Source organism: Nonomuraea sp. NPDC050383 (assembly GCF_044459125.1).
In the GTDB taxonomy this organism is placed as follows: Bacteria; Actinomycetota; Actinomycetes; order Streptosporangiales; family Streptosporangiaceae; genus Nonomuraea.
In genome coordinates this window covers 487,462-543,532 of record NZ_JBITIP010000001.1, presented here as the reverse complement: position 1 = coordinate 543,532, position 56,071 = coordinate 487,462, and the positions used below count along the sequence as shown (strand labels likewise).

The 56,071-nt window shown below is 72.1% G+C and carries 55 protein-coding genes (2 of these 55 running past the window's edge); 23 read left to right on the top strand and 32 right to left on the bottom strand.

Translation table 11 applies throughout. The features are described from left to right. Positions 1 to 342, bottom strand: partial view of an SPFH domain-containing protein gene (locus ACIBG4_RS02440; RefSeq protein ID WP_397200338.1) — the 5' portion only. 1,236 nt of this gene lie to the left of the window's left edge; the window shows 342 of its 1,578 coding nt (coding positions 1–342); its start codon is at positions 340 to 342; the stop codon falls past the left edge of the window. Between the two features lie 179 nt (positions 343 to 521). On the opposite strand from ACIBG4_RS02440, the gene uvrB reads away from it, so the two are divergent. Beyond that, a complete protein-coding gene (gene uvrB / locus ACIBG4_RS02435; protein WP_397200337.1) occupies positions 522 to 2,630 on the top strand; it encodes an excinuclease ABC subunit UvrB in 2,109 nt (702 codons plus the stop codon). A gap of 66 nt (positions 2,631 to 2,696) precedes the next feature. On the opposite strand, the gene ACIBG4_RS02430 is transcribed toward uvrB, so the two are convergent. The 8 genes from ACIBG4_RS02430 to ACIBG4_RS02395 form a co-directional block, all read right to left on the bottom strand. Next, positions 2,697 to 3,401 (bottom strand): hypothetical protein, encoded by a 705-nt coding sequence (locus ACIBG4_RS02430; RefSeq protein ID WP_397200336.1) that lies wholly within the window; start codon positions 3,399 to 3,401, stop codon positions 2,697 to 2,699. Between the two features lie 417 nt (positions 3,402 to 3,818). Further along, positions 3,819 to 4,244 carry a DUF6292 family protein gene (locus ACIBG4_RS02425; protein WP_397200690.1) on the bottom strand — a complete coding sequence of 142 codons (426 nt, stop codon included), beginning with the start codon at positions 4,242 to 4,244 and terminating at the stop codon, positions 3,819 to 3,821. 431 nt (positions 4,245 to 4,675) lie between these two features. Beyond that, a complete protein-coding gene (locus ACIBG4_RS02420; protein WP_397200335.1) occupies positions 4,676 to 4,900 on the bottom strand; it encodes a hypothetical protein in 225 nt (74 codons plus the stop codon). Beyond that, on the bottom strand, positions 4,897 to 5,832 hold the full coding sequence (locus tag ACIBG4_RS02415) for an SDR family NAD(P)-dependent oxidoreductase (RefSeq protein WP_397200334.1): 936 nt from the start codon (positions 5,830 to 5,832) through the stop codon (positions 4,897 to 4,899). Before ACIBG4_RS02415 ends, ACIBG4_RS02420 begins: the two co-directional genes overlap by 4 nt. Before the next feature lie 391 nt (positions 5,833 to 6,223). Then, positions 6,224 to 7,435, bottom strand: coding sequence for a serine hydrolase domain-containing protein (locus ACIBG4_RS02410; RefSeq protein WP_397200333.1), 1,212 nt, complete (start codon positions 7,433 to 7,435; stop codon positions 6,224 to 6,226). A gap of 217 nt (positions 7,436 to 7,652) precedes the next feature. Further along, positions 7,653 to 9,197, bottom strand: a complete 1,545-nt coding sequence (locus tag ACIBG4_RS02405; protein WP_397200332.1) for a serine hydrolase domain-containing protein — start codon at positions 9,195 to 9,197, stop codon at positions 7,653 to 7,655. 279 nt (positions 9,198 to 9,476) lie between these two features. Continuing rightward, a complete protein-coding gene (locus ACIBG4_RS02400) occupies positions 9,477 to 9,857 on the bottom strand; it encodes a VOC family protein (protein ID WP_397200331.1) in 381 nt (126 codons plus the stop codon). Between the two features lie 70 nt (positions 9,858 to 9,927). Then, positions 9,928 to 10,140: a hypothetical protein gene (locus tag ACIBG4_RS02395; protein WP_397200330.1), complete on the bottom strand. Its 213-nt coding sequence runs from the start codon at positions 10,138 to 10,140 to the stop codon at positions 9,928 to 9,930. 610 nt (positions 10,141 to 10,750) lie between these two features. On the opposite strand from ACIBG4_RS02395, the gene ACIBG4_RS02390 reads away from it, so the two are divergent. Further along, complete coding sequence (locus ACIBG4_RS02390) at positions 10,751 to 11,635, top strand: LysR family transcriptional regulator (RefSeq protein ID WP_397200329.1); 885 nt, start codon at positions 10,751 to 10,753, stop codon at positions 11,633 to 11,635. A 62-nt stretch (positions 11,636 to 11,697) separates the two neighbouring features. Here ACIBG4_RS02390 and ACIBG4_RS02385 read toward each other — a convergent pair whose 3' ends face one another. Next, the gene (locus tag ACIBG4_RS02385) at positions 11,698 to 11,844 is read right to left on the bottom strand and encodes a hypothetical protein (protein WP_397200328.1); all 147 of its coding nucleotides are present in this window, start codon (positions 11,842 to 11,844) and stop codon (positions 11,698 to 11,700) included. 161 nt (positions 11,845 to 12,005) lie between these two features. Beyond that, positions 12,006 to 12,458: a hypothetical protein gene (locus ACIBG4_RS02380; protein WP_397200327.1), complete on the bottom strand. Its 453-nt coding sequence runs from the start codon at positions 12,456 to 12,458 to the stop codon at positions 12,006 to 12,008. A gap of 42 nt (positions 12,459 to 12,500) precedes the next feature. Between ACIBG4_RS02380 and ACIBG4_RS02375 the strand changes: the two genes are divergently transcribed. Then, positions 12,501 to 13,736 carry an IS701 family transposase gene (locus ACIBG4_RS02375; RefSeq protein WP_397200689.1) on the top strand — a complete coding sequence of 412 codons (1,236 nt, stop codon included), beginning with the start codon at positions 12,501 to 12,503 and terminating at the stop codon, positions 13,734 to 13,736. 70 nt (positions 13,737 to 13,806) lie between these two features. Beyond that, positions 13,807 to 16,437 (top strand): DUF6493 family protein, encoded by a 2,631-nt coding sequence (locus tag ACIBG4_RS02370; RefSeq protein ID WP_397200326.1) that lies wholly within the window; start codon positions 13,807 to 13,809, stop codon positions 16,435 to 16,437. A gap of 44 nt (positions 16,438 to 16,481) precedes the next feature. On the opposite strand, the gene ACIBG4_RS02365 is transcribed toward ACIBG4_RS02370, so the two are convergent. Genes ACIBG4_RS02365 through ACIBG4_RS02355 form a run of 3 tightly spaced genes read right to left on the bottom strand, consistent with a single transcriptional unit; the run spans position 16,482 to position 19,457 of the window. Beyond that, positions 16,482 to 17,309 carry a hypothetical protein gene (locus ACIBG4_RS02365; RefSeq protein ID WP_397200325.1) on the bottom strand — a complete coding sequence of 276 codons (828 nt, stop codon included), beginning with the start codon at positions 17,307 to 17,309 and terminating at the stop codon, positions 16,482 to 16,484. Further along, complete coding sequence (locus ACIBG4_RS02360; protein WP_397200324.1) at positions 17,299 to 18,510, bottom strand: ATP-grasp domain-containing protein; 1,212 nt, start codon at positions 18,508 to 18,510, stop codon at positions 17,299 to 17,301. Before ACIBG4_RS02360 ends, ACIBG4_RS02365 begins: the two co-directional genes overlap by 11 nt. Continuing rightward, positions 18,507 to 19,457, bottom strand: coding sequence for an NAD-dependent epimerase/dehydratase family protein (locus ACIBG4_RS02355; RefSeq protein WP_397200323.1), 951 nt, complete (start codon positions 19,455 to 19,457; stop codon positions 18,507 to 18,509). The genes ACIBG4_RS02360 and ACIBG4_RS02355 overlap by 4 nt, the downstream gene beginning before the upstream one ends. 153 nt (positions 19,458 to 19,610) lie before the next feature. On the opposite strand from ACIBG4_RS02355, the gene ACIBG4_RS02350 reads away from it, so the two are divergent. Genes ACIBG4_RS02350 through ACIBG4_RS02330 form a run of 5 tightly spaced genes read left to right on the top strand, consistent with a single transcriptional unit; the run spans position 19,611 to position 24,717 of the window. Beyond that, positions 19,611 to 20,633: a GNAT family N-acetyltransferase gene (locus ACIBG4_RS02350; protein ID WP_397200322.1), complete on the top strand. Its 1,023-nt coding sequence runs from the start codon at positions 19,611 to 19,613 to the stop codon at positions 20,631 to 20,633. Beyond that, positions 20,630 to 21,646, top strand: coding sequence for a hypothetical protein (locus ACIBG4_RS02345; protein WP_397200321.1), 1,017 nt, complete (start codon positions 20,630 to 20,632; stop codon positions 21,644 to 21,646). The genes ACIBG4_RS02350 and ACIBG4_RS02345 overlap by 4 nt, the downstream gene beginning before the upstream one ends. A 25-nt stretch (positions 21,647 to 21,671) precedes the next feature. Beyond that, the gene (locus ACIBG4_RS02340) at positions 21,672 to 22,493 is read left to right on the top strand and encodes a hypothetical protein (protein ID WP_397200320.1); all 822 of its coding nucleotides are present in this window, start codon (positions 21,672 to 21,674) and stop codon (positions 22,491 to 22,493) included. After that, entirely contained in the window at positions 22,490 to 23,716 is a 1,227-nt protein-coding gene (locus ACIBG4_RS02335; RefSeq protein WP_397200319.1) for a hypothetical protein, read from the top strand. The genes ACIBG4_RS02340 and ACIBG4_RS02335 overlap by 4 nt, the downstream gene beginning before the upstream one ends. Continuing rightward, the gene (locus ACIBG4_RS02330) at positions 23,713 to 24,717 is read left to right on the top strand and encodes a glycosyltransferase family 2 protein (protein WP_397200318.1); all 1,005 of its coding nucleotides are present in this window, start codon (positions 23,713 to 23,715) and stop codon (positions 24,715 to 24,717) included. The genes ACIBG4_RS02335 and ACIBG4_RS02330 overlap by 4 nt, the downstream gene beginning before the upstream one ends. A gap of 21 nt (positions 24,718 to 24,738) precedes the next feature. Here ACIBG4_RS02330 and ACIBG4_RS02325 read toward each other — a convergent pair whose 3' ends face one another. Further along, complete coding sequence (locus ACIBG4_RS02325) at positions 24,739 to 25,314, bottom strand: Uma2 family endonuclease (RefSeq protein ID WP_397200317.1); 576 nt, start codon at positions 25,312 to 25,314, stop codon at positions 24,739 to 24,741. A 58-nt stretch (positions 25,315 to 25,372) separates the two neighbouring features. Then, positions 25,373 to 25,978: a hypothetical protein gene (locus ACIBG4_RS02320; protein WP_397200316.1), complete on the bottom strand. Its 606-nt coding sequence runs from the start codon at positions 25,976 to 25,978 to the stop codon at positions 25,373 to 25,375. 166 nt (positions 25,979 to 26,144) lie between these two features. Between ACIBG4_RS02320 and ACIBG4_RS02315 the strand changes: the two genes are divergently transcribed. Beyond that, positions 26,145 to 26,966 (top strand): alpha/beta fold hydrolase, encoded by an 822-nt coding sequence (locus ACIBG4_RS02315; RefSeq protein WP_397200315.1) that lies wholly within the window; start codon positions 26,145 to 26,147, stop codon positions 26,964 to 26,966. Between the two features lie 151 nt (positions 26,967 to 27,117). Here ACIBG4_RS02315 and ACIBG4_RS02310 read toward each other — a convergent pair whose 3' ends face one another. The 3 genes from ACIBG4_RS02310 to ACIBG4_RS02300 form a co-directional block, all read right to left on the bottom strand. After that, complete coding sequence (locus ACIBG4_RS02310; RefSeq protein WP_397200314.1) at positions 27,118 to 27,747, bottom strand: DUF4126 domain-containing protein; 630 nt, start codon at positions 27,745 to 27,747, stop codon at positions 27,118 to 27,120. Positions 27,748 to 27,826: 79 nt separating this feature from the next. Then, a complete protein-coding gene (locus tag ACIBG4_RS02305) occupies positions 27,827 to 28,963 on the bottom strand; it encodes an NAD(P)H-dependent flavin oxidoreductase (RefSeq protein ID WP_397200313.1) in 1,137 nt (378 codons plus the stop codon). Between the two features lie 16 nt (positions 28,964 to 28,979). Further along, positions 28,980 to 29,729, bottom strand: a complete 750-nt coding sequence (locus ACIBG4_RS02300; RefSeq protein ID WP_397200312.1) for an acyltransferase — start codon at positions 29,727 to 29,729, stop codon at positions 28,980 to 28,982. A 110-nt stretch (positions 29,730 to 29,839) separates the two neighbouring features. On the opposite strand from ACIBG4_RS02300, the gene ACIBG4_RS02295 reads away from it, so the two are divergent. The 9 genes from ACIBG4_RS02295 (at position 29,840) to ACIBG4_RS02255 (ending at position 39,677) form a co-directional block, all read left to right on the top strand. Then, a complete protein-coding gene (locus tag ACIBG4_RS02295; protein WP_397200311.1) occupies positions 29,840 to 31,504 on the top strand; it encodes a CTP synthase in 1,665 nt (554 codons plus the stop codon). Continuing rightward, positions 31,501 to 32,112 carry an NUDIX domain-containing protein gene (locus ACIBG4_RS02290; protein ID WP_397200310.1) on the top strand — a complete coding sequence of 204 codons (612 nt, stop codon included), beginning with the start codon at positions 31,501 to 31,503 and terminating at the stop codon, positions 32,110 to 32,112. The genes ACIBG4_RS02295 and ACIBG4_RS02290 overlap by 4 nt, the downstream gene beginning before the upstream one ends. 15 nt (positions 32,113 to 32,127) lie before the next feature. Then, a complete protein-coding gene (locus ACIBG4_RS02285) occupies positions 32,128 to 33,033 on the top strand; it encodes a site-specific tyrosine recombinase XerD (RefSeq protein WP_397200309.1) in 906 nt (301 codons plus the stop codon). A 116-nt stretch (positions 33,034 to 33,149) separates the two neighbouring features. After that, positions 33,150 to 34,091 carry a ParA family protein gene (locus tag ACIBG4_RS02280; protein WP_310716701.1) on the top strand — a complete coding sequence of 314 codons (942 nt, stop codon included), beginning with the start codon at positions 33,150 to 33,152 and terminating at the stop codon, positions 34,089 to 34,091. Next, positions 34,088 to 34,951 (top strand): segregation and condensation protein A, encoded by an 864-nt coding sequence (locus ACIBG4_RS02275; protein WP_397200308.1) that lies wholly within the window; start codon positions 34,088 to 34,090, stop codon positions 34,949 to 34,951. The genes ACIBG4_RS02280 and ACIBG4_RS02275 overlap by 4 nt, the downstream gene beginning before the upstream one ends. Positions 34,952 to 35,375: 424 nt before the next feature. Beyond that, entirely contained in the window at positions 35,376 to 36,011 is a 636-nt protein-coding gene (gene scpB, locus ACIBG4_RS02270) for an SMC-Scp complex subunit ScpB (RefSeq protein ID WP_397200688.1), read from the top strand. Continuing rightward, positions 36,008 to 38,062 (top strand): pseudouridine synthase, encoded by a 2,055-nt coding sequence (locus ACIBG4_RS02265; protein WP_397200307.1) that lies wholly within the window; start codon positions 36,008 to 36,010, stop codon positions 38,060 to 38,062. The genes scpB and ACIBG4_RS02265 overlap by 4 nt, the downstream gene beginning before the upstream one ends. Positions 38,063 to 38,133: 71 nt before the next feature. Then, positions 38,134 to 38,493 carry a chorismate mutase gene (gene aroH, locus ACIBG4_RS02260; RefSeq protein ID WP_310716707.1) on the top strand — a complete coding sequence of 120 codons (360 nt, stop codon included), beginning with the start codon at positions 38,134 to 38,136 and terminating at the stop codon, positions 38,491 to 38,493. Between the two features lie 53 nt (positions 38,494 to 38,546). After that, positions 38,547 to 39,677, top strand: coding sequence for a prephenate dehydrogenase (locus ACIBG4_RS02255; protein WP_397200306.1), 1,131 nt, complete (start codon positions 38,547 to 38,549; stop codon positions 39,675 to 39,677). A gap of 57 nt (positions 39,678 to 39,734) precedes the next feature. Here ACIBG4_RS02255 and ACIBG4_RS02250 read toward each other — a convergent pair whose 3' ends face one another. Both ACIBG4_RS02250 and ACIBG4_RS02245 read right to left on the bottom strand, forming a co-directional pair. Continuing rightward, positions 39,735 to 40,736, bottom strand: coding sequence for a glycosyltransferase family 2 protein (locus ACIBG4_RS02250; protein ID WP_397200305.1), 1,002 nt, complete (start codon positions 40,734 to 40,736; stop codon positions 39,735 to 39,737). Then, positions 40,733 to 41,572, bottom strand: coding sequence for a glycosyltransferase family 2 protein (locus ACIBG4_RS02245; RefSeq protein WP_397200304.1), 840 nt, complete (start codon positions 41,570 to 41,572; stop codon positions 40,733 to 40,735). The genes ACIBG4_RS02250 and ACIBG4_RS02245 overlap by 4 nt, the downstream gene beginning before the upstream one ends. 212 nt (positions 41,573 to 41,784) lie before the next feature. Between ACIBG4_RS02245 and cmk the strand changes: the two genes are divergently transcribed. The 3 genes from cmk to aspS all read left to right on the top strand — a co-directional run bounded on the left by cmk (position 41,785) and on the right by aspS (position 45,553). After that, on the top strand, positions 41,785 to 42,522 hold the full coding sequence (gene cmk / locus ACIBG4_RS02240; protein ID WP_397200303.1) for a (d)CMP kinase: 738 nt from the start codon (positions 41,785 to 41,787) through the stop codon (positions 42,520 to 42,522). 32 nt (positions 42,523 to 42,554) lie between these two features. After that, positions 42,555 to 43,961 carry a ribosome biogenesis GTPase Der gene (gene der / locus ACIBG4_RS02235; RefSeq protein WP_355452855.1) on the top strand — a complete coding sequence of 469 codons (1,407 nt, stop codon included), beginning with the start codon at positions 42,555 to 42,557 and terminating at the stop codon, positions 43,959 to 43,961. 320 nt (positions 43,962 to 44,281) lie between these two features. Then, positions 44,282 to 45,553: an aspartate--tRNA(Asn) ligase gene (aspS, locus tag ACIBG4_RS02230; protein ID WP_397200302.1), complete on the top strand. Its 1,272-nt coding sequence runs from the start codon at positions 44,282 to 44,284 to the stop codon at positions 45,551 to 45,553. Positions 45,554 to 45,619: 66 nt separating this feature from the next. Here the strand turns inward: aspS and ACIBG4_RS02225 are convergent, their stop codons facing one another. From ACIBG4_RS02225 to ACIBG4_RS02205, 5 genes are all read right to left on the bottom strand, one after another. Beyond that, on the bottom strand, positions 45,620 to 47,221 hold the full coding sequence (locus ACIBG4_RS02225; RefSeq protein ID WP_397200301.1) for an MFS transporter: 1,602 nt from the start codon (positions 47,219 to 47,221) through the stop codon (positions 45,620 to 45,622). A 19-nt stretch (positions 47,222 to 47,240) separates the two neighbouring features. Continuing rightward, a complete protein-coding gene (locus tag ACIBG4_RS02220; protein ID WP_397200300.1) occupies positions 47,241 to 47,888 on the bottom strand; it encodes an LppX_LprAFG lipoprotein in 648 nt (215 codons plus the stop codon). A gap of 93 nt (positions 47,889 to 47,981) precedes the next feature. Beyond that, positions 47,982 to 48,440, bottom strand: a complete 459-nt coding sequence (locus tag ACIBG4_RS02215; protein WP_397200299.1) for a MarR family winged helix-turn-helix transcriptional regulator — start codon at positions 48,438 to 48,440, stop codon at positions 47,982 to 47,984. Positions 48,441 to 48,527: 87 nt separating this feature from the next. Beyond that, complete coding sequence (locus ACIBG4_RS02210) at positions 48,528 to 48,704, bottom strand: hypothetical protein (protein WP_310716726.1); 177 nt, start codon at positions 48,702 to 48,704, stop codon at positions 48,528 to 48,530. A gap of 9 nt (positions 48,705 to 48,713) precedes the next feature. Then, positions 48,714 to 49,322 (bottom strand): 4'-phosphopantetheinyl transferase family protein, encoded by a 609-nt coding sequence (locus ACIBG4_RS02205; RefSeq protein ID WP_397200297.1) that lies wholly within the window; start codon positions 49,320 to 49,322, stop codon positions 48,714 to 48,716. A 183-nt stretch (positions 49,323 to 49,505) separates the two neighbouring features. Here ACIBG4_RS02205 and ACIBG4_RS02200 point away from each other — a divergent pair, with 183 nt between their 5' ends. Then, a complete protein-coding gene (locus ACIBG4_RS02200; protein WP_397200296.1) occupies positions 49,506 to 50,927 on the top strand; it encodes an FAD-binding oxidoreductase in 1,422 nt (473 codons plus the stop codon). A 52-nt stretch (positions 50,928 to 50,979) separates the two neighbouring features. Here the strand turns inward: ACIBG4_RS02200 and ACIBG4_RS02195 are convergent, their stop codons facing one another. The 6 genes in view from ACIBG4_RS02195 to ACIBG4_RS02170 are tightly spaced (at most 19 nt apart) and all read right to left on the bottom strand, a layout consistent with a single transcriptional unit that may run on beyond the window. Continuing rightward, positions 50,980 to 52,380 (bottom strand): nucleotide pyrophosphatase/phosphodiesterase family protein, encoded by a 1,401-nt coding sequence (locus ACIBG4_RS02195; protein WP_397200295.1) that lies wholly within the window; start codon positions 52,378 to 52,380, stop codon positions 50,980 to 50,982. Beyond that, on the bottom strand, positions 52,377 to 53,498 hold the full coding sequence (gene eboE / locus ACIBG4_RS02190) for a metabolite traffic protein EboE (RefSeq protein ID WP_397200294.1): 1,122 nt from the start codon (positions 53,496 to 53,498) through the stop codon (positions 52,377 to 52,379). The genes ACIBG4_RS02195 and eboE overlap by 4 nt, the downstream gene beginning before the upstream one ends. Next, the gene (locus ACIBG4_RS02185) at positions 53,498 to 54,349 is read right to left on the bottom strand and encodes a TatD family hydrolase (protein WP_397200293.1); all 852 of its coding nucleotides are present in this window, start codon (positions 54,347 to 54,349) and stop codon (positions 53,498 to 53,500) included. Before ACIBG4_RS02185 ends, eboE begins: the two co-directional genes overlap by 1 nt. Before the next feature lie 19 nt (positions 54,350 to 54,368). Next, positions 54,369 to 54,965, bottom strand: a complete 597-nt coding sequence (locus ACIBG4_RS02180) for an EboA domain-containing protein (protein WP_397200292.1) — start codon at positions 54,963 to 54,965, stop codon at positions 54,369 to 54,371. Further along, positions 54,965 to 55,888, bottom strand: a complete 924-nt coding sequence (locus tag ACIBG4_RS02175; protein ID WP_397200291.1) for a sugar phosphate isomerase/epimerase family protein — start codon at positions 55,886 to 55,888, stop codon at positions 54,965 to 54,967. The genes ACIBG4_RS02180 and ACIBG4_RS02175 overlap by 1 nt, the downstream gene beginning before the upstream one ends. Further along, on the bottom strand, positions 55,885 to 56,071 hold the final stretch of the coding sequence (locus tag ACIBG4_RS02170; protein ID WP_397200290.1) for an SCO3242 family prenyltransferase. Its footprint extends 707 nt past the window's final position; only the last 187 of its 894 coding nucleotides appear in the window; its start codon lies beyond the right edge, outside the window — the gene reads right to left on this strand; it ends in the stop codon at positions 55,885 to 55,887. The genes ACIBG4_RS02175 and ACIBG4_RS02170 overlap by 4 nt, the downstream gene beginning before the upstream one ends.

Below are 56,071 nucleotides of genomic sequence, written 5' to 3'. Positions count from 1 at the left end.
CAGCGGCACCACGACCTTGGCGGTGCTGCCCTTGGGGATCACCACCGGCGAGATGACGTGCATGCCGTTCTCGGCGAAGCTGCGGTTGATGATCTCGCCGGCCTCGTTCAACGACGCGGTGCGCGCCTCGATGAGCGTGCCCACCGACGCGCCGCCGTCACGGGCGGCGGCGAAGTCGTGCGGGTTGAGGGCGAATCCGGGTGCCTGGCCGCCGGCCTGACCCGCCTGGCTCATCAGCTGGCCCGCCACCTGACCGGCCGCCTGCCTGAAGTCACCTCCCTGCATGACGGCCTGGGCGACGCCCTGGCCCGCTTGGACGAGCGCCTCTCTGGGTCGTGACATAGCACCTTCCTTTTCCGCTACAGGCGGTTTCGACCGTATCGGGTGGGACTTGCTGTTCGCTTGCAGTGCGATCTCACAGGTCTGTTGCGATATCGCGCCGCCGGAGTGCGAGCGCGGCGTCGCCCGCCGCGAGCCCACCGGCGGGCGGTTCTGTCGGTGGCGCGACCTACAGTGGCAGCATGCGACCGGTCACTGATTTGCAGCGGAAGGTGGCGCCCTTCGAGGTCGTCACCGAGATGACTCCTTCCGGCGACCAGCCGGCGGCCATCGCCGAGCTGGAGCGCCGCGTCAAGGCCGGGGCCAAGGACAACGTCCTGCTGGGCGCCACGGGCACGGGCAAGACCGCCACCATCGCGTGGCTGATCGAGCGGCTGCAGCGCCCCGCGCTCATCATGCAGCCCAACAAGACGCTCGCCGCCCAGTTCGCCAACGAGCTGCGCGAGATGCTGCCCAACAACGCCGTCGAGTACTTCGTCTCGTACTACGACTACTACCAGCCCGAGGCGTACGTCCCGCAGAGCGACACCTACATCGAGAAGGACTCCTCGATCAACGACGAGGTCGAGCGGCTGCGCCACTCGGCGACCAACTCGCTGCTCACGCGCCGTGACACGATCGTGGTCGCCTCCGTGTCGTGCATCTACGGCCTGGGCACGCCGCAGGAGTACGTCGACCGCATGACCCGGCTGCGCGTCGGCATGGACATCGACCGCGACCGGCTGCTGCGCCGCCTCGTCGACATGCAGTACACCCGCAACGACCTGGCCTTCACCCGGGGCACGTTCCGGGTGCGCGGCGACACGATCGAGATCATCCCGAAGTACGAGGAGCTCGCCGTCCGCATCGAGATGTTCGGCGACGAGATCGAGAAGCTGTCCACCATGCACCCGCTGACCGGCGAGGTCATCACGGAGGACGAGGAGCTCTACATCTTCCCCGCCTCCCACTACGTGGCCGGCGAGGAGCGGATGTCGGCGGCCGTGCGCGGCATCGAGGCGGAGCTGGCCGACCGGCTCGCCGAGCTGGAGCGCCAGGGCAAGCTGCTGGAGGCGCAGCGGCTGCGCATGCGCACCACGTACGACATCGAGATGATGCGCCAGATCGGCACCTGCTCCGGCATCGAGAACTACTCGCGCCACATGGACGGCCGCGAGCCGGGCAGCGCCCCCAACACCCTGCTCGACTACTTCCCCGAGGACTTCCTGCTCGTCCTCGACGAGTCGCACCAGACGGTGCCGCAGATCGGCGCCATGTACGAGGGCGACGCCTCCCGCAAGCGCACCCTGGTCGACCACGGCTTCCGCCTGCCGTCGGCGATGGACAACCGGCCGCTGAAGTGGGAGGAGTTCCTGGAGCGCATCGGGCAGAGCGTCTACCTGTCGGCCACGCCCGGCTCCTACGAGCTGGGCCGCGTCAAGGGCGACGTCGTCGAGCAGGTCATCCGGCCGACCGGCCTGGTCGACCCCGAGGTGGTCGTCAAGCCCACCAAGGGGCAGATCGACGACCTGGTCCACGAGATCCGCGAGCGGGCCGAGCGCGACGAGCGCGTCCTCGTCACCACCCTGACCAAGAAGATGTCCGAGGACCTCACCGACTACCTCCTGGAGCTCGGCATCCGGGTGCGCTACCTGCACAGCGAGGTCGACACGCTGCGCCGCATCGAGCTGCTGCGCGAGCTGCGCGTCGGCGAGTACGACGTGCTGGTCGGCATCAACCTGCTGCGCGAGGGCCTCGACCTGCCCGAGGTGTCGCTGGTGGCCATCCTCGACGCCGACAAGGAGGGCTTCCTGCGCTCGGAGACCTCCCTCATCCAGACCATCGGCCGCGCCGCCCGTAACGTCTCGGGCCAGGTCCACATGTACGCGGACAAGATCACGCCGTCGATGGAGCGGGCCATCGACGAGACCAACCGGCGCCGGGCCAAGCAGATCGCCTACAACGTGGCCAACGGCATCGACCCGCAGCCGCTGCGCAAGAAGATCGCCGACATCCTCGACTCGCTGCAGCGCGAGGACGCCGACACCGACCGCCTGCTCGGCGGCGGCCGTCAGCAGTCGCGCGGCAAGGCGCCGGTGCCCGGCTTCGCCGCCAGGCAGGCCGGCCAGCATGCCAAGGCCATCGCGGGCGAGATGCCGCGGGCGCAGATGGAGACGCTCATCGAGTCGCTGACGGAGCAGATGCACCAGGCGGCGGCGGACCTGCAGTTCGAGGTCGCGGCCCGGCTCCGCGACGAGATCAAGGAGCTCAAGCGCGAACTGCGCGACATGAAGGAGGCCGGCGTCAGGTAGCGGGCTCCCGGCGGAAGCGTCCGGAGCCGCGCCCCGGCGGCCGGCTCCAGCTCGAACGTGGGAAGGCTAGACGCCCGAGCGGGCTCCGGTGGGGCGCAGCCGGCGGCCGAGCCCGGCGAGCCACCGCCGGGGGAGCGCCAGCGTCAGGACGGCGAGCGCGACGTGCACCGCGATGAAGGCGTATGCCTCGTTCCGCGTCGCGGGATGCCCCAGCCGGACCGTCATGTGGTGCGCCCAGTCCCAGACCTCGGGGATCCCGTTCAGCCGCCGGTTCATGACGACCGCCACCAGATCCTCCAGGCCCGACATCTGCAGGATCGTCATGGCTGCGCCGATCCGCAGCACCCCCTCCCGCGAGCCGCCGCCGACCCGGTAGGACAGCACCAGCCCGACGATGAGGAACGGCACGAACACCACCACATGCAGGTAAAGGTCCTCGAACACCGCTGACCCGTCCACCATGTCCAGCGCGGTCATGAACGTCTTGGGCACGAAGTAGCAGAGGAAGCCCAGGAAGATCGCGGGCAGCGTCACCAGGTGCAGCCGCAGCCACCGCGCCCACGCGACGTCCAGCCAGGCGACGGCGACGCAGGCGGCGATCTGAGGGGTCAGCTTGACCAGGAGCATCCAGGCCGAGGTGATCTCCCGCTCGTAGGGGATGACGAACCTGACCATGACGGCCAGCGCCGCCGCCAGGGCTCCCATGAGCAGCGCCGCCCCGTTGTCCCGCCAGAACGGGGTGGACGGGCGCGTGATCGGAGAGGACAGCATGGGTTCCCTGTCAGTGCGTCGAGACGGTGAATGCCGAGGATGGATGCCAGCAGGAGGGGGCCGTGACGGTGAGTGCCAGAAGGTCGCTCCCGGCAGGGACGCGGCATCCGAATGCCGGTGAGCGTCGTCGTGATGCCGGCCTCGGCGGGACGTCGTCCATGATGGCCGGGTTCTCCCGAACCAGGCGCAGAATGAGGGCGCGGATGGAGCGGACCGCGGGTGGGCGCCCGGGCCGAGATGGTGACGCACTGTAGCGATCGCGCGCGCCAGACGACTGAGACTTCCTCCACTTCACGCCGACTTCGGTGAGACATTCACCGCTCGCCCGCCAGAACTGTGAGACTCCGACGCCGCCACCGATGTCGTGTCTCGTTGGGCTTGAGGCATATCGAGGAAACTCACCGTGGTGCGCCGGAATCACTTGGGCGCCTCGCCGGGGTAGGCAGCCAGGGCGGCTTCGAAGTCCGAATTGTGCTTGATGGCCATGCGGTACTTGCGGCGGGGACCGATGCCCAAACACTCCTTCCCGGCCAGAACCGAGTTGACGAGCCGTGCCACCCTGGCCGGTTCAGGCAACACACCCAGCTCGAGGTCGTAGTAGGTGTAGGCGAAACCCCGCACGGCACCGGGCTCGTTGACGTCGAGCAACGCCCACCCGTGCTCCTCGTCCCATTTGAGGCTCATCTCAACGGAGTTCTCGAAGTCCGGGATGTGCCAGTAGCAGTCCAGGAGCGAGATCGTCAGGGCACGCTTTAACTTGCCCGGCCCCCCGGCCGGTGCGGCGCCACTGTTCTCGATGCCCGCCGCCGTCAGCGCATTCGCTACAGCCCAGCCGTAATGGATGGCGTCGGCGCGTTCCCGCTTGGCTATGCCCCGGTCCTTTCAACGCCGATGCTGCTCCTCGGACAGGTGAGACAAACAGTCGGATGCCTCATGATCGACGAGACTACCGCAAGTCATGTGAGACGGGACAACAGACGGCGGGCACGCCAACTCGATGACACAGAGCCACGAATGACGCCGACTCTCGTGAGGCCGCGCCAAGTCCCATGGGAAATGGCAGCGGGCGACATTCTTCGACATTTCGAAAGCAGACAATGTATGACACCGTGACGCAATGAGGCACGATTCGATGGCTTTTAATCCATAGGTTCCGGGTTCGAGCCTGGGCGCCTTACCACTCCCACCTGTGGTTTCCGATCTGGGCAAGATCTCGGTTCTTGATCTGGGTCATGCTTGGGTCACGTCTGGGACCACCGGATTCTTCGGACGGTTCAGGCGGTCGTGCGCACCGTCGTCAGTACCGGCCGGGCCGTTGCCTCCGCCGTCTCGGGGTACGACTCCGGCAGCACGGACGTGTTGGTGCCCGCGGTCAGCACAATGCCGACGTGCCCGAGTCGCCCCTGAACGGTACGCAGATCCACGTGCGCGGCCGGCGCAGTCGAGGCGGCTCCATGACGGAGGTCGTGAAGGCACATGGTGGTGTCGGCGATGCTCATTGAAACGCGTTGACGCCGGTGAGCTCTGCCGACAGTCTCCACAAGCGCCTGGTCTGTCCGGGGTCGACCCCCATGCCGTCGCCGAAGGGTTCGGCGATGTCGCAGTCCTCGCAGTGGACGCCGCCCTTACCGGCCAACTGCGGTGAGGTCGCAGCCCATACCTGCGTCGCCGCGCCCTGCGCAGGCGTCTTGAAGTCGTCGTTCACCTGCTTGCCGGCCGCATCGATCCAGCCGGCGTCGATCATCTCCTCCTTGGTGAGGTGGCGGTGCAGCGGAGTGAGGATGTACCGCGGATGCACCGAGAACGCCCGGACTCCGGCGTCCCGACCGAGCACGTCGAGCTCCGCGGCGAACAGCACGTTCGCCGTCTTCGCCTGTGTGTATGCCTGCCATTTGTCGTAGCCATGCTGGAAGTGCACGTCGTCCCAGCGCACTCCTGAGACCAGGTCGAAGCCGGAGGCCACGACGACAACGCGGGCAGCCCCGCCACGGGCGATCGCCGGCCAGAGCAGGTTGACAAGCGTGTAGTGGCCAAGGTGGTTGATCGCGAACTGCGCCTCCCACCCGGGGCCGACCCGTGTCTCGGGACAGGCCATGATCCCGGCATTATTGATCACGATGTCGATCTCCCGCCCGGACGTCAGGAACCGATCGGCGAATCCGTGGACACTGCCAAGGTCGGCCAGGTCCACCTCGTCGACCTCGATGCCCTCGATGCCCTCGACCGCCTCCCGAGCGGCCGTCCTGCGCCGGGCCGGAACGATGACGTGGGCTCCGGCGCGGGCGAGCGCGCGGCTGGTCTCCAGCCCGAGGCCCGAGTAGCCCCCGGTGACAATGGCGAGCGTGCCGGAGAGATCGATCCCGCGCATAACATCGTTCGCGGTACTCCGGGCGCCGAATCCCGATCCAAGCTTGTGCTGAGGCGTTGCCATGATCCGGAAGCTAGATGCTAGACCTTTGTCTAGGTCAACGGCGTACGGTCGGCTCCATGGCCGGCAGCACATCAGAACTGAGCATCGGGCAGGTCGCCAACGCCCTCGGCGTGCCGCTCGCCTGGCCTGACGAGATCCGCCGTGACTCGCCCAACTGACAGCGGCGGCCTCGTCGTGGCGGGCCGCCACGACGAGGCCGGGCAGGACGCCGCGGCCGGTCGTCAGCTTGTGAGGATGACGAACTGCTGGGTCGCGCGTGTCATCGCGACGTACCGGTCGGCCGGCTCCTTCGACGCCCTAACCGAAGGAGCCGGGGTCGACGAGGACGGAGCTCGGGTCCTGAGACAGGCGTCCACCTTCACGACGTACGGTCCGCGGTGCTCGGCGCTGTCTACTGAGACTGCTTGGCCTCCTCAGCCGCCCCGGCCGGCCCGCCGCAGAACACCTCCTTGACGAGCCCGTCCACCAGCTTCTGGAAGTCCTTGGCCGGGCCCCTGGTGGCCTCGTCCACCCAGGTCACCGAGGCGGTCAAGGTCTTGCTGCCGTCGGGTGAGCTGTACATCAGCGCCCCGTAGCCGTGCGGAGGGCTGCCGTTGTGCTGGTAGACAGTGCCGCAGTTCGGGCCCAGGTCCTGCACGAACAGCCCGAAGCCGTAGTTGTACTTCCCGTACGGCTTGCGCATCTCGGCCAGCAGCGGGGCCGGCAGGAGCTTGCCGCTCATCAGCGCGGAGATGAACGTGTGCAGGTCTCGGGTGGTCGAGATCAGGTCACCTGCGCCGGCCAGCAGGGAGAGGTTCTGACGACTGATGTCGACCACCTTCTGCTGGCCGGCGTCCTGGTAGCGGTAATAGCCGTGGGCGTGCGGCCCGGGAAGCTCGGTCCGGTTGCCCGGCACCACGGTGTCCCGCAGCCCGAGCGGCCGCAGGATCCGCCGTTGCAGCTCCTCGGCGTAGGAGCGGCCGGTGACCTTCTCGATCAGCAGCAGGGCCAGCGTGTAGTTGGTGTTGGCGTAGCTCTGGTCCGTCCCGGGCTCGAAGCGCGCCGGCTTGGACAACGCGAACCGGACCAACTCCTCCGGCGTGTAGGAGTGGAACCGGTTGTCCAGCCACTCGTCGCCGGTGGCGGGGAGCCCCGGCACGTATGTCCCGTCGTCGTAGGCCTCGCCGCCTGCGTAGTTGAACAGCCCGCTGGTGTGCTGCAGCAGCATCCGCACCGTGATCCGCTGGTCCAGCCCAAGCTTCGGCAGGTAGCCGGCCACCGGAGCGTCCAGCCCGATCTTGCCCGCGGCCACCAGTTGCAGCACCAGGGTCGCGGTGAAGGTCTTGGTGACACTGCCCGCCCAGAACCGCCCATTCGTCGGCGGCTTGGCGGTCTGGCCCAGCTTGCGCACACCAGCGCTGCCGACCCACTCGCCCCGCTGATCGTGCACGCGCAGTTGTGCCCCAAGGAAACCGGCATCGACGAACGCCTGCATGGCATTCTGCAGCTCCGGCCGGTCCTGGCCGGCAGCGACCTTCGGCACGGCCACGCCGCTGTGCGCAGCGGCTGTTCCGGCGGTGGCCGTCCCGGCCAGCAGCGCGGCCGACAGCGCCGTTACCGCCACGCGCCGAAAGACCATGCCACGCGGCCGGGTCACCATGACCGCTGGTGGTGATTGCTTGTTCATGTTCCTCGTCTCTGATGTCGCGCTCGGCCGAACAGCTCGCCGAGCATTGCGGGTCAAGCGGAATGTGTGGGATCGGGATGGGAGGCCCGGGTGTCGTTGCCTTTCAGCTCGCCTACCGGCACGTCCCAGGTCCGCCAACGGTGCTCGTCGGCATCTATGCGGCGGGCTCGGCCGCGTCGGCCGGCCCGCTCTGCCCGCCGCCGAACACCTCCTGGACGAGCCGCTGCGTCGCCTCCTGGAACGCCGCTGCCATGGAGAGCGCGGCGTCATCGACGTAGTTGAGCGCGGCGGTGAGGGTCTTGCCGCCGTCGGGGGTGCTGTACATCAGCCCCGCGTGGCCGGTGATGCCGCCGTTATGCGTGATGACGGTGCCGCCGCCCGGCACATCCTGCACGAACACCCCCAGGCCATAGCCCGCCTTCGGTTCCGGCGTGCACATCTCGGCCAGCAGCTCGGCAGGCAGCAGCCTGCCACCGACCAGCGCGGAGATGAACGTGGCCAGGTCGGCGGTGGTCGAGATCATGTCACCGCCGGTGGAGATCCAGGACGGGTTCTGGCGGGTGACGTCGACCACTCTCTCCTGGCCGCCCTCCTCGTACCGGTAGTAGGCGTGGGCATGCGGCTCGGGCACGTCCGTCGAGGTATCCGGCGCCACCGTCCCCGACAGCCCGAGCGGCCCCAGGATCAGCCGCTGCATCTCCTCGCCCAGCGAGCGGCCGGTGACCTTCTCGACCAGCAGCCGGGCCAGCACGTAGTTGGTGTTGGCGTAGCTCCAGTCGGTGCCCGGCTCGAACCTCGCCGGCTTGGACAACGCCAGCCGCACCAGCTCCTCCGGCCGGTAGGTGCGGAACCGGCCCTCCACCCACTCCCGGCCCTGAAAGACGACCCCCGGCACGTACTCGGGGTAGTAGTCGCCGGTGAAGTTGAACACCCCGCTGGTGTGCTGCAACAGCATCCGCACCGTGATCCGCCGGTCCAGCCCGAACTCAGGCAGATAGTCGGCCACCACATCGTCCAGCTCGAACCGACCCTCGGCCACCAGCTGCAGCACCACGGTCGCGGTGAAGGTCTTGGTGTTGCTGCCGATCCGGAAGTGCCCGTCCGTCGGCGGCTCTTCGGTCCCGCCGAGCTCGCCCAGCCCGGCGCTGCCGACCCACTCGCCCCGATCGTCGTGCACGCGCAACGTCACCCCGACGAAACCGGAATCGACCATCTCCTGGATGAGCTTCTGCAACTTCGGGCGCTCGTGCCCGGCAGCGGCCGGCGGCACGGCCAGGCCGCTGTCCGCGGCGGCCGTGGCCGAAGCGTCGAGGGCCTCGGTGATCTTGCGGGCCATCTCCGCCATGGTGGGGCCGGGCTCGCCCTTCTGGGGCTGGGTGGCCGCTTCGACGGCGACGATGACGGTGCGGCGGAAGTTGTCGGCCTCTTCGGGAGCCTGCTCCTTGAGCAGGCTCATGGCTGCCGTCAGGGCCGGCAGGACTTGGTCGGCCAGTGCGGCGGTGGACTTGCCGTTCAGGCCCTTGGGCGCCTTGGTGAGCACGTGCCCGACCAGGCCGGTCGCGGAGGTCAGGGCGATGGAGCCTTCGGTGGCGGCCTTGTGGGGAGAGCCGGCGGCACCAGCGGCGGTCATCAGCGAGACGGCCCCCCACGCGGCGGTGCGCAAGGTGAACTTGTCTTGTTCGGTAAGGGTGACGGACATGACTGCATGCTCCTTTGAACCAATGAGAAGAATTCACTCCGGGGGACCGAGGTGGAATGCGGTCCTGGTGGTGCCCGGTGTCTGGATTGCCTGGTCAGTCGCCCGAGGAGGTCGCATCAGGCGTTGCGGCCGCAGCACTGATCCGCTCATGGCGTCAACCATCGCCGGTCGCGCTGATACCGGGCCGTCGCCGTACTGACGCGGCCGCTGACAGGACACGCATGCCTCGGCAGCGATGCCGGTGACGGTCAACGACGCGATCTGGTCGGTCAGTCGGAATCAGCCCGTGATCGGGGAAATCCACTCGACGAGCTGGATCGCCACGCCGTTGGGGTCAGTGAGTTGCATCAGTAGCTCACCCCACGGCTCCCGCCGGAGCGGGATGGTGATGGGGGCGCCTTCACCGCGCAGCCGCTCGTACTCGGCGGCCAGGCCGGTGACGGTGAACACCACGATCACCTCCGCCAGTCCCTGTCCCGGTTGCCGCCGCTCCAGGTCGCGCTCCACCAGCACCAGGTCGACGGCGGCGTCGTCACGGCCCAGCGCGATGAACTCCTCACCGGCCAGGATTTCGCGGAAGCCGAGATGGCTGGTGAAGAACCGGCTGGAAGTGGCCGGGTCGGCGACGATCAGGGATACGGCGGAAGAGACGACGTTCACGCCACAGCACCAGAAAAGTACATTTCCCGATTTACCTCCCGACGGGCGTGTTCTTTGGATGGATCAAGCATCACGCCGGGCAGTGCTGCACATCAACGGCGACTATCGCAACGGTCGTTAACCCACGGTTGACGGCCTCAGCCGCGCAGCGCTCCCAGCTCACGCACCACGCGGGCGAGGGCGAGGGCCAGACGATCGCCGTCAGTACGAACCAGGGCAGCGCGATGGCCGGGACCCGCATGCCGGTCAGCGGCACCGTCATGGCCGCGAGCGGGCCGGTCATCGGGCGTAAGGACCCGCGCGGCGGTAGCGGGAGAGAATCCGGCGGTGCCGAGCCTGCGCAGGGTGGTAGCCGGCCATGCCTGAATTCACTCCCAGGCGCTCGGCCAGGTTGGTGGCGGGGGAGGGGCTGGGGAGATTCTGGTCGGATGTGCCTGACCTGCAATGCTGTACGGCGCTGAAGTCGTCCGGACGGTGCTGCGCAAGGCGGGACGGCGGGAGTTCGGCGAGCGTCATGGTGGGTTCCTCGTTGCGGGTGGAGGCGATGGAGCGCCGTTCCTGGTTGCCTGCGCCGACGGTGCTGAGGTCTCGCCCAGCAGCTCACGCGGTACGAGGCCGACCTGCAGCTCGGGTGCGCTGCGCCCGGCCTGTGCGAGAGCTGCAAGCCGACGGGCGGAGCTGGTGCAGCGTCCATCCTTGCCGGTGCGGATCGAGCTGGGCCGTGGCGGTCTTGAACAGGTACTCGGCGCGCGGTCAGGGCAGCCGACCGCGTCTGGTGACGGGGTCGATGGCGCCGCCGCGTCATACTCGCGGCGAATACTCCAATGACCCGACATGTCATACTGCGCACCGAATGAACGATCTCGCTGGCGGGATCGACGGAGAGGCGTCGTGTGGAGCTGCGCGATATTGAGATCTTTCTGACCCTCGCCGAGGAACTGCACTTCGGCCGCACGGCAGAGCGGCTCCACGTCTCCGTGGCGGCGGTCAGCAAGGCGATCAAGAAGCAGGAACGCAGTATCGGAACGGAGTTGTTCGCCCGCAACAGCCGCGCCGTCATGCTCACGCCCGCCGGCCACCGGCTCCACGATGACCTGCGCCCGGTCTACCAGGGGCTTCACGAAATCCTGGGACGGGCCAGGTCGGCCGCGCGGAAGAAGACCGACGTGCTGCGGCTGGGCATGCTCAGCACCAACACCACCGAGCTCCATCCCCTGTTCGACTCGTTCACGGTCCGGCAGCCCACCTGCGAGATCCAGCTCCGCTATGTCAGCTTCAGCGATCCCTTCGGCCCCCTGCGCGCCGGGGAGACCGACGTTCTGCTCGCCTGGCTCCCGGTCGAGGAGCGCGACCTCACCGTGGGGCCGATCGTCGCCACCGAACCCCCCGTGCTGGCCGTGTCGGCCGGCCATCGGCTGGCCGAGCGGCCCTGGGCGTGTTACGAGGATCTGGGGGACGAGATCGTCATGGGCGGTGCCAATCCCGGCTATTGGCGCGAAGCGCTCGTCCCCACCCGGACTCCAAGTGGACGTCCCATCCGGATCGGCCCGATCGTCTCCAGCGGAGAGGAGATGCTCCCCATCCTGGCCGCCGGCGAGGCTGTCTCACCCGTCTACGGTCACTCCACACGCTACTACGCGCGGCCCGACCTGGCCCATGTGCCCATTCGCGATGCGCCACCGCTGCGCTGGGCGCTCATCTGGAGCACCGCATCGGAGAACGACCTCATTCGTGCCTTCGCCCAGGCCGCTCGCGATGTCGGCCAACTGACGTTCTAGCGCCTGTGAACACACCGGTCGCAAGTCGAAGGCCGGTTCCATGGCCGCCATGCTGCTGCCGGTCAAGGTCGCCATGAGTGCGCCAGCCAGATGTGCAAGGCGGAGGCGTAGTTACCGTCGACCACCCATGAGGGCCCGGCGACGAGCTTCTCCTGGATGGCGGCGAAATTCCAGTCGGCGTCGTAGTGGACGGCGTCGAGATGGGTCATGGGGGCGCCGATGAGAGCGGCGAGCCGGCGTCCCATGCCCGATTGTCGGTGCGGATCCCTAGTACTCCAGCCGTAGTTCGTGATCTTGCGGGTCAGGTGCCAGGTCATGGTCGAGCCGAGCTGGTTCCCGTCTCGATTGGTCCGGCCTGACGCGCTTGCCGTCAGCTGGACTGGTCGGGGGAGGGGGAGCCGGCGCTGTCTGCGTAGAAGCGGCCCTGCTCGCACAGGCCATCGATCTCGAGGTTGTCCTCCCTACTCAGTTGCTCATCCAACGCGCTACTGATGACCCATCGGGCGCGGGCCAGTCGCCGGGGAACATCCCAGTCGAGGATGAAATTGCCGATTGTGTGCTCGTCGGCGGTTCCCAATGCCATGCGGGATCCGAGTTGGTCGAGGGAGACCACGAACTCGTTCAGGTCCTGTAGGACTGCGACGGCCTCGTTGAGGGGTATACGGATCTCTCGGGAGGACATGTCCATCGGCCGACTCAATTCCAAAGCTGGTGCCTGGGCCCCGACCATGATCGTGCTCGCGGGGGCTGTTCTGGAACAGGTGCGGCCACCGGTGATCATCGGTGTGTGAAGACAGAAGATCAGGCGGTGGCCGCGGGTCACAGCATAGATGCTGCCCGCTGGCAGGACATGTTCGAGGCTCTGATGGGTCGCATCGCGGGCCGGTTCGCTCGGGTAGAACCGCGACGTCGGGCCCGTGAGTTGGCGCTCGGGCTGCTCTCGGACCTGCCGCGCAAGAACTGCTGGACGCTCGCTGAGTATGCCGGGGACGCGACACCGGACGGTATGCAGCACTTGCTCGGCCGGGCCAAGTGGGACGCCGACCAGGTACGCGATGACCTGCGTGACTACGTGGTGGAACACCTGCACGACGACCAGGCGGTACTGGTGGTTGACGAGACCGGGGACGTGAAGAAGGGCACGCGCACGGTCGGCGTGCAGCGCCAGTACACGGGCACGGCGGGCCGAATCGAGAATTCCCAGGTCGCCGTCTACCTGGTCTACACCGGTCGGCGCGGGCACGCGGCGGTGGACCGGGAACTGTACGTCCCGTGCTCCTGGACCGAGGATCCCGGCCGTTGCCGGGATACCGGGCTCGGCTCGGACACTGCCTTCGCGACCAAGCCGGAACTGGCCTCCCGCATGATCACCCGGTTCCTGGACGCCGGCCACCAGGCCGCGTGGGTCGCGGGCGACGAGGTCTACGGCGGCAACCCGAAACTGCGGGCCGCGCTGGAAGAACGCGGCACCGGCTACGTGCTGGCCGTGGCCTGCTCTCACGAAGTCACCACCCAGGCCGGGAAGTTCCGGACGGACGCCCTGGCCAGAAAGCTGCCGAAGCGGGCTTGGCAGAAGCTGTCCGCCGGAACGGGCGCAAAGGGACACCGCTTCTACGACTGGGCCGCCACCTATCTCAGCGACCCGGCTCCCGGCAGTCGTCAGCTGCTGATCCGCCGCAGCCGCAGCACCGGCGAACTCGCCTACTACCGCTGCTACGCGCCCCAACCGGTGCCACTGGCCACGCTGGTCCGCGTCGCTGGATCAAGGTGGCGGGTGGAAGAGACATTCCAGTCCGGAAAGGGCTTGGCCGGACTGGACGAGCACCAGGTCCGCCGCTACACGTCCTGGTCCCGATGGGTCACCCTGGCCATGCTCGCCCACGCCTTCCTCGCCGTCGTCCGCGCCGACGAGCACACCCACCGCCCCGCACCCGAGGCCCTCATACCGCTCACCTGCAACGAAATCCAGCGCCTGTTCATCGCACTCGTCATCCGCCCCGTCCACGACGTGGCCCACCGGCTCCGCTGGTCCCACTGGCGACGCCGCCATCAGGCCCGGTCCCAGACCAGTCACTACCGGCGACAAGCCACGCAGGCATGAAGATCACGAACTACGGCTGGAGTACTAGGCTGCGGTCCATGATCGACACCGTGTTGCGCGAGGCACCCGCATGAACGCCGTCCAGGAGCTGCTAGACCGCATTGAGACAGGCTCGGTCGCGGACCTCGTCACCTACCTGAACGGTCTCGGCGACGACGACAAGCGCATGGTCGCCCGGCACCTGCCCGCTCATCTCGGCGAACGCCGGCGCTCCGGGTTCGAGGCCGAACAGCGGATACGCGAGCTGGCCCTGCTCTACCGTCTCGCCGGAGCGGCCTGCCTGGGCGGGGCCGGGCAGGTGGCGGACTGGCTCAACCGGCGTGAGCTGAGCTGGGTGGAGCCGGAGGCCAACGCCGCACACGTCATGTCCGTGCTGAGCGACCGTCCGGAGGAGTGGCGGCGCGACCTGGCCGTACGCCTGGTCCAGCGGCTGCGGCCGACCACCGGTTCGACATGGCGGCGCATACAGGCGCTGGGGAACTGGGACCTGGCCGCGGCGCTGGTGATCGAGACGGGCGCGGAGCCGCCGGAGAACGACGCGTTCGTGTCCGGGTGGGTGTTGCGAAAGGCCGAGCGGCAGCGGGTGAACCCGAACCAGGTGCTCGGCGACGATCGGCTGCTCGATCACATGCTGCCCCGCCTGTTCCAGGTCCAGGGCGTGGCGGACGGGCTGATGTGGGACCGGGGCTGGGGGGAGGGCCCCACCCTCCTCGGGCAGCTCGTCGCGATGGCCGGGGCGGGCCGCATACCGCGTCAGATGCTGCTCGACGGTTGCGTGAGCCGGTTCCTGGCCGGAGCCGACGCGGCCGAGGCGGCCCCCTTCGTCACGCTGTGGCGGGAGCTGGAGCCGGAGGTGGCCGAGATCCCGGTGGCCGACTTCGTGCGGATGCTGCCGTCGGCGTCCTCGCCCGTCGTGCAGCTCGCGCTGGAGGAGTTGCACAGAGCGGAGCCGGCGCTCGATGGGGAGCTGTTCGCCGAAGCGGTCCTGGCGCTGGCGTACCGGCCGGAGAAGAAGTACATGGCGGCCGCGGTGAAGTGGATCGCCGCCGCGTCGCCGTCCAGGGGCGCCCTCGCGGTGGCCGCGCTCGCGCCCGTCTTCCATGTGGACACGCCCGGCCTGCGCGAACGCGCGGTGCGTGTCGCCGTCAAGCTCGCCCCGCACACCGCTGAGCCCGGCAGGGAGGCGATCCGCGAGGCGGCCACCTGGCTGCCCGTCGACCTGCGCGAACGGGTCGCCGCCGCTTTCGGCGCGGTGGAGGAGATCCAGCCGGAGCCCATGGGCGCCGCCACGTTGACCGCGGCGCCGCTGCCCGCGCCGGCCCCGCCCATTTCCTCGGTCGAGGAGCTGGCCGCCGAGCTGGCCGAACCGCTCTGGCCGGAGGTGCCCGCGCGGTTCGAGCGCATCCTCGACGCTCTGGTCAGGCTCACCCACCAGGACCGCGACGCCGTCGTGGCGGGGTTGCAGTCCTGGTGGCGGACGAACTGGCAGCATCCGTTCGACGCGCACACGTACGTGTACGGCATTTCCGGCTTCGACGAGGACATCCGTTCCCTGCTGATGCGTTGTGCGCTGGCCGTCGTCTCGCCCGACGACAGCCGCGCGCTGACCGCGGCGCTGAACGAGAGCAGCCGCCGCTGGCCCAGCTCCGAACCCGCCCCCCAGCGATTCGTCCAGCGGCGTTTCCGCGAGGTCATGTCCCTGTTCGAACGGGGCGAGTCGGTCCCTGTGCTGCTGGCCACTCCGACCTCGCCCACCGGGCACGTCGACGCCGCGACCCTGGTCACGCGCATGGAGGAACTGGGCGGCACCGAGCCGCTGGAGTCCGACTTCCTGCAGGCGCTGCTGCGGTTGCCGCGCCCCGTCGATCCCGGTCTGGTGGCGCGGGCGCGGAAGCTTCCGTCACAGGCGGGCCGGCGGCTGGCTGCCTGCCTGCACGACGGCGGGTTGCCCGAGCCCGTCGTGACGTGGGAGCTGCTGGCCTTCGACCGCCCGGCGCACTACCCGAAGTCACTGCGGGAGGCCCATGCCGGCCTCACGCCGCCCGAGGGAGTCCCGGAGCAGCTCGCCGAGCTGTGGACCCTGAGCCCCAAGCCCGGCTATCCGCTGTTCTCCCGGCACATGGTGTGGTGGCCGCCCAGCATGCCGTCCCACCGTGAGGCCGTCGCGGCCCACGTCCTGGCGTGCCTGCCGTGGGTCATGGACAGCACTGACGGCCAGGTCGAGGTCGTGGCCGCCCTGGCGCACGCCGGCGGGCCCGCGGGCATCGCGACCGCCAGCACGATCGTCATCGGCATGGGGCATCGGCTCCCGGCCCAGCGGGCGCTCGCCGCCGATGCGATCACCACCCTGGCCGCGTACGGTGAGCTGCCGGCGGCCGACCTCGGCCGGGCTGTGGGCCATCTGGTCCGAGGCGAGCAGGTCAAGCTCAATCGGGTCACCGGCGTGCTCGACGAGGTCACGTCGGCCGGGGCGCACGCCGAGGTGCGGGCCGCCCTGGCGGCGGCGATCCCGCTGCTGCTGCCCGGGCCCGGTGAGAAGGCCAAAGCCGGGCTGGGCGAGCTGCTCAAGGTCGCCGTGCGAGCGGCGGAAGCGACCGGGGCGCGGAGCGACATGCCGGGCTTGGCGGACCTGGCCGCGCGCAAGGGCTCAAGCCAGCTGCTCCATCAGGCACGGCGCCTGTATGAGGTGATCGTGACATGATCATCTGTCGGAATGTCGCCAATGACCCGACTCCGGTTCTCCTGTTAGGCGGGCAAGGAGACGATAGGGGTGCCGTGTTCCGGGCAGACGGCGATGGCCGGCGTCCCGGGGTCGTCCGGGACCACGTTCACCAGCATGGGTCTTCGGCGGCGCAGCGCGGTGAACGTCAGCGTCCCCCCGGCCGGGCGGGCGTGGAAGTGCCGCCACAGCAGATGTGTCCTGCCGCAGCCGGGAACGATCGAGGCGAGATAGCCGAGGCGCGGGTCGTGCACGACCGCCGCGTCCCCCGCCCGCACCGGCGCGTCCCCCACCTTGGCGGCCTGGGCGAGGGACAGGCGTTCGACGACGCTGACCCGCACACCCGTCAGCTCCGGCAGGACCGCGTCCAGCGCGGCCCGTTCGCCCACCACGACCGCCCGCCCCGCCTCGGTGGCCAGCCGGAGCGCGGCGGCGTTCAGCGCGTGGCGGCGGCTCTCGTCGACGACCTTGGCGTCCGGGCCGAGCAGCACCCCGTACCTGGGGCCGCGCCAGGCGAACGGCGGCGCGGCGAGGGTGCGCCGGTCGAGCACCGCGGCACGCACCTCCAGCACGGGGGTCCGGCGCGGCGCGCCCGCCAGGGCGAGCGCGTCCCGCAGGTCCGAGCCGTCGCCCGTCCACAGCGACGGCTCCCGGGAGGGGTCGAACGGCAGCGCGAACGGGCACAGCCGGAACAGCTGGCCCGCCAGCGCGGCCGAGGGCGTGGGCTCGGGCTCGTCGAGGGCCCGGCCCGCCGCCACCCACTGGTCCCGGTAGAAGGGCACCCGCCGGAACGCCGTGGAGACGACGCGGCGGTAGGCCCGCTCCCAGCGCGTCGCCGAGAACTCAGCCCGCATCGACGCTGACCCGGACCAGGTCCTCGACGGCGGCCAGCACCTGCGCGACCTCGGCGGCCGACGCCCCGGAGGCCAGCACGTAGCCCAGCTTGGCCCGGCACTCCGTGTACGGCACGACCCGCTCGCCCGGCGAGGCGGTGACCACCACGTCGGCCACGCCGGGCAGCGCCAGCGCGTCCGGCAGGCCGTCCAGCGCCACGAGGGTGCCCGCGGAGGGGGAGCGGAGCATGCGGACGGACGCGTGCCTGGTCCACCGGGGCGAGAGCTCGGGGCGCTCGCCGACGGCCAGCAGGACGGCGGCCGCGACGGTGTCGACGCCGTACATGAGGCCGAGTGCCTCACCCATGCCGTTGCCGCCGATCCTGGCGCCCATCTCGATCAGCACGACGGTGTCGCCGGTGACGAAGAGGTCGAGGTTGAGGGGGCCGTCGGTGTAGCCGACCTCGGCGCAGACCAGTTCGAGCTGCCGCGTGACCTCGCGGGTCAGCGCCTCGTCGCGGGGGGCCATGTCGTGGCCGACGGCGACGACCTGGGGAGCCGCCACCACGCGGTCGCTGAGCCCCAGCAGGGCGACCCTGCCGTCCTGGAGGAACGCCTCACCGCACAGGTCCCGGCCGGTCACCAGCTCCTCGACGATCACGGTCGCCGTGGGGGAGACGGCGGCCGCGGCCTCGACGGCGGCGGCCAGCTCCGACGGGGCCGCGCAGACCGTGATCCCCCGTGAGCTGCCGGAGTCGACGGGCTTGACGATGACGGGGAAGGCGGGGCGGGCCGTGTCGCGCAGGACCTCGGCGGCGGTGCCGCTGACGTAGGCGGGCCCGCCGAGCCCCACCCGTGCGCAGACCTCCCGGAAGTACGCCTTGTCCACCGACGCCCGGAGCGCGGGAGCGTCCGGAGAGGCTCCCCCCGTGGCAGCCGAGAGCCCGCACGGCAGCCCGAGCCGCTCCGTCACCTCGACCAGGGAGGGGAGGTTGATGTCGGTTCCCGGGGCGAGCATGCCGACCACGTCGTCACGGCCGAGCAGCGCGGCCGTCACCGCCTCCACGTCACGGGTGCTGAGGTGCAGGAACTCGTCCGCCTCGCGCACTCCGGGCGCGTCGGCGCGCATGTCGACGCAGATCGTGGCCAGCCCGAGCCGCCGGGCCGCCCGGAAGGAGCTGATCGTTCCGTCCGAGCCGCCCAGGATGACGAGTCGCTTCACGCCGTGGCCACCGCGCCGGGGACGTTCCAGTGGATGCCGCGGTTCTCGATGAACCAGTCCACGGTCCGGGCCATGCCCTCGTCGAGGGAGACGAGCGAGCTGGGCTCGATGCCCACCGACAGGAGCGTCTTGGTCTGGGCCGTGACGGCCGTGTCGGGCGTCTCGCCCGGCCGCATCGGCAGGTCGGCGATGGGCACGCGCGGGTAGCCGCGGGCCTCGCACAGGTCGATGACGAGCTCGGCGACCTCGCGGATGGTGGAGGACGAGGTGGGGCCGACCTCCACGACGTGGTCGAGCACCTCTCCGGCGGCGGCGGTCTCCAGGGCGGAGACGAGCGCCCGCGCCACGTCTCCGACCCAGACCATGTCCGAGACCTGGGTGCCGCCGCCGTACAGCTCGACGGGCATCCCGCTCAGCGCCCGGCAGACGACGGCGGGCGTGATCTTGCGGACCTTGCCGGGGGCGAACGGCGGTGCGGCCTGCTGGCGGGGGCCGTAGGCGTTGACGACCCGGACGTTGTTCACCCTCGTCCCGCGGTGGGCGTTGAACATGCGGACGAAACGCTCCACAGCCGTTTTGGAGATGGAGTAGCTGTTGTCCATCCAGTGATTGCCCACGCAGATGTAGACGCCGGGCAGGTCGTACTGGGCGACCGCTTCCAGGAAGTTGAGCCCGCCCATGAGATTGGTCTCGGCGGCCGGACGCGGATTGGTGATGGTTTCCTGGGTGCCGAGAACGGCCGCTAAATGCACAATTGCATCACAATGGGCAGCTAATTCCGTCATGGTCGTGGCGTCCCGAATGTCGCCTCGCATGACCTCCCAGGGAAGGTCGCGTTCCGCGTGCCCCCTGTGATCGAACACAAGCGGAACGTGGCCGCGCGATGCAAGTTCCTCGCATACATACCGGCCGATGAATCCGTTTCCGCCGGTTACTCCAACCTTCATGCCGTCCCTTGTGTGTGAGTGCACGGTTTGTGGACGCGCATCAAGGGTGTCGGACGCGCACGACGTGATCACTGGAGACATATTCTGCGACAATCGTCACCAAACAACGCTTCGTATCCATCTTGTGATCATTTCGCCATCGAGGGCAACCGAGTGCACCTGGAAGTACTGGACCCCTGCCGCGACCCCGAGCCGCCCGGCTGGGAGGAGTTCCGGCAGGCCGAGGGCCTGACCGCCGTCTGGGCCTACGACGTCATCGCCGCGTCGTCCGAAGGATCATGGGCCCGTCCTCTGCTGGCGGTGTTCCGCGACGGCGGTCGCGTCACCGGCGTGGTCGGCGCCGTCTACCTCGGCCTGCGATTACCGAACTCCCCTCGCGCCCCGCGCCGCCGCCGGGAGCCGATCCTGCTCGACGTCCGCCTGCCGGCCCACTCCAACGGGCCGACCTGGCACTTCGCCGGCGACCTGTCGCCGGAGACCCGCGCCCGGCTGCTCCGGCAGTTCGAGCGCGCGGCGCGGCGCCACCTCGGATGGGGGCTCGCCGGCGTGGTGTACCGCATGGTGACCGACCCCTGCGTTCCCCTCGTCGCCCGCCGGGGCGCGCTCACCCGGGAGTCTCCGGGCAGCACGGTCATGCCGCTGCGCTGGTCGTCGGTGGAGGGATGGCTCGGCTCCCTCAGCAAGAATCGCAGGAAGTCGCTGCGCCGCCAGATCGCGACCGTCGCCGGGGCCGCCGATCTGACCGTCCTGGAGGGCGGCGGGCAGACCGACCTGGACCCGGTGGAGATGGCCGAGCTGAATCTCCGGCACACGGCCCGGCTGGCGGCCCGCCTCGACCCCCGGGCGCCGCTGCCCGCCGCCTACTTCGCCAGCCTGCTCCGGCGCGACGACGTTCGCGTCATCTCCTATCGCGAGGAAAAACGGCTCCTGGCCTTCGCGCTCGTCTACGACCATCCGACCTCACCGGTGAGCGGACCGTGGGCGGCGTTGCGGCCGGAGGAGGGCGGCCGCAAGGACCTCTACTTCGACACCCACGTGCGGATCGTCCGGCAGGCGATGGAAGCGGGCGCCAAGCAGGTGCTCTTCGGCCGGGGCCGGGTGGACGTCAAGCAGTCGATGGGCTTCGAGTACGTCCCGATGTCCGTCGTCGCCGTCCCCCGGTGGGCGATGGGATGAGCCTCACACTGCAGATCATCGACCCGCGCGAGGACCCCGAGCCCGCCGGCTGGGAGCGCCTGCGCACCGCGGCCGGCCAGTGCGTCACCTGGCGCTACGACCTGCTGCGGGCCTACGCCTGGGCCGCACAGGCGCCCGTCCTCCTGACGGTCCTGCGCGAGGACGGGGTCGCGGTCGGCGCCGTGTCCGCGTCCCTGCGCGGCCTCCGGCCCCGCCGAGGGCTCTACGCCGGCCGCCGCGAACCGGCGGGGATCCTCGACGTCCACGCGCCGGGCAACCGCTCCCAGAAGGGATGGTGGTTCGCCGGCGACCTCGATCCGGAACGGCGGCGCGAGCTGCTGCGCGGCTACGTCAGCGGCGTCCGCCGGGAGCTGGGCGCGGGCTGGCGGAGCTTCGTGTGGCGGGAGGTGTCGCCCGGCGAGCCCGCGCTGCTGCCCGGCCGGGTCCGGGTCAACCTGCCGACCGAGCCGCTCGCCCGGCTGGCCACCCCGCGGACCGGCATCGACGACTGGTACGCCCGGCTCGACCGCGCCCGCCGCGACTCGCTCAGACGGCGCGCCAGGGGCTTCTCCGCCGATCCCGGCCTGTCGGTCCAGGTGGGGCCGGCTCGCGAGCTGGTCACCGGTTCGGAGGCCGCCGCGCTGCGCGCCGAGAACGACCTCAAACACCGCAACAGGCTCTTCCCGCTCGCCCCGCTGCCGCTGCCCTACCTCGAAGCCCTGGTCGGCGGCGACGAGGTCGTGGCGATCGCCTACCGCGACGGCGGCGGGCGGCTCCTCGGCCTGTCCCTGATCCTGGACCACCCTCGATGGCCGGTGTGCCTGAGCTGGGGCGCCCTCCCCCCGGAGGACGGCGGGCGCAAGCACCTCTACTTCGACGGCTATGTCCGGATGGTCGAGTGGGCCATCGGCGCCGGCAAGACCGGGCTGGTGCTGGGCAAGGGGCAGGCGGAGGCCAAGAGGGACCTCGGTGCGGAGCTCGTTCCCTCCTCCGCGCTGGCCGTACCGCTCTGACACCCCTCCGACCTTGGACACTCTCGTGACATGCGTGCAATGCGGGCACCCGTATCCGTCGCTGATCAGGCGGCGCCTGCGGCCGGCCCGATACTCCTGCCGCTCCTGCGGCGCGGTGTTCCCGCCCGGCGCGAGCCCAGCCGCGCGCTCCGCCGTCGGCCCGGCCGCCGGCCGTGAGCCGCCCGCGGCGCCGCAGGGCGATCCGCTGGCGGCGTTCATGCCCGCCCGCATGGTCCGCTGGGTGCGCGAGGAAGCCGGGCAGGCACCGGTCCCCGACGCGCCGGACCGGGCCACGCTCGCGCGTTGGTACAAGGACTTCGACGCCCTCGTCGCCGCCGCCCGTACCTCGGCCGAGGCTCGGGCCGCCCTCGAACGGGTCAGCGAGGTCCCCCTCGACCTGCTGCCCGCCAAGCCTCCGGCCTTCTCCAAGGTGTGCGCCGCGCTGCACGCGACCTGCTACGACGCCGGGCTCGCCGCGTCCAGGCTGGCCGGGCAGGATCCGGTCCTCGTCGCCGAACGGGTCGGCCACCTGCGCCGCTGGCTCGCCACCGCGGGCCGGTCCACCACCTGGCTGGAGGCGCCGCTGGCGCCCGCGCCCGCCGCCGAGTCGGTCGAGGAGCTGCTGACGCCGCCCGAGTCGTTCACCACGGAGCAGGTCCGGGCCCTGTTCTGCGCGCTGTTCGGCGTGGACAAGGGGCCGTCGGTGCCGGGCGTGCGCGACCGGTTCGGCGACGACCGCATCCGCGAGGCCCTGCTCGCCTACCTGAGGACGGGCGCCCGTCCCCTGCGCGACGCCGTCGCGGCCGACCTGGCGGCCGATCCGGCAGCCGGCGCGGGCGCCCCGTGACCGCCGCCGCGTCCCACAGCATCGGCCCCCGTCGCCTGCTGACGCTGCTGGGCGGTCGCGCCACCTTCCGCCTCCTGCTGTACGGCTCCGCGGGCGTGCTGGTCGCCGCGTGGAGCCGCGAGGACTTCAACGCGTACGCGGCCGCGGTGGGTGCCGTGGGCTGGCTCTGCATGGTGGTCCAGTCGGGCCCGGAGAAGGCGGCGCTGACCCTCATCCCGCGGGCCCGCCGTACCCGTGACCACATCACCGGGATGCTGCGCGCCGTCGTCGCCCGCGGACCGCTGCCGTTCACCGCGGCGGCCGTGGCCGGACTCGTCCTCGCGCCGCACTCGACCGTCACGATCTACCTGCTGGCCGTCGCGTACTACGTCTCCCTCGGCTGCGGCATGCTCGGCGTGGCCCTGCACCGCGCCCTGGGCAGGTACACCCGGGACACCGCCCACTTCTCGCTCCTCGGCCTCGGCATGATCGGCATGGCCGGCCTGGCGTTCACCTCGCATCTCCGGCCGGCCGGATACCTGGCCGGGCTGCTGGTACTGGTCACGGTGCTGAACCTGGCCCTGCTGCGCGGGCTGCCGGCCGGGGCCCGGGACCGCCCAGAAGTGCGGACGGCCGGACCGCCGCGCCGGACGTTGCGCGGCATCGTGGCCGGCACGGTGATGCTGATGGGCGCGGTCGACGTGATGGGCAACGCCATGGTCGGCACGCTGTTCGTGGAGCTGTCGCTCACCTCCCACGCGGACCAGAGCGGCGACTTCTACATGATGATCCTCGTCTGGGGCTTCGCCACGTCCGTGCTCTACACGCTGCAGCGGATCTACCAGCCCAGGCTGGCGCTCCGGACGGGCTCGTCCGGCGCCGGGCAGGTGCGCGAGCTCGCGCGGCGCGTCGCCCTGCTGTCCGTCTGGATCGGCGGCGCCTGGCTGGTGGTCGCGGGGACGGCCCTCGCCGGCGGACTGGCCGGGACCCGCTCGCTGGTCGCGCTCGGCGGGCTGCTGGCCTCGCTGCTCCCCGTCAACGCGCTGGCGGGCTTCGCGGTCTTCCTGCTGGAGAACACCGGCAAGGCCGGGCTGCGCGCCTGCGCGAAGGCGGTCGTCATGTCCTGGGCCGTGGTGGCCGTGCTGGGCGCACTGGTGATCCCGTTCGCGGGGGCGGCCGGTGCGGTGTACGCGCTCGGAGCGCAGGGATTCGTGCTGGGAACGATGCTGGGGAGGCGGATGTGAAGACCGGGTTGACCGTGCTGGTGCCGTGCTTCAACGAGGGCGAGCAGGTGGAGGTCGCCCACAGGGAGCTGGTCGGCGCGCTCAGGGAGATCGACGAGCTGGAGATCCTCTTCGTCGACGACGGCAGCACCGACGACTCCCTCGACCGGATCCGCCGCCTGGCGCGGACGGACCCGCGCGTGCGGTACCTGTCCTTCACCCGCAACTTCGGCATCGACGCGGTCATGGCCGCCGGGTTCCGGTACGCGGGCCAGCCGTGGACCGTCCAGTGCGACGCCGACCTCCAGGTGCCGCCCGAGGAGATCTGGACTCTGCTCGCCAAGGCCGAGGAGGGCTACGACGTGGTGTTCGGCGAGCGGCGTGGCCGGCGCGACCCGCTGGTCCGCAGGGGCGGCTCGGCGGGCCTGCACTGGGCGGCCCGGCGCGTCTTCGGCATCGACATGCCCAGGGGCGCCTCCACCTTCAGGCTGGTGCGCACCGGCGTGGCCCGCACGATCACCGACCTGCGGCTGCCCTGGTTCATCCCGGCGGTGCCGCTCGTCGGCGCCCGGTACGCGGTCGCGCCGGTCACGCACCGGCCCAGGACGGCGGGCCGCTCCCGGCTCCGCCTGGCGCGGCTGGCCGCGCACTCCTTCGAGCTGTTCTTCGGCTTCTCCTTACGACCGCTCAACGCGGTGTACGCGGCGGCCGTGCTCGGCGGCGCGCTCGCCCTGGCGCTCGCGGTGCCGGCGTACGCCGGTGCGGAGGCCGGGCACCTCGTCGCGGCGACCCAGCTCCTGCTCAGCGGGCTGAGCCTGGCGGCGCTGGCGCTGGTGGGACGCTACCTCCACCGCCTGCTTCGCGACACCGGACGCCTGCGGCCGTATTTCGTCCGGGACGCCAACCTGGCGCTGCGCCCCGAGGACACGCTCACCGGCGGCCTGCCCGGCCCTCCTCCTCCCGGCCGTACCCCGGGCCTCGCGGCGGACGAGAGCGTGCCGAGCCGGACGGGGAGGGAATGACCGGACGCACCGGGGCGGCGGTCAGCCGATGACGCGCGCGAGGTCGAGGTCGATGTCCACCTCGAAGCCGATGAAGGTCTCCAGGCGCTTGCGGTGGATGCCGGTCGGGACGTACGCCTTGACGGCCGGCTCCAGCTCGAACGTGTAGACCACGGGCTGGTCGTTCTCCTCCTCCACCCGCCAGAAGTACCTGATGCCCGCGTTGGAGTACTTGCTGGGTTTGGTGGTGCGGTCCCTCTCCTGGGACTCCTGGGAGACGACCTCGACAACGAGATCGACGTCTTCCGGCTTGAAGGTCGTGACCTTGTTCATGAACGCCGCTCGCCTGACGAGAAGGATGTCCGGCTCGGGGCGCTGGCGCAGGCCGAGCGTTACCGCCATCTCCCTGGCGACGACGAACTCGGGCGGGGGCTTGAGCGCATGTTCGAGCAGCCGAAGCGTGAGCATGTGGAAACCGGTCTGCGGTGACATCATGACGAGCGACCCATCGATCAGCTCGACGTGCGGGGGCGCGTCGGGGGGGAGACGATCGAGCATGTCGGCGGTCCAGCCACCAGGAGGGCCGGGGTAGAACCACTCCGGAAAGGCTGTGCTCATCGTCGTGCCTCCTCGCAGAGCTTACGCCGCGGAACGATTATGCCACCTAGAGTAATCGTCAGGAGTGGTCTTCGCGTCGTTCCGTGGAGCGGCGGTAGAGGTGGTCGATCTCGTCCAGCGGGTCCGGGATGCCGCGGCGCGCCTCGATCTCCAGGTCCGTGCGGACGTGCAGGTCGTCGATGCCGGCCGAGGCGTGCTGGACCTGGTGGCCGAGCAGGTCGGCGCGGATGCGGGCGCACATCGCCGTCAGCTTCGCCTGGTGCTCCCGGAGCTTGCCGAGCGTGACGTGGTCCACGTACGCGGACACGCGCAGCTGCTGGGCGTACATGCCGAGCTGGGCGTCGTGCACGTCGGCCTGCCGTGACAAGTCGGCCAGGAGCTGCGGCAGATCGCCGAGGCCCCAGCCCTGCTGCTGGGCGGTCTGCACCGCCTGGCGGGTCAGCGACACCTCGCGCCGCAGGTCCAGCCGGAGCCGCTCGACCTCGGCCGCCTCTCCGGCGCCCATGGCGTTGACGTGGGTGGTCAGCCGGGTCGTCGCCTGCTTCGCCGTGACCGCGGCCTTGCGGCCCAGCTTGATCAGGAAGTACACGCCGACACCGGTCACCAGCAGCAGGAAGGCCAGGATCGCCAGCACGATGATAAGGACCTCGCCGATCGTGTCCACCTCCCGCTCGCGGTTCTCCCTTCGAGGATAGTGCGCCGGAGGCGCGGACGAGGAAAAGAGGCGCAGCGGATAACCAAGCAAGCTCTTGATTGGCAACCGGAGGCTGTGGTTCAGTCCTCGTAGCCCGGCGGGGTCGACGGGAGAGCGGACGCGAGGAGGCGGGCCCGTGCCGTACACGACGGTCGAGACGGACCAGGGCGCGGTCAGGCTGTTCCACACCGACGACGGGGCGGGCGCGGGGCCGCCGCTGCTGCTCGTCCACGGGTGGGGCGCCGACTCCCACCAGTGGTCCTGGCACATCGACGCGCTCGCCGCCGAGCACCGCGTGATCGCGGTGGACCTGCGCGGCCACGGCTACTCGTCGGTCCCCGCCGAGGGGAACACCCCGCGTGCCATGGCCGGGGACCTGGTCGCGCTGCTGGACGCCCTGGGCGTGCCCGAGGCGATCGTCGTCGGGCACTCCATGGGCGGCCAGATCGCCTCCATCCTCGCCGTCGAGCATCCGGACCGGGTCGCCGGCGTCGTCGCCGTCGACCCCGGGTACGGCATCAGCCCGGAGGTCGCGCGCGGGTTCCCCCGGACGATCGCCGGGCTGCGCGGGGAGAACGCGACCGAGGTCGCCGTGCGGCTCGACCGGTGGTGCACGAACGCCGCCACGCCCGCCGTCATCCGCCGCTGGCACCGGCGCAGGCTGTACGGGATGCCCGCGCACGTGCTGGCGCAGGCGTTCGAGGCGATGTTCGCGCTGCCCGGGTCGATGGGGGTCAGGCCGCACAGCGACGAGTACCTGGCCCGCCGGCACTGCCCCGTGCTGTCGATCTGGGCCGATCCGGCCAGGGCGCTCTGGGAGGCGGGGCTGCTCAAGCATCCCGGGTCGAAGGTCGTCTGCTGGGAGGGCTCCAGCCACCGGCTGCACGAGGAGCGGCCCGCGGAGTTCGTGGAGGTCGTGAGCGGGTGGGCGCGGGAGATCGTCGCCGGCCGCCTGTGACCACGGGATCGCCGCGGAGACGGCGCCGGGAAGAGCGGTCCGGAGCGGGCGGGGGAGCGTGTGGGCGCCGGGGCGGGGGCCACGGGGCGCCCACACGGGTCTTCCCTTGAATCCGCACGGCGATCGTACGAGCGGGCGAGCCCGCGGCGCGTCATCCCGGCGGGGGAGCGTCCATCAGCCCGCGGGACGACGCGCGAGCGGCCTTCCGGCGCGCCCGGACCCGCCGGGCCTTGCGCACGCCCCACCAGGCCACCAGCGCGAACAGCAGCACCCCGATGATCACCAGCACGGGCGCGAACACGGCGACCAGGCTCATCCCGAGCGATCCCGCGTCCTCCACGGTGCTGACCACGGGGGCGCCCACCCCGGCCGTGCCCGCGTTGATCACCGGGCGGGCGGCGGCCTTCAGGGCGTGCACGGCCAGGGCCAGCACGATGCCGAGCAGCCACCCGGCCCACGGGTTGTCGGCCATCCAGGTGGAGTGGTCCAGCTCGGCCGCGGCGCTGGTGGCGCTGAACACCACGCCGCCCGCCGCGGGCCGTACCACGGTCTGGATCATGTCGTTGACCGTGTCGACCGCCGGCACCTTGTCGAGCACCATCTCGGCGACGAGGAGCACGGCGATGACGGCGAGCACCCCCCAGTTGGACAGCCAGGAGTAGCCGTCGGGCAGCTTTACCGCGTCGGTGACGTTGGCGAGCACCCCCACCACGAGCAGCGGGATGTAGGCGTTCAACCCGGCGGCCGTCGACAATCCGAGCCCTGTCAGAGCAGCGAGCATGGATACAGTCTGCCCCGCGGGACCGCCGCGCGGCGGGCCCGGAGCGCCGAGGAGAGCGGGACGGCCGGGCCCGGCGGGGTCAGCCGGACAGCCGGCCGAGCCGCTCCACCGCGTCCGCGAACTCGCTGACCATGGCGTACACCACCTCGCGCGCCGGCCGCACCTGGTCGAGCTGGCCCACGACCTGGCCGACGAAGTAGTTGGCCAGATCCAGCGCCCCCGGCTCGCCCCGCTCGGCCGCGGCGCCGATGCGGGCCATCGCCGACTCGGCGACGAGCAGTTGCAGCGGCATGCCCAGCGGGCCGGGGCTCTCCTGGCCGGAGTCCCACTCGTCGGTCCACGCCGACCTGAGCTGGCGGGCCGGCTTGCCGGTGCGGGAGCGGGAGCGCACGGTGTCGAGCGAGGACGCGGCCAGCATCTTGCGCTTGACCGCGGGCGCCGTCTCCGCCTCCTCCGTGGTCAGCCAGACCGAGCCGCACCACACGCCCTCGGCGCCCAGCGCCAGGGCGGCGGCCATCTGCCGCCCGGAGGCGATCCCGCCGGCCGCCAGCACGGGCACCGGCCCCACCGCGTCCACGACCTGGGGCACCAGCACCATCGTGGAGATCTCACCGGTGTGCCCGCCGGCCTCCGTCCCCTGCGCCACGATGAGGTCGGCGCCCGCCGCCACCTGCCTGCGCGCGTGCTCCACCGTGCCGACCAGCGCCGCGACCGGCACCCCGGCCGCGCGTGCCTTCTCGACCAGTTCGGGAGGCGGCGGGCCGAGCGCGCTGGCGATCAGGCCGACGGGGTGCTTCAGCGCCACGTCGATCAGCCCGGTCGCGCCCGCCGCGGTCACCCGCCGGCCGAGCTCGTCGGGCGACCCGATCCCGGGCCCGCCGATGGGCCCGCCGGACCCGCCGACGCCGTACTTGGACATCAGGTGCGCGACGAAGTCGCGGTGCCGCTCGGGGACGGCGTCGGCCAGCCGCGCCTCGGCGTCGAGCGCCGACGCGTCGACCTTGCCGGGCAGCAGCACGTCCACGCCGTACGGCCGGCCGCCCACCCGCTCGTCGAGCCAGGTGAGCTCGGTGTCGAGCTGCTCGGGCGTGTACGCGATGGCGCCGAGCACGCCGAAGCCGCCGGCGTTCGTCACCGCGGCCACGACGTCGCGGCAGTGGCTGAAGGCGAACAACGGGAACTCGACGCCCAGACGCTCGCAGATGGCGGTGCGCATGGATCGACGCTAACCGTCAGAACGATGTTCGGTCCAGCCCCGGGTGATCCGGCGGCGTCACCAGGGTCGCGCCCGGGTGATGCGGCGGCGTCACCGGGGTCGCGCCCGGGTGATCCGGCGGCGCCGAAGTTCCGTCGGCCGCGCCGGGCGCGTGCCAGCCGAGCTCCGGGCTGTACCCGCGCACCAGCCGCGCCGGCACCCCCGCCACCACGCTGTGGTCCGGGAACTCGCCCCGCACCACCGCGCCCCCCGCCACCACGCACTGCCGCCCGAGCCGCGTGCCCGGCAGGATGATCGCCCCGGCCCCCAGCCAGGAGCCCGCGCCGATCGAGACCGGGCTGTTGCGCGGCCACTGCCGCCCGATCGGCACCTCCGGGTCGTCGTAGACGTGGTTCTGGTCGGTGATGTAGACGTACGGGCCCGTGAAGACGTCGTCGCCGATGTCGATCGACTGGTGGGCCACGATGTGCGAGCCCCGGCCGATCGAGCAGCCGCCGCCGATCCGCAGGACCGAGCCGGGCCCCAGCTCCGCGCCCGGCATCATGCCGCACGACAGCGACACCCGCTCGCCCACGAGCGTGTGGTCGCCGACCTCGATCCACCGCTCGCCGAAGATCGCCCCGGGCGGGAAGGCGATCTTCGCGCCCTCGCCCAGCCTGCGGAACCGATGCCCCGCGGGACTCGCCGCGGTGATGGCCCCGGCGTCGCGGATCGCCGTGTAGGCACGGTGGATGAGCGTGCCCAGTGCCCGCCGTACGCATGACATAGCGCCCAAAGTTACCGCTAGGTCATACCGTTCGGGCATGTCGGGGACGTTGTTTGATATCCTGAGAGCCCGTGGACAGTTCGGCCACGCCTCGAGCCACGGGAGCCCCTTTGCGCAGCGCATCGCAAACCAAGCATCTGTTCGTCACCGGCGGTGTCGCCTCAAGTCTCGGCAAGGGGCTCACGGCGTCCAGCCTCGGCCGCCTGCTCAAGGGGCGAGGTCTACGGGTCACCATGCAGAAGCTCGACCCCTACCTCAACGTCGACCCCGGCACCATGAACCCGTTCCAGCACGGCGAGGTCTTCGTCACCGACGACGGCTCCGAGACCGACCTCGACGTCGGCCACTACGAGCGGTTCCTCGACACCGACCTGCACGGCTCGGCCAACGTGACCACCGGCCAGGTCTACTCCAACGTCATCGCCAAGGAGCGGCGCGGCGAGTACCTCGGCGACACCGTCCAGGTCATCCCGCACATCACCAACGAGATCAAGGACCGCATCCGGGGCATGGCCGGTCCCGACGTGGACGTGGTCATCACCGAGGTGGGCGGCACGGTCGGCGACATCGAGTCGCTGCCCTTCCTGGAGGCGGTGCGCCAGATCCGGCACGAGGTCGGCCGCGACAACGTGTTCTTCCTGCACGTGTCGCTGCTGCCCTACATCGGGCCGTCCGGCGAGCTCAAGACCAAGCCCACCCAGCACAGCGTGGCCGCGCTGCGCAGCATCGGCATCCAGCCCGACGCGATCGTGCTCCGGTCCGACCGGCCGGTCCAGACCGCGATCAAGCGCAAGATCAGCCTGATGTGCGACGTGGACGAGGACGCCGTGGTCTCCGCCATCGACGCCGCCTCCATCTACGACATCCCGAAGGTGCTCCACGCCGAGGGCCTCGACGCGTACGTGGTGCGCCGGCTCGGCCTGCCGTTCCGCGACGTCGACTGGAAGGAGTGGGACCAGCTCCTGCGGCGCGTCCACCGCCCCGCCAAGGAGGTCACGATCGCGCTGGTCGGCAAGTACATCGACCTGCCCGACGCGTACCTGTCGGTCACCGAGGCGCTGCGCGCCGGCGGGTTCGCCAACGACGCCCGCGTCAACATCCGCTGGGTCAAGAGCGACGACTGCGAGAGCCCCGAGGGCGCGGCGCGCGAGCTCGACGGCGTCGACGGCGTGCTGATCCCCGGCGGGTTCGGCGTGCGCGGCATCGAGGGCAAGATCGGCGCGATCCGTCACGCCCGCGAGCACAAGGTCCCGCTGCTCGGCATCTGCCTCGGCATGCAGGGCATGGTCATCGAGGCCGCCCGCAACCTGGCCGGTGTCGCCGAGGCCAACTCCGCCGAGTTCGACCCCGACACCAAGCACCCGGTCATCTCCACGATGGCCGACCAGGAGGACGTCGTCGCCGGCGAGCGCGACATGGGCGGCACCATGCGGCTCGGCGTCTACACCGCCAAGCTCGGCGAGGGCACGCTGGCCCGTCAGCTCTACGGCGGCAAGGCCAAGGCCGACGAGCGTCACCGCCACCGCTACGAGGTCAACAACGCCTACCGGGAGCAGCTGGAGAAGGTCGGCCTGGTGTTCTCCGGGCTGTCGCCCGACGGCCGCCTGGTCGAGTACACCGAGCTGCCGGTCGACGTCCACCCGTTCTTCATCGGCACCCAGGCCCACCCGGAGTTCCGGTCCCGGCCGACGCGGGCCAACCCGATGTTCAAGGGCCTGATCGCCGCCTCGCTCGTCTACGCCGACAGCCGCGTCACCTCCAAGGTCGCCAAGTGAGGGTCGAGGACGCGCCCGAGGCGTGGGAGGTCGTCTCCTCCACCGAGCGGTTCAAGGGCCGGGTGTTCGACGTCGTCACCGACGGCGTCCGGATGCCCGGCGACGAGGTCGCCGACCGCGACTACGTCCGCCACGTCGGCGCGGTCGCGGTGGTCGCCCTCGACGCCGACGACCGGGTCCTGATGATCCGCCAGTACCGCCACCCGGCCCGCAAACTGCTGTGGGAGCTGCCCGCCGGCCTGCGCGACGTCGAGGGCGAGCCCCTGGCCGAGACCGCCGCGCGGGAGCTGGCCGAGGAGGCCGGCCACCGCGCCGCCACCTGGCACACGCTGGTCGACCTGCTCACCTCGCCCGGCATGACGGACGAGCGCATCCGCGTCTTCCTCGCCCGCGACCTGACGCCCATCCCCGAGGAGGAGAACGGCTTCGTCCCCCGGCACGAGGAGATCGGCATGCCGGTCGAGTGGGTGCCGCTGCCCGACGCCGTCGAGCACGCGCTCATGGGGATGATCCACAATTCACCGGCCGTGGCCGGTATCCTCGCCGCGTACGCGGCATCGGTCGAGGGCTTCACCGGTTTGCGCCCCGCCGACGCCCCTGGGGCGTGACGGAAGGACCGAGTCGTGGAGGCGGTGCTCTCCAGCTACCTCGCCCATCTGGCGGTGGAGCGGGGTCTGGCTGCCAACACGCTGGCCTCCTACCGCCGTGACCTGAGCCGCTACGTGGACTACCTGCGCTCGCGCGGGCGCGCCGCGCTCGGCGAGGTGGGCGAGGACGACGTCCTCGGCTTCCTCGCCGCGCTGCGCGAGGGCGACGGCGAGCACCCCGCCCTCGCGGCCGCCTCGGCCGCGCGGGCGGTGTCCGCCGTGCGCGGGCTGCACCGCTTCGCGCTGCGCGAGGGCGTCGCCGCCCACGACCCGGCCCACCAGGTGCGCCCGCCGCGCCAGCCCCGCAGACTGCCCAAGCCGATCGCTGTCGACCAGGTCGAGCGGCTCATCGCCGCCTCCGGCCCCGACGGCGCGCCCCTGACCCTCCGCACCCGCGCCCTGCTGGAGGTCCTGTACGGCACGGGCGCGCGCATCGACGAGGCCGTCGGCCTGGCCGTCGACGACCTGGAGGACGACCAGGTGCGGCTGCGCGGCAAGGGCGGCCGCACCCGCGTCGTGCCGCTCGGCCGCTACGCCCGCTCCGCGCTCGACGCGTACCTCGTCAGGGCCCGCCCCGCGCTGCTCGCCCACGGCCGCGGCACCCCCGCGGTGTTCCTCAACGCGCGCGGCGGGCGCCTGACCCGGCAGGGCGCCTGGGAGGTGCTCCAGGCCGCCGCCGAACGAGCCGGACTCCACGGGATATCCCCGCACGTTCTCCGGCATTCCTTCGCAACCCACCTCATCGACGGGGGCGCCGACGTTAGGGTGGTGCAGGAGCTGCTCGGCCACGCCTCGGTGACGACCACCCAGGTCTACACCCTGGTCACGGTCGACAAGCTCCGTGAGGTGTACGCCGCCGCGCACCCCCGCGCCCGGCAGTGATCTATAGTCTTTTGCGGCGTGCCACGGTTCGGCGTGCCGCCTTGCCGCGTTTAGTGATGACGCCATAGTGTCCGTCCGGACGGTCCGGTTCGGGATCGTCAGGGAGGTTCGAGCTGGTGACTGTGAAGACCAACGGTTCGACCCCGGGGACCCCCGACAACCCCTGGGGTGACACGAAGACCGACACGCCTTCCACCGGCGTGAACCTGGGCCCCACCAGGCGCCCGCGCCCGGTGTTCCCGGAGCCCGTGCCGCCGGAGGTCCACGGGCCGGCGCGGGTCGTCGCGATGGTCAACCAGAAGGGCGGGGTCGGCAAGACCACCACCACCATCAACCTGGGCGCCGCGCTCGTCGAGTACGGCCTCAAGGTCCTGCTCGTCGACTTCGACCCGCAGGGCGCCCTGTCGGTGGGCCTCGGCATCAACCCGCTGCAGCTCGACCTCACGGTCTACAACCTGCTGATGGAGCGCAACGTCACCGCCGAGGACGTGCTGCTGGAGACCGGCGTCGAGGGCCTCGACCTGCTGCCCAGCAACATCGACCTGTCGGCCGCCGAGGTCCAGCTCGTCACCGAGGTCGCCCGCGAGCAGGTGCTCGGCCGCGTGCTCAAGCCGCTGCTGCCGCACTACGACGTGTGCCTCATCGACTGCCAGCCGTCGCTCGGCCTGCTCACCATCAACGCGCTCACCTGCGCCCACGGCGTCATGGTGCCGCTGGAGTGCGAGTTCTTCGCGCTGCGCGGCGTCGCCCTGCTCATGGACACCATCTCCAAGGTCCAGGAGCGGCTCAACGAGGACCTCGAGATCGAGGGCCTGCTGGCGACCATGTACGACGCCCGTACCCTGCACGGCCGTGAGGTGCTCGCCCGCGTCGTCGAGGCGTTCGGCGACAAGGTCTTCCACACGGTGATCAACCGCACCGTCCGCTTCCCCGACGCCACCGTCGCCGGCGAGCCGATCACCACCTTCGACCCGTCCTCCCTCGGCGCCAGCGCCTACCGTGAGCTGGCCCGCGAAGTGCTCTCGCGCTGGCCCGCGCCTGCCACAATGGCCAGGTGACGTCAGAGCGGGGGAGCGCCGTCCACGACGGGGACCAGGCCGCGAAGGCCGGGTTCCAGGTCCACCTGGACGTCTTCGAGGGACCGTTCGACCTGCTGCTGGGGCTGATCGCCAAGCACAAGCTGGACATCACCGAGGTGTCCCTGTCCCAGGTCACCGACGAGTTCATCGCCTACATCCGCTCGCGCGGCCCCGAGTGGGACCTCGACCAGACCAGCCACTTCCTGCTGGTCGCGGCCACCCTGCTCGACCTCAAGGCGGCCCGGCTGCTGCCCTCCGGCGAGGTCGAGGACGAGGAGGACCTCGCGCTGCTGGAGGCCCGCGACCTGCTGTTCGCCCGGCTGCTCCAGTACAAGGCGTACAAGGAGGTCGCCAAGGTCCTCGCCGGCCGCATGGCCGACGAGGCGCTCCGCTTCCCGCGCGCCGTGCCGATGGAGCCCCGCTTCGCCGAGCTCCTGCCGGAGCTCATCCTCGGCATCGGCCCCGAGCAGCTCGCGAAGATCGCCGCCAGGGCGTTCACCCCCAAGCCGCCGCCCACGGTCGGCGTCGGCCACATCTACCAGCCGTTGGCCAGCGTCCGGGAGCAAGCCGCTATCCTGGTCCAGCGCCTCAGGCGCATGCGCCGGGCCACCTTCCGGGCCCTGGTCGCCGACTGTGACGGCACTTTCGAGGTCATCGCCCGCTTCCTGGCCGTCCTGGAGCTGTTCCGCGAGTCGGCGGTCAGCTTCGACCAGGTCGAGCCGCTGGGCGACCTGCACGTCACCTGGACGGGCAGCGACGAGGGCGACGTCGCGGTGGGCGACGACTACGAGGAGAGCGCGCGAAGCGCGGAGAGCGCGGAGAAGGCTGCTGATGACTGACGACCGCCCCGGCGAGCACCCGGACGACCAGCCGGACGATCGGCCGGACGACCAGCCGGACGATCGGCTGCGGGACCACTCCGGCGGGCCGATGGACGCCCGCGCCGACGACGGGCCGCCCCAGCCGCGCAGGTCTCCGGAGACGCCGCTGCCGGCCTGGATGACCCTGCCGGGCTCCCTCGCCGCCCCCCAGCCCCGCACCCCGGCCCCCGCCTTCGACCCGTCCCCCGAGCCCGAGCCGGGCGCTGTCTTCGACCCGTCTCGCGAGCCCGAGCCGGGCGCTGTCTTCGACCCGTCTCGCGAGCCCGAGCCGGGCCCTGTCTTCGACCCGTCCCCTGAGCCTGCCCCGGCCCCTGAAACCGACGCGGCCCCCGTCTTGGACCCGGCCCGCCAGCCCGACCCGGCCCCCGAGCCGTTCGCCGACATGTCGGCCGTGGACGAACCGTGGGACGAACCGGGTCCTCCCCTGGGTGAGGGCCCGGAGGCGGAGGCCGGGGAGGAGCCGGACGGCGGGCCCGCGCCGAGTCTCGGCGCCGCGCTCGAAGCCATCCTCATGGTCGTGGACGTCCCCGTCCCCGAGGTGACGCTGGCCCAGGTGCTCGAACGCCCCACCCACGAGGTGGCCGCCGCCCTCAGATCGCTGGCGGCGGAATACACCGACGCCGGACGGGGTTTCGATCTGAGAGAGGTCGCAGGAGGCTGGCGGTACTACACGCGTGCCGACTGCGCGCCGCTGGTCGAGCGGTTCGTCCGCGACGGCCAGCAGACGCGGCTGACCCAGGCCGCGCTCGAAACACTCGCGGTCGTGGCCTACCGGCAACCGGTGAGCCGCGCCCGTGTCGCCGCCGTACGCGGTGTCAACAGCGACGGCGTCATGCGGACGCTCGTCGCACGGGGGCTGGTCGAAGAGGCCGGCACCGACCCGGAGAGCCAGGCAGTGCTCTACCGGACAAGCTCATACTTCCTTGAACGTCTGGGACTCAAAGACCTCAGCGAGCTCCCCGAGCTGGCTCCGTTCCTCCCGGACGACGTGGAAAACCTCGAGGAGACAACAAAGTGATCAACAGGCGCAGCACCCCGTCCGGTGATGGACGCGGTCGAGGACGCACCGGCGGCTCCACCGGCCGCGGCGGGCGTCCCGCCTTCCGCTCCGACGACTCTCGCGGCGGTTCCGGCCGCGACTCTCTTCGCGCCGACCGCGGCGGCACCCGCGCCCGGTACGGCGACTCCACCTCCCGCGACCGCACCGGCGGCGACCGCGGCGGCTTCCGCTCCGAGGGCCGCGAGGGCGGCGCCCGGCCGGAGGGCCGCGACAGCGGCTTCCGCAGCCGTGAGGACGGTTTCCGCCCCGACCGGCGCGACTCCGGCAGCCGTAACTCTGGCGGCCGTGACTCCGGGGGCCGTGACTTCGGCAGCCGTGAGTCCGGGGGCCGTGACTTCGCCCGGCGCGACTCGGACCGGGGTTTCTCGGACCGCCGCGACGATCGTGGCGGTTTCCGTTCGGACCGCCGGGATGACCGTGGTGGTTTCCGTTCCGACCGTGGCGACGACCGTCCGGGCCCCCGCTCCGCGGGCCGCGACGATCGTGGCGGTTTCCGTTCGGACCGCCGGGATGACCGTGGTGGTTTCCGTTCCGACCGTGGCGACGACCGTCCGGGCTCCCGCTCGGCCGGCCGCGACGACCGCGGCGGCTTCCGTTCCGACCGCCGCCCCACGGACCGTGGCGGCTACGGCGACCGTTCCGGTTCCGGCGACAGGCCGCGTTACGGCGACAGGTCCGGTTCCGGTTCCGGTGACAGGCCGCGTTACGGCGACCGGCCCGGGTCCGGTTCCGGCGACAGGCCCCGTTACGGCGACCGGTCCGGCTCCGGCGACAGGTCCGGTTACCGCGACAGGCCGGGCTACGGCGGCGGCCACCGAGACGACTCCCGCAATGACTCCCGCGAGGACTCCCGTCCCGGCTTCCGGGCCGATCGCAGCGGCCGGCGCGACGACTCCGCTTCTTCCACCCGCGCCCGCTTCGGCCGCCGTGACGAGCCGCGCGGCTCCCGCGGCGGTTTCGAGACCATCGGCCGTCCCACCTCGGGAGGCCGTCCCACCTCGGGAGGCCGTCCCACCTCCGGGGGCCGGCCCTCGTACGGCGGCCGGCCCGCGGGCGGCGGCGCACGGCGAGACGGCCAGGGCGGCTACGGCGGCCAGGGCGGCTACGGCGGCCAGGGCGGCTACGGCGGCAGCCGTGGCTCCCAGGGGACGGGCAGGACCGGCCAGCCGGCCGACCGTGGCGGCGACGCGCCGCGCGACCGGTTCAAGACGGCCCGCCAGCCCCTGCGCGACCGCAACTTCTACCCCGAGGGCTACACCGACGAGCGCGACACCACCGAGGTCCCCGACGGCGTGCGGCTGCAGAAGGTCCTCGCCCAGGCGGGCGTGGCCAGCCGCCGTGCCTGCGAGGAGATGATCGGCGACGGCCGCGTCACCGTGAACGGCCAGGTCGTCCGGAGGTTCGGCGCCAAGGTCGATCCCGCCACGCAGGTCATCCACGTCGACGGCAAGCGCATCCCGACGGCCCCCGACCTCGTCTACTACGCGCTGAACAAGCCCATCGGCGTCGTGTCCACCATGAGCGACCCCCAGGGCCGCCCGTCCCTGGCCGACTACGTCGAGGAGCTGGCCCCGCGCCTGTTCCACGTGGGCCGGCTCGACACCGAGACCGAGGGCCTGCTGCTGCTCACCAACGACGGCGAGCTGGCCAACCGGCTGACCCACCCCAGCTACGGCGTCCTGAAGAAGTACTGGGCCAAGGTTCCGGGTCCCATCCCGCGCGACCTCGGCCGCAGGCTCCGGCAGGGCATCGAGCTGGAGGACGGCCTGGTCAAGGTGGACGGCTTCACGATCGTGCAGGAGCACGGCCAGCAGGCGCTGGTCGAGGTCGTGCTGCACGAGGGCCGCAAGCACGTGGTGCGGCGCCTGCTGGAGGTGGCCGGCCACCGGGTCATCGACCTGGCCAGGATCGAGTTCGGGCCCGTCAAGCTCGGCCGTACCAAGCCCGGCACCATCCGCGCGCTCACGCTGAAGGAAGTGGGCGAGCTGTACGCAGCCGTGAAGCTGTAACCTGATCAGAACGCAGGAGCCCGTGCGGAGGTCCGCACGGGCTCCACCGCTTATAGAGGGGACGGATCACAATGGTGCGGGCGATCCGCGGGGCGATCCAGGTGGACGCCGACAGCCGTGACGCGATCATCGAGGGGACGACCGAGCTCGTCGCCGCGCTGATGGAGCGCAACCAGCTCACCACCGACGACGTGATCAGCGTGCTGTTCACCGCCACACCCGACCTGACGGCCGAGTTCCCGGCGCTGGCGGCGCGTAAGCTTGGCTTCCATGAGGTGCCGCTCATCTGCTGCACCGAGATCGGTGTGCCGGGCGCGCTGCCCCGCGTGGTACGGCTCATGGCGCACGTCGAGACGGACAAGCCGCGCTCGGAGATCCAGCACGTCTACCTGCGCGGCGCGATCGCCCTGCGCCAGGACATCGCCCAGTAGCGACGCCCGCCCACCCGGCCCGGATCACCCGGAACACGACCCAGGACATCGACATGGCCTCCGAACTCCGCACCGTGCTCGTCGTCGGCACCGGTCTCATCGGCACCTCCGTGGCGCTGGCGCTGCGCGGGCACGGGGTTCGCGTGCTGCTCTCCGACCGCGACCAGGGCGCGATGCGCCTGGCGCGTGAGCTGGGCGCGGGCGAGGAATGGCAGCCCCAGCCCGCGACGGCCACCGGAGCGGACGGCGCGGGCGGCGTGACCGGCGCCGAGAGGGCGGATCTCGCGGTGATCGCGGTGCCGCCCGCTCACGTCGCCACCGAGCTGCTCGCCCTCCAGCGGGCCGGCGCCGCCACCCACTACACCGACGTGGCCAGCGTCAAGGCCGTCCCCATCGACGGGGCCCGCCGGCTCGGCTGCGACCTGGGCGCGTACGTCGCCTCGCACCCGCTGGCCGGGCGGGAGAGGTCCGGTCCGGGGGCGGCGCGGGCCGACCTGTTCCTGGGCCGGCCCTGGGCGCTCTGCCCCACCCCGGAGAGCTCCCCGGAGACCAGGGCCGCGGTGCTGCGCCTGGTGGAGCTGTGCGGGGCCAACCCCGTCGAGGTACACGCCGACGACCACGACCGGGCCGTCGCCGTGGTGTCCCACGCGCCCCACGTGACCGCCTCGGCCGTGGCGGCCCGCCTGGCCGACGCCTCCGAGGTGGCGCTCGGGCTGGCCGGGCAGGGCGTGCGCGACGTCACCCGGATCGCGGGCAGCGACCCCGGGCTGTGGCTCGGCATCCTGGCCGGCAACGCGGCGCCCGTCGCCGAGGTCCTGGAGGCGGTCTCGCGCGACCTGTCCGAGGCGGCGTCCGCGCTGCGCGCCCTGGCCGGCGGCGACGGCACCGCCTCCGGTGAGATCACCCAGCTCCTCAAGCGGGGTGTCGCGGGCCACGGGCGCATCCCGGGCAAGCACGGCGGTCCCGCCTCCTCCTACGTGATGGTCCAGGTCGTCATCGGCGACCGTCCCGGCCAGCTCGCCAAGCTGTTCCAGGTGTGCGACGAGGTCGGCGTCAACGTCGAGGACGTGCGGCTGGAGCACGCGCCGGGCCTGCCGCTGGGCATCGCCGAGGTGTCGGTCCAGCCGGACGCGGCGCCGGTCCTCACCCGGGCCCTGCACGAGCGGGGCTGGCAGGTCCCCTGACCGGCCCGCACGGCCGCCCTCGGACGGCCGTCTTGCCGTACCCGGGCGGCCTGTGGGTCAGGAGACGTAGCGGCGGGCCCGCGAGGTGGCCTGGGCCTGCTCCAGGCTCGCCAGGCGGACCTCCACCCGCTCGGGGACCCTGCGGCGTTCGGCGAGCACCCACGGCAGGCCGCGCAGTGCGTCCAGGGCCGCGAGCGCGGAGACGCGGTCGTGCGGCACGGTCCGCGCCAGGTGCAGCGTGCGGCGCATCGCCGCGCGCACCGGGCGGCGCAGCCAGGTGAACCAGAGCGTGTTGCGCAGCCCCACCCGCCTGCGGGCGTGGGCGTCACGGTTCCTGGACGCCTCGTGGTGGACGGTCAGCTCCTCCAGATAGCACAGCTCCCAGCCGGCGGTCGCCAGGTCGACGGCCAGCAACTCCTCCTCGCCGCCCAGCCACAGCCGCCGCGAGAACCCGCCGCACCGCAGGAACGCGTCCCGGCGCAGCACCGACGCGCCCGCCAGGAAGCTGCCCAGCGCCGGGCCTGGCAGCCAGGACGGGCCGCGTACGGGGGAGTCGCGCAGCTCCGGCACGATCGGGTCCTCCCGGCTGCCGGGCTCGGCGAGGATGCGGGCCGTGACGACCGCCAGGCGCGGGTGCGCGTCGAGCACGTCGGCGGCGCGGGCCAGCGAGCCGGGCTCCCACCAGGTGTCGTCGTCGGCGAACGCCACGTACGGCGTGTCCAGCCGCTGCACGCCGAGGTTGCGGCCGACGGCGCCCAGGTTCTCGCGCAGCGCCACCACGTCCGCCCGGGGGTACGCGGCGGACACGGCCTCGGCGGTGCCGTCGTCCGAGCCGTTGTCGACCACCACGACCTTCGGGCGTTCGGGGAGGGCGAGCAGCCGGCCGACGGACCTGAGCACCTCCTCGCGCCTGTTCCAGGTGATCACGACGGCGCTGACCCGCGCGTCCGCCGTCGCGCGCCCCCGGCCGTCTCCGGTTCCGGTCGCGTGCTCCCTGCTCTTCCAGGGGCCCGGCGGCCCTTCGTCGTCCCCTGGCCCCGGCGCGTGGCGCGGGCTCATCGGCGGTCCTCCAGCAGCCGGCGGGCCCGCTCGACCGCCGGGGGCAGCGCGCGCCGCTGTGCCAGCGCCAGCGGCAGCCGGGGAACGGCCGTGCGCAGCCCCCGCCAGCCGCGCGGGCCCTGACGCAGTGCCGCCAGCGAGCGCCGGGCGACCACGCTCCACGGGCGGCGCAGCACGGCCGTGAGCACGGAGTTGCGCGTGGCGAGCTCCCTGCGCCCGCGCGGGTCCCGCGACGGGGACGGATGGTGGTGGGCCACCACGTCGTCGACATAGGCGAGACCCCAGCCCTTCGCGGCCAGGTCCATGGCCAGGCGTTCCTCCTCGCCGAAGAAGAAGATGACGTCGTCGAACCCGCCGGCCTCCAGATAGGCGTCCCTGCGCACCACCGCGCCGCACGCGAGGAAGCCCAGCACGCTCGGGCCGGGCAGGTCCGGGTCGTGGCCGAGCGGGGAGCGGGCCATCTCCTCGCACACCGGGTCGAGGCGCTCCTGGGAACCGACGAGGACGCGGGCGGCCAGCACGGCCAGGCGTGGGTGCGCGTCGAGGACGTCCGCCGCCCGTGCCAGCGCCCCGGACGCCCACCAGGAGTCGTCGTCGGCGAAGGCCACGTACGGGGTCCGCGCCATGCGCACGCCCACGTTGCGGGCTGGCGCGCCCAGATTCCGGCCGGCCTCGACGACGGTGACGCCGGGGAAGTGGCGGCGGACGAAGCCGGGGCTGCCGTCGGTGGAGCCGTTGTCGACCAGGATGACGGGGCGTGGGTGGTGGGGGAGGGACCCGGCCAGCGCGCGCCGTCGATTCCTGGTGGCCACCACCACCGTAACCCGTTCGACCATGTACGGTCCCTAACCGGAATGCCGCCCCTTACTCGTCATACGGCCCCTTACCGGACTGCCACGGCTCTGCGCTCCTACGGCCTGCAGCACCGGCCGTCCCGGCGGCGCGCTCCGCCAGGCGCGGGAGGACGCGGGCGGACGCCGGAAGGGGCGCGAGGCGGTAGCCTCTTGAGGTCGAGCAAGAGCCTTGAGCGCGTGAAGAAGGAGAGGCCGTGGCCGGTCTGGTCGTCGCCATGGACGGCCCTTCGGGGTCGGGCAAGTCGAGCGCGTCGCGCGGGGTGGCCAAGGCCCTCGGCCTGCGTTACCTCGACACCGGCGCCATGTACAGGGCGATGACCTGGTGGGTGCTGGAGCAGGGCGTGGACCCGGCCGACACCGACGCGGTCGCGGCGCGGGCCGTCGAGCCCGAGATCGTCTCCGGCACCGACCCCGACGCCCCGTCGATCCACATCGACGGCGTGGACGTGGCGGGGCCGATCCGGGGCGCCCAGGTGACCGGCGCCGTCTCGCTGGTCGCGGCGGTGCCCGAGGTGCGGGCCCGGCTCGTGGCCCTGCAGCGGCGGATCATCGGCGACGGCGGCATCGTGGTCGAGGGCCGTGACATCGGCACGGTCGTCGCGCCCGACGCGACGCTCAAGATCTACCTGACGGCCAGCGCCGAGGCCCGCGCCCAGCGCCGCCACGCGGAGCTGTCCGGCGCCGCCGAGTCCACCGCGACCACGGGGCCGGCGACGACGGTCGAGGCCCAGCAGGCCGAGCTGGCCAGGCGCGACAGGCTCGACTCGACACGCAAGACCGATCCACTCTCGATGGCGGATGGCGCCGTCGAGCTCGACACCACCGCGCTGAACCTGGAGCAGGTCATCGCGGAGGTGCTGAGACTGGTCGAGGAGCGGAGCGGTTCCGCGGCGCGGAGCGGCTCCGGCGGCCAGCACTACGAGCGCGCCTGAACAGGTGCGGGACTCACTAAGGATGAAACATCGTGTCTACGGGGGACTGGGTCGAGGCTGATCTCGACGACCTCGCACTAACGGAAGAGCACGACGACAGCGGTCCGCTGCCCGTCGTGGCCATCGTCGGACGGCCGAACGTGGGCAAGTCCACGCTGGTCAACCGCATCATCGGCCGCCGGGAGGCGGTCGTCGAGGACGTGCCCGGCGTGACCCGGGACCGGGTGACCTACGAGGCCAACTGGCGCGGCAAGCGCTTCACGGTCGTCGACACCGGCGGCTGGGACCCCGACGCCACCGGCATGGGCCTGCGCATCGCCGAGCAGGCGCAGGTCGCGGTCGAGCTGGCCGACGTGATCGTGTTCGTGGTCGACGCGACCGTGGGCGCGACCGACTCCGACGAGATCGTCGGCTCGGTGCTGCGCCAGTCGGGCAAGCCGGTCATCCTGGCCGCCAACAAGGTCGACAACCAGCTGGTCGAGCTGGAGGCCGCCGCGCTGTGGTCACTCGGCCTCGGCGAGCCGTACCCGGTCTCGGCCCTGCACGGCCGTTCCAGCGGCGACCTGCTGGACGTGGTCCTCGACGCGCTGCCGGAGACGCCGCGCGAGACGTTCGGCACCGAGCGTGGCCCCGCCCGGGTGGCGCTGCTCGGCAAGCCCAACGTCGGCAAGTCGTCGCTGCTGAACAAGCTCGCCGGCGAGGAGCGGGTGCTGGTCGACCCGATGGCCGGCACCACCCGTGACCCGGTGGACGAGCTGATCGAGCTCGGCGGGCGCACCTGGCGCTTCGTCGACACGGCCGGCATCCGGCGGCGCGACCGCGAGCTGCAGGGCGCCGACTTCTACGCGGCTATGCGCACCCGGGCCGCGCTGGAGCGCTCGGAGGTGGCGGTCGTGCTGATCGACGCCAGCGAGCCGCTCACCGAGCAGGACCTGCGCATCATCGGCTTGGTGATCGAGTCGGGCCGCGCCATGGTGGTCGCGTTCAACAAGTGGGACCTCGTCGACGAGGACCGCCGCTACTACCTGGAGAAGGAGATCGACCGGCAGCTCGTGCGCACCCCGTGGGCGCTGCGGGTCAACATCTCCGCCCGCACCGGCCGCCACGTGGACCGGCTGGTCCCGGCCCTGGAGAAGGCGCTGGAGTCGTGGTCGACGCGGGTGCCCACGGCCAGGCTCAACGCGTTCCTGACCGAGCTGGTGCAGCAGACGCCGCCGCCGGTCCGGGGCGGCAAGCAGCCGAAGATCCTGTTCGCCACCCAGGCGTCGGTGGAGCCGCCGAAGTTCGTGCTGTTCACCTCGGGGTGGCTGGAGGAGACGTACCGGCGCTTCATCGAGCGGCGCATCCGCGAGGAGTTCGGCTTCGCCGGGTCGCCCATCGAGGTGACGATGAAGATCCGCGAGAAGCGCAAGGGCGGCGCCTCTCAGCAGAAGAAGTGACGGCCCGGCCCCCGCGACCCGGCAGCAATCGCGTTGCCTCGTCGCGGGGGCGGCGGCTAACATCCACGGCTAACACGTTGACGGAGACGAGTAGCCGGAAGACCGCGCGGGCAGAGAGAGCCGCCGGCAGCTGCGAAGGCGGCCCCGTGCCTCCCGGCGAAGACACTCCCGAGTGCGGGGAGGAAATGCCCCGCCGGCCTGACCCCCGTCATCGGGTCACGGAGGCCGTCCCGTCCGGGGCGGCGAAAGTGCGGTGGCACCGGGAGCTCCCTTCTCCCCCGCACTCCCAAGGGATCACACATGTCCTCCAAGGAGCAGTGATGATCTCTCGTGTCCTGTCGGCGCAGCTCAAGGAGCACGCCGGCCAACGAGTGACGATCGCCGGATGGGTCCATCGCCGCCGGCGGCTGAAATCCGTGTCCTTCCTCCTCGTCCGCGACCGCCGCGGCGTCGCCCAGGTCGTCGTCCCGCCCGGGACGGTGCTCCCGCCCGAGGAGAGCGTCGTGCACGTCACCGGCCTCGTGACGCCCGGCGCGCACGCGCCAGGCGGGGCAGAGCTCACCGAGCCCCGCATCGAGGTGCTGTCGGAGCCCGCCAAGGCGCCGCCGTTCGACCTGTACCGGCCCGTCGTCCCGGCCGCCCTGCCGGCCGTCCTCGACCACGCGCCCGTCGCGCTGCGGCATCCGCTGCTGCGCGCGCCGCTGGAGATCTCGGCGGCGAGCGTGGCCGGGTTCCGGGCGACGCTCGACCGGCTCGGCTTCACCGAGATCCACACCCCGAAGCTCGTCGCCTCGGCCACCGAGTCCGGCGCGAACGTCTTCACCGTCGACTACTTCGGCCGTCCCGCCTACCTCGCCCAGTCGCCGCAGTTCTTCAAGCAGGCGATGGTCGGCGTGTTCGAGCGGGTCTACGAGGTGGGGCCGGTGTTCCGGGCCGAGCCGCACGACACCGCCCGCCACCTGGCGCAGTACACGAGCCTGGACGCCGAGCTGGGGTTCGTCCGCGACCACCGCGACGTGATGGCCGTCCTGCGCGAGGCCCTGGCGGGCATGCTGGAGTCGGTACGGCTGCGCGCCGCCCCCGCCGTCGAGGCCCTGGGTGCCGCGCTGCCCGAGGTGCCGGCCGAGATCCCGGCCGTCCACTTCACCGAGGCCAAGCGCATGAGCGGCGAGGACGGCGAGCCGGACCTTTCGCCGGCGCAGGAGCGGTGGCTGTCGGAGTGGGCGCTGCGGGAGCACGGATCGGAGTTCCTGTTCGTCACCGGCTACCCGATGGTCAAACGTCCCTTCTACACGCATCCCGACCCGGCGCGTCCCGGCCACTCCAACGGGTTCGACCTGCTGTTCCGCGGGCTGGAGCTGGTGACGGGCGGGCAGCGGCTGCACCGTCACCAGGACTACCTGGACGCGCTGGCCGCCCGCGGCGAGGCCGTGGAGCCGTACGAGGGGTACCTGCGGGCGTTCGAGCACGGGATGCCGCCGCACGGCGGGTTCGCGATCGGTCTGGAACGCTGGACGGCTCGCCTGACGGGCGCGCCCAACATCCGGCAGGCGGCGCTGTTCCCGCGCGACCTGCACCGCCTCTCGCCCTGACGCACCCCCTCGCCCTGACGCGCCCTCCCGCCCGGACGCATCCTCTCGCCCTGACACACCGCCCGCTCAGGCGCCGCGTCCGGGCATGAAGAAGGCGACCACGGCGCCGATCAGGCACAGCACCGCCGTCACCAGGAACATCTCGGTGTACTCCAGGTGCAGCGCGGCGTCGACCCGCGCCAGGTAGTCCGCCATCCTGCGGGCGTACACCGCCGGGTCGACGCCGAACGGCAGCGGCGTGTCCAGGTGCGCCGTCAGCGACTGGAACCGGTAGAACCCCCAGGCCGACACGCCCGCGATGCCGATCAGCATGCCCATCATCCGGGCCACCACCACGGCGGCCGAGGCCACGCCGTGCTGGGCGGCCGGCGTGACGCGCAGCACGGCCGCCGACACGGGGGCGATGACCAGGCCCAGGCCCAGTCCGGCGACCACCAGGTCGGCGCTCATCTGCGGACGGGCGCCGGCCAGGTCCAGCGGCCAGCGGCTCATCAGCGCGTACCCCACGGCGGCGACCAGCAGTCCCGTCACGGCGACGGAACGGTCACCCAGCCGGCGCGCCAGCAGACCGCCGGCGACCGCGCCCACGGGCAGCGCGATCAGGAACCAGCCCAGCACCTGCGCGGCGGCTTCCAGGGCCTCCATCTCCAGCAGCGTCTGCGCGGTGAACTGCACGAACACCATGGTGACCAGCAGCGCCGCGCCGGTCAGGAAGCTGGCGCCCAGCGTGGCCAGCAGCGGCCCCTTGCGGGTGCCGGACAGGTCGAGCAGTCGTACGGGGGAGCGGATCTCCCACCGGACGAACGCGGCCCCGGCGAGCAGCCCGGCGGCGATCAGCGGCAGGCCCCAGGGCGGGAGGACGGCCTTGGCTGGGTCCGGGTTGTAGAGGCCGGCCACGAGGAGGGCCAGGGCGAGCGCCAGCAGCGCGCCCCCCGTGCCGTCCACCCGCCCCACGGTGCCCGTGCCGTCCGCGCGCTCCACAGCTCCCGTGCCGTCCGCCCGTACCGCTGGGGGAGAGGGCGGGGGGACCCAGCGGTGCACCGCGACGGCGGCCAGGGCGGCGAGCGGGACGTTGATCCAGAAGATGGCGTGCCAGCCGCCCAGCTCCACCCCCAGGAACGAGGTGCGGGGCAGCGCCGCCAGCAGCCCGCCGTACAGCGGACCGAGGGCGCTGCCCAGCTCCTGCGCCGCTCCCACGGCGCCGAGCGCCATGGGCCGCTCCCGCTCGCCCCACAGGTCGGCGATGAGCGCCATCGTGATGGGCAGCAACGCGCCGCCCGCCACGCCCTGGACGGTCCGGCCGGCGACCACCATGGCCTCGCCGGCCGCCAGCGCCGTCAGCACCGAGCCGAGCGCGAACGCCGCCAGGCAGGCGTGGATGAGGGGCCTGCGGCCGTACCGGTCGGAGAGCCGGCCCAGCAGCGGCATCGCCGCCACGTACCCCAGCAGGAACCCCGTGACCACAGGCGTGGCCCGCTCCAGGCGGTTGACCGGGATGCCGACGTCCTCGGCGATGTCGATGAGGACGGTCACCACCACGTAGGCGTCGAGCGCCGCGAGCAGCACCACCGCGCCGCCGACGCCGAGCGCGACCCGGCGGGCCGCCTTCGCCGGACGGTCCTCGTCACTCCGGACCGCCGGGTCCTCGCCGGCCGGTCCCGTCGTCAAGGAGCCCATCGCGCCGGCCTCAGCCCGCCGGCGGCGGCGTGATCGTGACCGGCGCGTCGTAGTCGCTGAACGCGACCGTGACCGTGCCGTCCTGCAGCGGCAGCTCCACCTTCCGCAGGCGGCTCGTCGCCTTGTCCACCCAGACGGTCCCGTTGACGCCCTGGGTGACGCCGGGCACCATCGTGCCGAGCACCTGGCCGGAGAACGTCGTCGCCACCCGGTAGGCGCCGTCCTCCTCCGCCTCCACGCGCGGGTCGGCCGCGGTGGCCAGCAGCTGGGGGACGCCCTTGTCGTGGTCGAGGATGAGCGACGGGTCGTAGATCTGCGCCAGCTCCTTGCGCGTCAGCCGCTGGAAGCCGCCGGTCGGCCCCTTGAAGTGGACGGTGTCGCCGACGAGCGCGAACGTGATCTCCTGGAGACTGCCGAGCACCTCCAGCGTGAGCGTGCCGTCGGCGTCGCCCGCCGAGGTGAGACGGCCGTCGGCCTTCTTCAGCGGCACCTTCGGCTTGCCCTCGGTGGCGATGGAGAACGTGGCCGACGTGACCGTCTTCATGGCCTCCGACGCCTTCTTCATCAGGTCGGGCCCGGCGGGCAGCTCCGCGCCGCCACCCGACGAACAGGCCGACATGAGCGCGACAAGAACGACGAGCAGCAGCTTTCTCGGCATGAGCGGATCGTAGCGAGCGTCCGGATCAGCGTGCGCCGGTCACCGATATCGGTTGGGTGTCGGCGCCCGCCGCCCCGCCGTGCGGGGACGGGGTCAGCGCAGCTCCTTGAGGTGCTCGACGATCGGCCGGTAGGCCCTCTCCAGGGCGTCGAGCTGCTCGTCGGTGAGCCGGTCGATGAAGTGCTCGCGCACGCCGGCCACGTGATCGGGCGCCACGCGCTGGATGGTGTCCCAGCCCTCGTCGGTCAGCACCGCGAACGTGCCGCGCCGGTCGTCGCGGCACTCCTCACGGGTGACCAGGCCCTTGGCCTCCATGCGGGAGATCTGGTGGGACAGGCGGCTGCGTGACTGGATCGTGGCGTCGGCCAGGTCGCTCATGCGCATCCGCCTGCCGGAACTCTCCGAGAGGTTGACCAGGATCTCGTAGTCGTTCACGGACAGCGAGTGGGCCTGCAGCTCACGGTCGAGCCGGTGCATGAGCAGCTTGTGCAGGGCCAGCTGGGTGCGCCAGGCACGCTGCTCGGCGGGGGAAAGCCAGCGGGGCGCGCTCATGATCTCCAATCTAGCGCACGCTCATCGATCCCACGGGCGATCGCCCGGCCCCGGCGCCGGCCCAGATGTCCGCTCCAAACACCTGGTCTAGGCGAAGGCCATGACGATCGCGACGCCGACGACGTGCATGATCACGACGGCGGCGATGAGGAAGACGAACACGAACTTCGCCGGTCCGTGCTCGAAGGTCTTGCCCTCCTCCAGCGGCTTGCGCGCGGCCACGCGGTCCGCGATCCGCTCCTCCAAGGGCTTCCTGTAGAACATACGTCCAGTTTATTCGGAAAGCGGCAGCCTGCGGGCTGGGGCGTCTGTGATAACAGCCACCATGACGTCCGCCTCGGCCGTCCACTCCAGCACGTGGCGCCCCGCCCAGTCGATCTCCGCCGTCCGCAGCAGGTCCAGTGACAGCTCGCCGCGCTTGATCAGCGCCTCCTTGCGGGCCCACAGCCGGATCAGCTCGTCGTTGCGGGTGACCCCGGCACGCTCGCGGGGGGTGAGCGCCACCTCGGCCAGCGCCCCGTCGAGCGGGCCCGCGGGCACGCGCTCCGCGTCCACCCCCACCCGCCCGTCGCCGGCCGCCGCGCAGACGTAGCCGCGCGTGTGGCTGAGGCTGACGCCCAGGGAGGGAGCCTGCTCGACGTACGGCCGGCCGTGGCCGGGGCCGTGGACGTCGCAGCGCTGGAGCAGCGTCAGCTCCTCCGGGCGCCGGCCGAGGGCGGCCGCGGCGCACTGCCGTACGAGCAGGTGGGCGGCGACGAACGCGGCGCGGTCGGCGTCGAACGCGAACCGCGCGGCCCGCTCCCGCTCGACCGGGGTGAGCCACTCCTCGGGGGCGCGCACCTCGTCGGGCCGGCCACCCATCGCCACAGGGCCGATCGTCACCTTGGTGATCTTACGATCCCCGGCCCGAGCCCGTACGGCCGCCCCCGTCCGCTGGGGCGGGCGGCCGGGACGACGGGCATGACCAGGATTTCACCGGTCACCGGGACACGACGGGTTCGCCGAAAACTACGATGAGTTGACATTGACCGCCGGCTCTGGGGGAGGGCCGGCCGGGAGGGCGTCATGGTGCGGCTGATCAAACGTGAGCTGGAGACGCTGCGCGAGAGGTGCACGGGACGCGTGGTCACGGAGCAGGACCCCCGCTACGACGCCGCCCGCGCGCTCTGGAACGGCGCCGTCGACCACCGGCCGGCCGCGATCGTCCGCTGCACCGGCCCCGGCGACGTGTCGGCGGCGATCAGGTTCGCCCGCGAGGAGGAGCTGGAGATCTCGGTACGCGGCGGCGGCCACGACGTCGGCGGCTGCGCCGTGACCTCCGGCGGCCTCATGGTGGACCTGAGCGGGCTGCGCCGGGTGCGGGTGGACCCCGCCTCCCGCCGCGCCGTCTGCGAGGGCGGCGCCACCTGGGCCGACCTCGACGCCGCCACGCAGGCGCACGGCCTGGCCACGCCCGGCGGCACGGTCAGCCACACGGGTGTCGGCGGGCTGACGCTGGGCGGCGGGTTCGGATGGCTGACCCGGATGCACGGCCTCTCGGCCGACAACCTGGAGTCCGCCGACCTGATCCTCGCGGACGGCCAGTACGTCCACGCCTCGGCCCGCGACCATCCCGACCTGTTCTGGGCCATCCGGGGCGGCGGCGGGAACTTCGGCGTCGTCACCGGCTTCACCTTCCGGCTGCACCCGGTGGGGCCCGAGGTTCACTTCGCGCTGCTGTTCTGGGAGGCCGAGCGCGGGCCGGAGGCGCTCCAGGCGATCGAGGAGGCGATCGCCGGGCTGCCCCGGCGTGCCGGGGTGCTGGCCGCGTACGGGCTGACCGCGCCGCCCGCGCCGTTCGTGCCGCCGCCGCACCGCTCCAGGCCCGGCCACGCGCTGCTGATCGCGGGATTCGGCTCGGCGGAGGAGCACCGGGCGACGGTGACCGGGGTCGAGGACATGCTGAGGCCGCTGTTCACGTACGCCGACGCCATGCCGTACCCGCGGCTCCAGGCGTTCCTGGACGCCACCGCCCCCTGGGGCGTCCACGCCTACGAGAGGGCGCTGGACCTCGCCGCGATCACCCCGGGGGTGGCGGCCACGCTGTGCGAGCAGGCGGCTCTCAAGGGGTCGGCGATGACGTTCATGCCGTCGTTCCGCCTCGACGGGGAGTTCTGCGCCGTGGACGACGCCGCCACCGCCTACGGCGGGTCCCGGCTGCCGCACCACACGCTCTGCTTCACGGCGCTCACGACGTCGCCCGAGGCGCTGCCGGCCGAGCGGGCGTGGTCGCGGGCCGCCTGGGAGGCGGTGCTCCCGCACGCCATGGGCGCCGGCTCGTACGTGAACTTCCAGGCGGAGCGGGAAGCGGACCGGGTACGGGCGGCCTACGGGGTGGAGAAGTACGGGCGGCTGGCGGCGGTGAAGGCCGTCTACGACCCGGACAACGTCTTCCACCTCAACGCCAACATCCGCCCGGCCCGCCGCTCCCGGCACCGCGCCACCTGAGCCGGGGGACGATGCCCACCCTCTGAGCACCGCTGTGCGCACCGGCCGGGGCCTAGGGGGTACGGCCGAGGAGGAAGTCCTTCACCTCGGTCGCCGCGAGGTGGTCGCGGGCGGCGGACCGGTCGGAGCACAGCAGCACGGGCCCGTCCTCCGGATCGCGGGGGAGCAGGCCGTGGGAGCCGCGGACGGCGCCGGCGCCCGCGTCGAGGCCGACGACGTCCATCAGGTAGCGCATGCCGGCCTTCTTCCTGAGCAGGGCCAGGGCCGCCCGCCGCCTGGCCCGTCCCGGGCCGGCCGGGTCGAAGAACAGCTCGGCCGGGTCGTAGCCCGGCTTGCGGTGGATCTCCACCAGGGGGGCGAAGTCCGGCGCCCGGGCGTCGTCGAGCCAGTAGTAATAGGTGAACCACGCGTGGGGATCGGCCAGCAGCACCAGCTCGCCGGAGCGCGGGTGGCCGAGGCCGCGGGCCGTCTTGTGCTCCTCGCCGAGCACCTCCGCCACGCCGGGCAGGGCGGCGCAGAGCCTCGCCACGGCCGGCACGTCGGCCGGGTCCCGTACGTAGACGTGGGCCACCTGGTGGTCGGCCACGGCGAAGGCGCGGGAGGTCCACGGGTCCAGGTACTCCATACCGGCCTGCGTGTGGACGTGGAGCAGGCCCTCCGCGCGCAGCAGCCGGTTGACCGCGACCGGCCGGGACACGTCGGTGATGCCGTACTCCGACAGGACGGTCACCGTCGTCCCCCGGTCGAGGGCGGCGTCCAGCAGCGGCGCCAGCACCCCGTCCAGCTCGGCCGCGGCTGCGGCCGAACGGGGGTCGCCGGGCCCGTACCGCTGGAGGTCGTAGTCGAGGTGCGGCACGTAGGCGAGGGTCAGGTCGGGGTCGCGGGTCGTCATGACGTGCCGGGTGGCCGCGCAGATCCAGGCAGAGGAGGCGATGCCCGCCCCCGGCCCCCAGTAGGAGAACAGCGGGAACGGGCCGAGGCGCGCGGTCAGCTCGTCGTGAAGCCCGGGAGGGTAGGTGTAGCAGTCGGGTTCCTTGCGGCCGTCGGCGTGGTAGATCGGCCGTGGGGTGACCGTCCAGTCGACGTCGGCGCCCATGGCGTACCACCAGCAGATGTTGGCCACGGTGAAGCCGGGCCTGCGCCGGCGGGCGGCCTGCCAGACCTTCTCGCCACGGACGAGGGCGTTGTGCTGGCGCCACAGCAGCACCTCGCCCAGATCGCGGAAGTACCAGCCGTTGCCCACGATGCCGTGCGCGGAGGGAGGCAGCCCGGTCAGGAACGTCGACTGGACGGGGCAGGTGACGGCGGGCAGGACGGTGCCGAGCCGGGCCTGGAAGCCGGTCCCGGCCACCGCCCGCAGGCGGGGCATGTGGGCCAGCAGGCGGGGGGTGAGCCCGACCACGTCGAGGACGAGATGCGAGGCGCCGCGCGCGCTTCCCCGTGGAGAGGTCATGGGCGAACTCCCAGACGGTGGAGTTGGTCGCGGGCGAAGGCCAGCTCGGCGGCTATCCCCGCCGCGAGCTCCTGCGAGGTGCGGGGACGATGCGCCGGCGGCAGCACGTTCCAGGTGTAGGTCTCCACGTCGTAGTGATCGCACGCCCCGTGGGCGACCAGCTCGGCCAGGGCCTCGCGGAGCACGCCCGTCGTGGCCGACAGCGGCGGCTCGGGCCGCAGGTGCAGGGGCACGTGGTAGTGCACCCGCCAGGGCGCCGGGAGACCGGCCGCCAGCGCCTGGCCGAGGTCGTCGGCCGCCCCGCCGTCGGGGTTGCGGGTCTGGTGCAGGAAGCGCGGCTCGGCGTACTCCCGCAGCGCCGCGGGCTCGGCGCTCTCCAGAGCGGCCGAAAGCTGGACCTTCACCAGCGGCAGGCCCGCCCCCCACAGCGTGCGCAGGGCGTCGGCCGGCCGCTCCCAGGCACACGCCAGGTGGGCCAGGTCGAGGCAGATCCCGAGCCGGTCCGTGTCCACCCCGGCGAGGCGGGCCGCGGCCTGGGCCGTCGTCTCGATGACGCAGCCGGGCTCCGGCTCGAAGCCCACCCTGATGACGCGCCCGGTCGCCGCCTCGATTCCGGCCAGCCGCTTCGCCAGCTCGTCGAGCCGCCGAGCGGCCCGCCCGGCCATGCCGGTGTCCCAGGGCTCGCGCCAGGCCAGCGGCAGCGTCGAGATCGAGCCGCGTACGGCGTCTGCGGGCAGCAGGTCGGCCAGGACACGGGCCAGGTCGAGCGTGTACGACAGCCGCTCCCGGCTGGTCCAGTCGGGCTGGTAGACGGCGTGCTTGACGACCGGGTCCTGGAACGACCGGTAGGGGAAGCCGTTGAGGGTCACGACCTCCAGCCCCCGGGCGGCCAGCTCGCGGCGCAGCCGCCGGCGGCCCGCGGGGTCGGCGGCCAGCTCGGCCGCCACGGGCGCGGCCAGCCACAGGCCCAGGCCGAGCACGGGCGCGTCCAGCCGTTCGCGGACGGGCACGGCGAACTCGTCCAGTTGCGCGACGACGCCACGGAGGTCCTCGGCGGGGTGGACGTTGGTGCAGTAGCCCAGATGCAGGACGCGCCCGGCCGGGTCGCGCAGCCGCATCAGCTTCCTCCGCGCAGGATCGAGTTGCCCTGGAACGCCGGCTCCGCCTGGTCGGCCTCGGACAGGTCGAGCCGGCCCGACTGGCCGAAGAACTCCACGGGATTGCGCCACATCACCTTGTCGACGTCGTCCTCGTCGAAGCCCGCCGCCAGCATGGCTCGCGCGGTCTCCACCGTGAGCAGCGGGTCGGACCTCCCCCAGTCGGCCGCGGAGTTGACCAGCATCCGCTCCAGCCCGTGCCGGCTCAGGATCTCGACCATCCGGGGCGGCGACATCTTGGTCTCAGGGTAGAGGGAGAAGCCCATCCAGCAGCCGGACTGGTGCACCTGGCCGACGGTGAGCTCGTTGAGGTGGTCGACGAGGACCCGGCCCGGCGGGATGCCGGAGGCGGCCACCACGTCGAGGGTCCGCCGAGTCCCCCGGGCCTTGTCGCGGTGCGGGGTGTGGACCAGTGCCGGCAGGCCGTGCTCGACGGCGAGGGCGAGCTGCCGGGCGAACACGTCGTCCTCTTCGGGCGTCATCGAGTCGTAGCCGATCTCGCCGACCGCGACCACACCGTCCTTGTCCAGGTAGCGGGGGAGTAGGTCGAGCACCGGCCGGCAGCGGGGATCGTTGGCCTCCTTGGGGTTCAGCGCGATCGCGGCGTGGTGGCGGATGCCGAACGATCCGGCCCGGTACGGCTCCCAGCCGAGCAAGGAGTCGAAGTAGTCGACGAACGAGCCGGGATTGGTACGCGGCTGGCCCAGCCAGAAGGCAGGCTCGACGACGGCGCGGATGCCCGCCGCCGCCATCCTCCGGTAGTCGTCGGTGGTGCGCGAGGTCATGTGGATGTGCGGGTCGAAGATTCGCATCAGGCCTCCCACTGCCGGATCAGCCGGTCCGGCTTCGCTGGATGAGACGGTCGAGGAGGGCGGCGGCGTCGGCGGGCATGGTGCGGCCGGCGGCGGCGCGCTCGGCGGCGAACCCGGCGAGCATGGCGGCCAGTTCCGCGTCGGCCCGCTGGGCGAGACCGTGCACGCCGTCGAGCGGCACCCCGGTGAACACGCACTTGAGCACGGCCTGCCGCCACGTCGCCTGGTCCAGGTGCCGGGCGGCAGGGCCGAGCGCGGCGGCCAGGAGCCGGGCGTCGTTGGTGCGGATCGCGTCCTCCAGCAGCGGGACGACCTCCGCCCCGACCGGCAGCAGCGGCAGCGCCTTGAGCACGGCCAGCTTCTCCTCGGCGGTGGCCTCGGCGTACAGGAGAGAGAGCCGTTCGGCGAGTCTCTCCGCGGGCAGCGCGGCCAGCAACACCGCCCGGACCGCCTCGTCGGCACGCCAGCCGCGCGCCCCGGCCAGCGGCGCCCGGCCCGCGCGGCGCCCGGCGGCCGCGAACCGCCGCCCGACCTCCTCCGGCCGCCGCCCCACCTCCGCGCACGCCTCCATGACCCAGTCCTGATCGAGGACGGTCAGCAGCTCCTGAGCGTCCATCACCGGCTCCCTTCCCCGGCTGAGCGTTCCGCCGCGCGGAGGAACGCGATCGAGCGGGCGGCGACCTCAGGCGCCGCGTGCGAGTGCCGGGGGAGCTCGACCGCCACCAGCCCGGTGTAGCCGCAGGCGGCAAGGGTGGCCAGGACGGGCGGGAAGTCGATCTCCCCGGTGCCGAGCTCCAGATGCTCGTGCACGCCCCGGCGCATGTCGTCGATCTGCACGTTCACCAGGTGCTCGGCGACGGACTCCACACAGCCGGGCACGGGGTCCGGCTCCAGGCAGCGGCAGTGCCCGATGTCGAGGGTGAGCCCGAAACCCTCGGGGCGGCCGAGCGCGTCACGCAGCCGCCGCCAGTCCGCGATGGTCGCCACCAGCATCCCCGGCTCCGGCTCGAAGCCGAGCGGTACCGTCGCGGCGTCCAGCAGGTGCGCGCAGCCGTCCACGAGCCGTTCCCAGGCCAGGTGGTCCGGGACGGAGGGGGGCCGTACCCCGGCCCACAGTGAGAGAGCTTCGGCGCCGAGGTCGGCGGCGACGGCGGCGCCCCGCCGCAGGAAGTCCAGCCGCAGGTGGCCGTCGTCGTGCAGCAGGGTGGGGGCGTGCTTGTGCCAGGGGTCGAGCAGGTAGCGGGCGCCGGTCTCGACGACCACGCCGAGTTGGAGATCGCGCAGCCGGTCCGCGACGGCCGCGACCCGCCGGGCCGCTCCGGGCGCATAGGGATCCAGGTGATCGTGGTCGAGGGTCAGGGCCACCCCGTCGTACCCGAGCGCGGCCATGACGTCCAGCGCGTCCTCCAGCCGGTGGTCGGCGAATCCGTTGGTGCCGTACCCGAACCGCAGCGCCCGCGGCGCGGTCGCTCCAGCCGCCCCGACGGCGGTGCTCGCTGCGGCTCCTTCGGTCGTGCCCCTCGTGCTCGCGCCGGTCATGTCGGTGACACCTTCGTGGCGAGGATCCTGCTCAGAGGCGCTGCCGCGGCCACGGCCAGTCCGGCGCCCTCCGCGCCGGCGTGCGCGGTGAGCGCGCCCTGCAGCGCGGGCAGCGCGGTGATCCCGCTGCCGACGGCTGCCCGGATGGCGGCGGCGGAGGGGTCGGCGGTGGCGCGGGCCTGG

Bases quoted from the DNA above. Each gene is read 5' to 3' on its own strand.
- ACIBG4_RS02355 (WP_397200323.1), bottom strand. From the start codon at position 19,457: ATGAAGGTTGGAGTAACCGGCGGAAACGGATTCATCGGCCGGTATGTA.
- ACIBG4_RS02180 (WP_397200292.1), bottom strand. From the start codon at position 54,965: ATGGACGCTCAGGAGCTGCTGACCGTCCTCGATCAGGACTGGGTCATG.
- ACIBG4_RS02325 (WP_397200317.1), bottom strand. From the start codon at position 25,314: ATGAGCACAGCCTTTCCGGAGTGGTTCTACCCCGGCCCTCCTGGTGGC.
- ACIBG4_RS02185 (WP_397200293.1), bottom strand. From the start codon at position 54,349: ATGCGAATCTTCGACCCGCACATCCACATGACCTCGCGCACCACCGAC.
- scpB (WP_397200688.1), top strand. From the start codon at position 35,376: ATGTCGGCCGTGGACGAACCGTGGGACGAACCGGGTCCTCCCCTGGGT.
- uvrB (WP_397200337.1), top strand. From the start codon at position 522: ATGCGACCGGTCACTGATTTGCAGCGGAAGGTGGCGCCCTTCGAGGTC.
- ACIBG4_RS02195 (WP_397200295.1), bottom strand. From the start codon at position 52,380: ATGACCTCTCCACGGGGAAGCGCGCGCGGCGCCTCGCATCTCGTCCTC.
- ACIBG4_RS02430 (WP_397200336.1), bottom strand. From the start codon at position 3,401: ATGCTGTCCTCTCCGATCACGCGCCCGTCCACCCCGTTCTGGCGGGAC.
- ACIBG4_RS02250 (WP_397200305.1), bottom strand. From the start codon at position 40,736: ATGAGCCCGCGCCACGCGCCGGGGCCAGGGGACGACGAAGGGCCGCCG.
- aroH (WP_310716707.1), top strand. From the start codon at position 38,134: ATGGTGCGGGCGATCCGCGGGGCGATCCAGGTGGACGCCGACAGCCGT.
- ACIBG4_RS02220 (WP_397200300.1), bottom strand. From the start codon at position 47,888: ATGCCGAGAAAGCTGCTGCTCGTCGTTCTTGTCGCGCTCATGTCGGCC.
- ACIBG4_RS02305 (WP_397200313.1), bottom strand. From the start codon at position 28,963: ATGCGCACCGCCATCTGCGAGCGTCTGGGCGTCGAGTTCCCGTTGTTC.
- eboE (WP_397200294.1), bottom strand. From the start codon at position 53,498: ATGCGGCTGCGCGACCCGGCCGGGCGCGTCCTGCATCTGGGCTACTGC.
- ACIBG4_RS02255 (WP_397200306.1), top strand. From the start codon at position 38,547: ATGGCCTCCGAACTCCGCACCGTGCTCGTCGTCGGCACCGGTCTCATC.
- ACIBG4_RS02365 (WP_397200325.1), bottom strand. From the start codon at position 17,309: ATGCGGGCTGAGTTCTCGGCGACGCGCTGGGAGCGGGCCTACCGCCGC.
- ACIBG4_RS02385 (WP_397200328.1), bottom strand. From the start codon at position 11,844: ATGACCCATCTCGACGCCGTCCACTACGACGCCGACTGGAATTTCGCC.
- ACIBG4_RS02345 (WP_397200321.1), top strand. From the start codon at position 20,630: ATGAGCCTCACACTGCAGATCATCGACCCGCGCGAGGACCCCGAGCCC.
- ACIBG4_RS02370 (WP_397200326.1), top strand. From the start codon at position 13,807: ATGAACGCCGTCCAGGAGCTGCTAGACCGCATTGAGACAGGCTCGGTC.
- ACIBG4_RS02200 (WP_397200296.1), top strand. From the start codon at position 49,506: ATGGTGCGGCTGATCAAACGTGAGCTGGAGACGCTGCGCGAGAGGTGC.
- ACIBG4_RS02210 (WP_310716726.1), bottom strand. From the start codon at position 48,704: ATGTTCTACAGGAAGCCCTTGGAGGAGCGGATCGCGGACCGCGTGGCC.
- ACIBG4_RS02375 (WP_397200689.1), top strand. From the start codon at position 12,501: ATGGGTCGCATCGCGGGCCGGTTCGCTCGGGTAGAACCGCGACGTCGG.
- ACIBG4_RS02420 (WP_397200335.1), bottom strand. From the start codon at position 4,900: ATGAGCATCGCCGACACCACCATGTGCCTTCACGACCTCCGTCATGGA.
- ACIBG4_RS02245 (WP_397200304.1), bottom strand. From the start codon at position 41,572: ATGGTCGAACGGGTTACGGTGGTGGTGGCCACCAGGAATCGACGGCGC.
- ACIBG4_RS02415 (WP_397200334.1), bottom strand. From the start codon at position 5,832: ATGGCAACGCCTCAGCACAAGCTTGGATCGGGATTCGGCGCCCGGAGT.
- ACIBG4_RS02395 (WP_397200330.1), bottom strand. From the start codon at position 10,140: ATGACCGGCCCGCTCGCGGCCATGACGGTGCCGCTGACCGGCATGCGG.
- ACIBG4_RS02405 (WP_397200332.1), bottom strand. From the start codon at position 9,197: ATGTCCGTCACCCTTACCGAACAAGACAAGTTCACCTTGCGCACCGCC.
- ACIBG4_RS02310 (WP_397200314.1), bottom strand. From the start codon at position 27,747: ATGCTCGCTGCTCTGACAGGGCTCGGATTGTCGACGGCCGCCGGGTTG.
- ACIBG4_RS02300 (WP_397200312.1), bottom strand. From the start codon at position 29,729: ATGTCATGCGTACGGCGGGCACTGGGCACGCTCATCCACCGTGCCTAC.
- aspS (WP_397200302.1), top strand. From the start codon at position 44,282: ATGATCTCTCGTGTCCTGTCGGCGCAGCTCAAGGAGCACGCCGGCCAA.
- ACIBG4_RS02215 (WP_397200299.1), bottom strand. From the start codon at position 48,440: ATGAGCGCGCCCCGCTGGCTTTCCCCCGCCGAGCAGCGTGCCTGGCGC.
- ACIBG4_RS02175 (WP_397200291.1), bottom strand. From the start codon at position 55,888: ATGACCGGCGCGAGCACGAGGGGCACGACCGAAGGAGCCGCAGCGAGC.